General features: G+C 68.9%; 57 protein-coding genes and 1 pseudogene. 20 read left to right on the plus strand and 38 right to left on the minus strand.

All coding sequences use genetic code 11. The features are described from left to right. Together A9X00_RS14440 and A9X00_RS14445 are read right to left on the minus strand one after the other, a co-directional pair. Nucleotides 1-2,327 (minus strand): PE family protein (locus A9X00_RS14440; RefSeq protein WP_067154299.1); only part of this gene is annotated, 2,327 nt, incomplete at its 3' end. Nucleotides 2,328-2,453: 126 nt separating this feature from the next. Continuing rightward, nucleotides 2,454-3,479: a methionine synthase gene (locus tag A9X00_RS14445; protein ID WP_067154302.1), complete on the minus strand. Its 1,026-nt coding sequence runs from the start codon at nucleotides 3,477-3,479 to the stop codon at nucleotides 2,454-2,456. Nucleotides 3,480-3,566: 87 nt separating this feature from the next. On the opposite strand from A9X00_RS14445, the gene A9X00_RS14450 reads away from it, so the two are divergent. Beyond that, on the plus strand, nucleotides 3,567-4,211 hold the full coding sequence (locus A9X00_RS14450; protein WP_197515168.1) for a sensor domain-containing protein: 645 nt from the start codon (nucleotides 3,567-3,569) through the stop codon (nucleotides 4,209-4,211). A 4-nt stretch (nucleotides 4,212-4,215) separates the two neighbouring features. On the opposite strand, the gene A9X00_RS14455 is transcribed toward A9X00_RS14450, so the two are convergent. The 7 genes from A9X00_RS14455 to A9X00_RS14485 form a co-directional block, all read right to left on the minus strand. After that, nucleotides 4,216-4,500, minus strand: a complete 285-nt coding sequence (locus tag A9X00_RS14455) for a DUF4190 domain-containing protein (protein WP_067154305.1) — start codon at nucleotides 4,498-4,500, stop codon at nucleotides 4,216-4,218. An 84-nt stretch (nucleotides 4,501-4,584) separates the two neighbouring features. Beyond that, entirely contained in the window at nucleotides 4,585-5,661 is a 1,077-nt protein-coding gene (gene mnmA, locus A9X00_RS14460) for a tRNA 2-thiouridine(34) synthase MnmA (protein WP_067154308.1), read from the minus strand. Continuing rightward, complete coding sequence (locus tag A9X00_RS14465) at nucleotides 5,662-6,864, minus strand: cysteine desulfurase family protein (RefSeq protein ID WP_067154311.1); 1,203 nt, start codon at nucleotides 6,862-6,864, stop codon at nucleotides 5,662-5,664. 33 nt (nucleotides 6,865-6,897) lie between these two features. Beyond that, nucleotides 6,898-7,719, minus strand: a complete 822-nt coding sequence (locus A9X00_RS14470) for a 1-acyl-sn-glycerol-3-phosphate acyltransferase (protein ID WP_067154314.1) — start codon at nucleotides 7,717-7,719, stop codon at nucleotides 6,898-6,900. Next, nucleotides 7,716-8,558, minus strand: coding sequence for a GNAT family N-acetyltransferase (locus tag A9X00_RS14475; protein ID WP_067154319.1), 843 nt, complete (start codon nucleotides 8,556-8,558; stop codon nucleotides 7,716-7,718). Before A9X00_RS14475 ends, A9X00_RS14470 begins: the two co-directional genes overlap by 4 nt. Nucleotides 8,559-8,793: 235 nt before the next feature. Beyond that, nucleotides 8,794-9,750, minus strand: coding sequence for an electron transfer flavoprotein subunit alpha/FixB family protein (locus A9X00_RS14480; protein WP_067154322.1), 957 nt, complete (start codon nucleotides 9,748-9,750; stop codon nucleotides 8,794-8,796). A gap of 35 nt (nucleotides 9,751-9,785) precedes the next feature. Beyond that, nucleotides 9,786-10,586, minus strand: a complete 801-nt coding sequence (locus A9X00_RS14485; RefSeq protein ID WP_067154324.1) for an electron transfer flavoprotein subunit beta/FixA family protein — start codon at nucleotides 10,584-10,586, stop codon at nucleotides 9,786-9,788. Nucleotides 10,587-10,811: 225 nt separating this feature from the next. On the opposite strand from A9X00_RS14485, the gene A9X00_RS14490 reads away from it, so the two are divergent. The 3 genes from A9X00_RS14490 (at nucleotide 10,812) to A9X00_RS14500 (ending at nucleotide 14,549) form a co-directional block, all read left to right on the plus strand. Continuing rightward, nucleotides 10,812-11,630, plus strand: coding sequence for a bifunctional 2-polyprenyl-6-hydroxyphenol methylase/3-demethylubiquinol 3-O-methyltransferase UbiG (locus tag A9X00_RS14490; RefSeq protein WP_067154327.1), 819 nt, complete (start codon nucleotides 10,812-10,814; stop codon nucleotides 11,628-11,630). A 20-nt stretch (nucleotides 11,631-11,650) separates the two neighbouring features. Continuing rightward, nucleotides 11,651-13,213, plus strand: a complete 1,563-nt coding sequence (locus A9X00_RS14495) for a glycoside hydrolase family 57 protein (RefSeq protein ID WP_067154451.1) — start codon at nucleotides 11,651-11,653, stop codon at nucleotides 13,211-13,213. A 91-nt stretch (nucleotides 13,214-13,304) separates the two neighbouring features. Next, the gene (locus tag A9X00_RS14500) at nucleotides 13,305-14,549 is read left to right on the plus strand and encodes a glycosyltransferase family 4 protein (protein ID WP_067154330.1); all 1,245 of its coding nucleotides are present in this window, start codon (nucleotides 13,305-13,307) and stop codon (nucleotides 14,547-14,549) included. A gap of 15 nt (nucleotides 14,550-14,564) precedes the next feature. On the opposite strand, the gene A9X00_RS14505 is transcribed toward A9X00_RS14500, so the two are convergent. Beyond that, the gene (locus A9X00_RS14505) at nucleotides 14,565-15,239 is read right to left on the minus strand and encodes a phosphodiesterase (protein WP_067154332.1); all 675 of its coding nucleotides are present in this window, start codon (nucleotides 15,237-15,239) and stop codon (nucleotides 14,565-14,567) included. 320 nt (nucleotides 15,240-15,559) lie between these two features. Between A9X00_RS14505 and A9X00_RS14510 the strand changes: the two genes are divergently transcribed. From A9X00_RS14510 to A9X00_RS14530, 5 genes are all read left to right on the plus strand, one after another. Further along, complete coding sequence (locus A9X00_RS14510; RefSeq protein WP_067154454.1) at nucleotides 15,560-15,997, plus strand: STAS domain-containing protein; 438 nt, start codon at nucleotides 15,560-15,562, stop codon at nucleotides 15,995-15,997. Between the two features lie 125 nt (nucleotides 15,998-16,122). Next, on the plus strand, nucleotides 16,123-16,629 hold the full coding sequence (locus tag A9X00_RS14515) for a MarR family winged helix-turn-helix transcriptional regulator (RefSeq protein WP_067154335.1): 507 nt from the start codon (nucleotides 16,123-16,125) through the stop codon (nucleotides 16,627-16,629). Nucleotides 16,630-16,706: 77 nt separating this feature from the next. Further along, entirely contained in the window at nucleotides 16,707-17,186 is a 480-nt protein-coding gene (locus A9X00_RS14520) for a TspO/MBR family protein (RefSeq protein WP_067154338.1), read from the plus strand. Nucleotides 17,187-17,200: 14 nt separating this feature from the next. Further along, entirely contained in the window at nucleotides 17,201-18,532 is a 1,332-nt protein-coding gene (locus A9X00_RS14525) for a deoxyribodipyrimidine photo-lyase (RefSeq protein ID WP_067154341.1), read from the plus strand. A gap of 83 nt (nucleotides 18,533-18,615) precedes the next feature. Continuing rightward, nucleotides 18,616-19,158, plus strand: a complete 543-nt coding sequence (locus A9X00_RS14530; RefSeq protein WP_067154344.1) for a DUF4333 domain-containing protein — start codon at nucleotides 18,616-18,618, stop codon at nucleotides 19,156-19,158. Nucleotides 19,159-19,172: 14 nt separating this feature from the next. On the opposite strand, the gene A9X00_RS14535 is transcribed toward A9X00_RS14530, so the two are convergent. Continuing rightward, on the minus strand, nucleotides 19,173-19,910 hold the full coding sequence (locus A9X00_RS14535; protein ID WP_067154348.1) for an acyltransferase: 738 nt from the start codon (nucleotides 19,908-19,910) through the stop codon (nucleotides 19,173-19,175). Between the two features lie 158 nt (nucleotides 19,911-20,068). On the opposite strand from A9X00_RS14535, the gene A9X00_RS14540 reads away from it, so the two are divergent. Next, complete coding sequence (locus tag A9X00_RS14540) at nucleotides 20,069-21,406, plus strand: PQQ-binding-like beta-propeller repeat protein (protein ID WP_369830752.1); 1,338 nt, start codon at nucleotides 20,069-20,071, stop codon at nucleotides 21,404-21,406. Further along, nucleotides 21,403-21,741, plus strand: coding sequence for a hypothetical protein (locus A9X00_RS14545; RefSeq protein ID WP_067154354.1), 339 nt, complete (start codon nucleotides 21,403-21,405; stop codon nucleotides 21,739-21,741). The genes A9X00_RS14540 and A9X00_RS14545 overlap by 4 nt, the downstream gene beginning before the upstream one ends. Nucleotides 21,742-21,853: 112 nt before the next feature. On the opposite strand, the gene A9X00_RS14550 is transcribed toward A9X00_RS14545, so the two are convergent. The 8 genes and pseudogenes from A9X00_RS14550 to ctaD form a co-directional block, all read right to left on the minus strand. After that, entirely contained in the window at nucleotides 21,854-22,546 is a 693-nt protein-coding gene (locus A9X00_RS14550) for an esterase (RefSeq protein ID WP_067154358.1), read from the minus strand. A 57-nt stretch (nucleotides 22,547-22,603) separates the two neighbouring features. After that, complete coding sequence (locus tag A9X00_RS14555) at nucleotides 22,604-23,800, minus strand: class I SAM-dependent methyltransferase (RefSeq protein WP_232006817.1); 1,197 nt, start codon at nucleotides 23,798-23,800, stop codon at nucleotides 22,604-22,606. Nucleotides 23,801-23,847: 47 nt separating this feature from the next. Beyond that, complete coding sequence (locus A9X00_RS14560) at nucleotides 23,848-24,822, minus strand: class I SAM-dependent methyltransferase (protein WP_067154361.1); 975 nt, start codon at nucleotides 24,820-24,822, stop codon at nucleotides 23,848-23,850. A 22-nt stretch (nucleotides 24,823-24,844) separates the two neighbouring features. Continuing rightward, a pseudogene (locus A9X00_RS14565) lies at nucleotides 24,845-25,516 on the minus strand (enoyl-CoA hydratase); the annotation flags it as partial. After that, nucleotides 25,513-26,334, minus strand: coding sequence for an NUDIX hydrolase (locus A9X00_RS14570; RefSeq protein ID WP_067154364.1), 822 nt, complete (start codon nucleotides 26,332-26,334; stop codon nucleotides 25,513-25,515). The gene A9X00_RS14570 and the pseudogene A9X00_RS14565, both read right to left, overlap by 4 nt. After that, nucleotides 26,331-27,206: an ABC transporter ATP-binding protein gene (locus tag A9X00_RS14575; RefSeq protein ID WP_067154366.1), complete on the minus strand. Its 876-nt coding sequence runs from the start codon at nucleotides 27,204-27,206 to the stop codon at nucleotides 26,331-26,333. The genes A9X00_RS14570 and A9X00_RS14575 overlap by 4 nt, the downstream gene beginning before the upstream one ends. 52 nt (nucleotides 27,207-27,258) lie before the next feature. Continuing rightward, on the minus strand, nucleotides 27,259-28,494 hold the full coding sequence (gene serB / locus A9X00_RS14580; RefSeq protein ID WP_067154369.1) for a phosphoserine phosphatase SerB: 1,236 nt from the start codon (nucleotides 28,492-28,494) through the stop codon (nucleotides 27,259-27,261). 15 nt (nucleotides 28,495-28,509) lie between these two features. Continuing rightward, nucleotides 28,510-30,270: a cytochrome c oxidase subunit I gene (gene ctaD / locus A9X00_RS14585; protein WP_067154459.1), complete on the minus strand. Its 1,761-nt coding sequence runs from the start codon at nucleotides 30,268-30,270 to the stop codon at nucleotides 28,510-28,512. 104 nt (nucleotides 30,271-30,374) lie between these two features. Between ctaD and A9X00_RS14590 the strand changes: the two genes are divergently transcribed. Then, entirely contained in the window at nucleotides 30,375-31,502 is a 1,128-nt protein-coding gene (locus A9X00_RS14590) for an iron-siderophore ABC transporter substrate-binding protein (RefSeq protein ID WP_067154372.1), read from the plus strand. 77 nt (nucleotides 31,503-31,579) lie between these two features. Further along, nucleotides 31,580-32,620: an NAD(P)-dependent alcohol dehydrogenase gene (locus A9X00_RS14595; RefSeq protein ID WP_067154375.1), complete on the plus strand. Its 1,041-nt coding sequence runs from the start codon at nucleotides 31,580-31,582 to the stop codon at nucleotides 32,618-32,620. Nucleotides 32,621-32,624: 4 nt separating this feature from the next. Here the strand turns inward: A9X00_RS14595 and A9X00_RS14600 are convergent, their stop codons facing one another. The 5 genes from A9X00_RS14600 to A9X00_RS14620 form a co-directional block, all read right to left on the minus strand. Further along, a complete protein-coding gene (locus tag A9X00_RS14600; RefSeq protein WP_067154378.1) occupies nucleotides 32,625-32,975 on the minus strand; it encodes a DUF3349 domain-containing protein in 351 nt (116 codons plus the stop codon). Between the two features lie 164 nt (nucleotides 32,976-33,139). Further along, nucleotides 33,140-33,628, minus strand: coding sequence for a hypothetical protein (locus tag A9X00_RS14605; protein ID WP_156772089.1), 489 nt, complete (start codon nucleotides 33,626-33,628; stop codon nucleotides 33,140-33,142). Nucleotides 33,629-33,728: 100 nt separating this feature from the next. Beyond that, entirely contained in the window at nucleotides 33,729-34,226 is a 498-nt protein-coding gene (gene msrB / locus A9X00_RS14610) for a peptide-methionine (R)-S-oxide reductase MsrB (RefSeq protein WP_067154384.1), read from the minus strand. A 40-nt stretch (nucleotides 34,227-34,266) separates the two neighbouring features. After that, on the minus strand, nucleotides 34,267-35,241 hold the full coding sequence (nrdF, locus tag A9X00_RS14615; RefSeq protein WP_156772090.1) for a class 1b ribonucleoside-diphosphate reductase subunit beta: 975 nt from the start codon (nucleotides 35,239-35,241) through the stop codon (nucleotides 34,267-34,269). A 138-nt stretch (nucleotides 35,242-35,379) separates the two neighbouring features. Beyond that, nucleotides 35,380-36,021, minus strand: coding sequence for a TetR/AcrR family transcriptional regulator (locus tag A9X00_RS14620; protein ID WP_197515170.1), 642 nt, complete (start codon nucleotides 36,019-36,021; stop codon nucleotides 35,380-35,382). 98 nt (nucleotides 36,022-36,119) lie between these two features. Between A9X00_RS14620 and A9X00_RS14625 the strand changes: the two genes are divergently transcribed. From A9X00_RS14625 to A9X00_RS14635, 3 genes are read left to right on the plus strand one after another with little or no spacing between them, the layout of a single operon-like run. After that, nucleotides 36,120-37,700, plus strand: coding sequence for an NAD(P)/FAD-dependent oxidoreductase (locus tag A9X00_RS14625; protein WP_067154390.1), 1,581 nt, complete (start codon nucleotides 36,120-36,122; stop codon nucleotides 37,698-37,700). 33 nt (nucleotides 37,701-37,733) lie between these two features. Continuing rightward, entirely contained in the window at nucleotides 37,734-38,180 is a 447-nt protein-coding gene (locus A9X00_RS14630) for an SRPBCC family protein (protein ID WP_067154393.1), read from the plus strand. Beyond that, nucleotides 38,164-38,712, plus strand: coding sequence for a TetR/AcrR family transcriptional regulator (locus tag A9X00_RS14635; RefSeq protein ID WP_067154395.1), 549 nt, complete (start codon nucleotides 38,164-38,166; stop codon nucleotides 38,710-38,712). The genes A9X00_RS14630 and A9X00_RS14635 overlap by 17 nt, the downstream gene beginning before the upstream one ends. Here A9X00_RS14635 and A9X00_RS14640 read toward each other — a convergent pair. Next, on the minus strand, nucleotides 38,684-39,256 hold the full coding sequence (locus A9X00_RS14640; protein WP_067154398.1) for a TetR/AcrR family transcriptional regulator: 573 nt from the start codon (nucleotides 39,254-39,256) through the stop codon (nucleotides 38,684-38,686). The genes A9X00_RS14635 and A9X00_RS14640 overlap by 29 nt on opposite strands. Nucleotides 39,257-39,358: 102 nt before the next feature. Here A9X00_RS14640 and A9X00_RS14645 point away from each other — a divergent pair, with 102 nt between their 5' ends. Then, the gene (locus tag A9X00_RS14645) at nucleotides 39,359-40,279 is read left to right on the plus strand and encodes an SDR family NAD(P)-dependent oxidoreductase (RefSeq protein WP_067154466.1); all 921 of its coding nucleotides are present in this window, start codon (nucleotides 39,359-39,361) and stop codon (nucleotides 40,277-40,279) included. Nucleotides 40,280-40,281: 2 nt separating this feature from the next. Here the strand turns inward: A9X00_RS14645 and A9X00_RS14650 are convergent, their stop codons facing one another. From A9X00_RS14650 to A9X00_RS14695, 10 genes are all read right to left on the minus strand, one after another. After that, complete coding sequence (locus A9X00_RS14650; protein WP_067154401.1) at nucleotides 40,282-40,740, minus strand: universal stress protein; 459 nt, start codon at nucleotides 40,738-40,740, stop codon at nucleotides 40,282-40,284. Between the two features lie 59 nt (nucleotides 40,741-40,799). Then, complete coding sequence (locus tag A9X00_RS14655) at nucleotides 40,800-42,329, minus strand: NAD(P)/FAD-dependent oxidoreductase (RefSeq protein WP_156772095.1); 1,530 nt, start codon at nucleotides 42,327-42,329, stop codon at nucleotides 40,800-40,802. Between the two features lie 114 nt (nucleotides 42,330-42,443). Continuing rightward, a complete protein-coding gene (locus A9X00_RS14660; RefSeq protein ID WP_156772091.1) occupies nucleotides 42,444-43,175 on the minus strand; it encodes a TetR/AcrR family transcriptional regulator in 732 nt (243 codons plus the stop codon). 64 nt (nucleotides 43,176-43,239) lie between these two features. Further along, complete coding sequence (locus A9X00_RS14665; protein WP_156772092.1) at nucleotides 43,240-44,235, minus strand: AraC family transcriptional regulator; 996 nt, start codon at nucleotides 44,233-44,235, stop codon at nucleotides 43,240-43,242. A gap of 133 nt (nucleotides 44,236-44,368) precedes the next feature. Further along, nucleotides 44,369-47,233, minus strand: a complete 2,865-nt coding sequence (locus A9X00_RS14670) for an RND family transporter (protein WP_067154411.1) — start codon at nucleotides 47,231-47,233, stop codon at nucleotides 44,369-44,371. Further along, nucleotides 47,230-47,673, minus strand: a complete 444-nt coding sequence (locus A9X00_RS14675; RefSeq protein WP_067154414.1) for an MmpS family transport accessory protein — start codon at nucleotides 47,671-47,673, stop codon at nucleotides 47,230-47,232. The genes A9X00_RS14670 and A9X00_RS14675 overlap by 4 nt, the downstream gene beginning before the upstream one ends. A gap of 110 nt (nucleotides 47,674-47,783) precedes the next feature. Then, the gene (locus tag A9X00_RS14680) at nucleotides 47,784-48,686 is read right to left on the minus strand and encodes an SAM-dependent methyltransferase (RefSeq protein ID WP_067154417.1); all 903 of its coding nucleotides are present in this window, start codon (nucleotides 48,684-48,686) and stop codon (nucleotides 47,784-47,786) included. 221 nt (nucleotides 48,687-48,907) lie between these two features. After that, nucleotides 48,908-51,073 carry a class 1b ribonucleoside-diphosphate reductase subunit alpha gene (gene nrdE, locus A9X00_RS14685; RefSeq protein WP_082975240.1) on the minus strand — a complete coding sequence of 722 codons (2,166 nt, stop codon included), beginning with the start codon at nucleotides 51,071-51,073 and terminating at the stop codon, nucleotides 48,908-48,910. Continuing rightward, entirely contained in the window at nucleotides 51,043-51,492 is a 450-nt protein-coding gene (nrdI, locus tag A9X00_RS14690) for a class Ib ribonucleoside-diphosphate reductase assembly flavoprotein NrdI (protein WP_067154420.1), read from the minus strand. Before nrdI ends, nrdE begins: the two co-directional genes overlap by 31 nt. Nucleotides 51,493-51,523: 31 nt before the next feature. After that, nucleotides 51,524-51,763 carry a redoxin NrdH gene (locus A9X00_RS14695; RefSeq protein WP_067154423.1) on the minus strand — a complete coding sequence of 80 codons (240 nt, stop codon included), beginning with the start codon at nucleotides 51,761-51,763 and terminating at the stop codon, nucleotides 51,524-51,526. 213 nt (nucleotides 51,764-51,976) lie between these two features. On the opposite strand from A9X00_RS14695, the gene A9X00_RS30785 reads away from it, so the two are divergent. Beyond that, nucleotides 51,977-52,255 carry a hypothetical protein gene (locus tag A9X00_RS30785; protein WP_156772093.1) on the plus strand — a complete coding sequence of 93 codons (279 nt, stop codon included), beginning with the start codon at nucleotides 51,977-51,979 and terminating at the stop codon, nucleotides 52,253-52,255. 2 nt (nucleotides 52,256-52,257) lie between these two features. Here A9X00_RS30785 and A9X00_RS14700 read toward each other — a convergent pair whose 3' ends face one another. Continuing rightward, nucleotides 52,258-52,815: an NAD(P)H-dependent oxidoreductase gene (locus tag A9X00_RS14700; RefSeq protein ID WP_197515171.1), complete on the minus strand. Its 558-nt coding sequence runs from the start codon at nucleotides 52,813-52,815 to the stop codon at nucleotides 52,258-52,260. A gap of 89 nt (nucleotides 52,816-52,904) precedes the next feature. Here A9X00_RS14700 and A9X00_RS14705 point away from each other — a divergent pair, with 89 nt between their 5' ends. Both A9X00_RS14705 and A9X00_RS14710 read left to right on the plus strand, forming a co-directional pair. Further along, on the plus strand, nucleotides 52,905-53,507 hold the full coding sequence (locus A9X00_RS14705) for a TetR/AcrR family transcriptional regulator (protein ID WP_067154429.1): 603 nt from the start codon (nucleotides 52,905-52,907) through the stop codon (nucleotides 53,505-53,507). Beyond that, nucleotides 53,467-54,543 carry a DNA polymerase IV gene (locus tag A9X00_RS14710; RefSeq protein WP_369830751.1) on the plus strand — a complete coding sequence of 359 codons (1,077 nt, stop codon included), beginning with the start codon at nucleotides 53,467-53,469 and terminating at the stop codon, nucleotides 54,541-54,543. The genes A9X00_RS14705 and A9X00_RS14710 overlap by 41 nt, the downstream gene beginning before the upstream one ends. Here the strand turns inward: A9X00_RS14710 and A9X00_RS14715 are convergent. Both A9X00_RS14715 and A9X00_RS14720 read right to left on the minus strand, forming a co-directional pair. Next, nucleotides 54,505-55,419: an SDR family oxidoreductase gene (locus tag A9X00_RS14715; protein WP_067154477.1), complete on the minus strand. Its 915-nt coding sequence runs from the start codon at nucleotides 55,417-55,419 to the stop codon at nucleotides 54,505-54,507. The two genes, A9X00_RS14710 and A9X00_RS14715, sit on opposite strands and share 39 nt — an antisense overlap. An 18-nt stretch (nucleotides 55,420-55,437) precedes the next feature. Next, entirely contained in the window at nucleotides 55,438-56,091 is a 654-nt protein-coding gene (locus A9X00_RS14720; RefSeq protein ID WP_067154483.1) for a TetR/AcrR family transcriptional regulator, read from the minus strand. Nucleotides 56,092-56,200 lie beyond the last annotated feature (109 nt).

Below are 56,200 nucleotides of genomic sequence, written 5' to 3' on the forward strand. Positions count from 1 at the left end.
CCGGTGGGTCCGGCGGGATCCTCGGCGGACTGATCGGTGCCGGCGCCGGCCACGGTGGCCCCGCCGGCCCCGCCCTCACCGCCGACACCCGCGCTGGAGAACCACAGTCCGGCGTTGCCGCCGGCTCCTCCATTTCCACCGGTGCCGTTCAGCGAGCCGAATCCGCCGGATCCGCCGGCGCCGCCGCTCCCGAACATCAGGCCGGCGTTACCGCCGTGCCCGCCGGCCCCGCCGGTTCCCGATAGTCCGCCGAGCACACCGGTTCCGCCGGCGCCCCCGGCGCCGCCGGCGCCGGCGAGCAAACCGCCGCTGCCGCCCGCTCCACCTGCACCCCCGGCGGTGCCGGCACCGGCCACGGTGGCCCCGCCGGACCCGCCGTTGCCGCCGCCGGCACCGATCAGTCCGCCGAGGATCCCGCCGGACCCACCGGCGCCGCCGGCCCCGGCCGTGCCGACGTGGCTCAGCCCGCCCGCACCGCCGTTGCCGCCGGCCCCGAACAGCCCGCCGGCACCGCCGTTGCCTCCGGCCCCACTGGTGGCGCCGACACCGGTGCTACCGCCGCCACCACCGACTCCACCGTCACCCCACAGCAACCCGCCGGCGCCGCCGGCACCGCCGGTGCCCGCGGTTCCGGCGGTCGCAAAGCCGCCCGCGCCCCCGGCACCGCCGGCACCCATCAGCCCGGCCGCCCCCCCGGCACCACCGACGGCACCCGCGGAGCCGGATCCACCCGCGCCACCGTCGCCGAACAAGATCCCGCCGGCACCGCCGCTAAGCCCGCTGCCGGCGGGGGCGTTGGCGCCGTTGCCGATCAATGGCCGGCCCAGGAACTGCTCGGTGGGCGCGTTGATCGCCCCGAGCACCGACTGCGTCACCGTGTGCCAGGGAGAGGGATTGACGGGGGCGTTGAACCCGTCGGCGCCGAAGACCAGCCCACCGCCGCCACCGGCACCCGTGCCTCCCGTCGTCAGGCCGAGGCCACCGTTGCCGCCATTGCCGCCGTCGCCCAACAGCACGGCGTTGCCGCCGGCCCCGCCGCCTCCGCCGGCCGCAGTGGCGCCACCATTGCCGCCCTCGCCGCCGGCACCACCGCTACCGAAAAGCAGACCCGCCTGGCCGCCATTGCCGCCGAGCCCGCCGCCGACCGCGCCGCTCCCGCCCGCACCACCAACGCCGCCGTAGCCGAACAGGCCGGCGTTGCCGCCGCCGCCGCCGGCTCCGCCGGCGCCGAGTACACCGTGACCACCCGCGCCGCCAGCCCCGGCGCTGCCGAACAGCAACCCGCCGTTGCCGCCGAGGCCGCCGTTGCCACCCGTGAGCCCGCCGCCGCCGCCCGTGCCGCCGGCGCCTCCGTAGCCAAGGAGCGCGCCCGCGTTGCCGCCCTGACCGCCGGCGCCGCCCGTGCCGCCGTTGGAAGACGCACCGCCGCCCTGGCCACCGGCGCCGCCACTGCCCCACACGAGGCCACCGGCCCCACCGGCGCCGCCGGCGCCAGCGGTGCCGGGGCCCGTGGACCCTCCGCCGGTTCCACCGTTGCCGCCACCGGCGTCGAAGAGCCCGCCGAGCAGACCTCCGGCGCCCCCGGCGCCGCCTGTACCACCGCCGATCGTGCCGATTCCGCCGGCCCCGCCGTTGCCACCGGGGCCGAACAGTCCGCTGGCCCCGCCGGCGCCGCCGGCCCCGCCCACATTGCCGCTGGTGAATCCGCCGGTGCCGCCGGCGCCGCCGCTACCCCAGAGCAGTCCGCCGGTCCCCCCGGCACCACCCGTGGTGATCACGCTCGCCGACCCGTTTCCGCCGGCCCCGCCGGCGCCGCCGGTGCCGCACAGGCCGGCGGCGCCGCCCGCGCCACCGTTCTGACCCGTTCCGCCCGACCCGCCGGCCCCACCGTCGCCGAGCAACCACCCACCGGCTCCGCCGGGTGCCCCGGTCCCCGGGGCCCCGTTGGCGCCGTTACCGATCAGCGGGCGGCCGGTGAACTGAAGGAAGGGCGCGTTGATCTGGTTGAGGACGTCCTGCGCCGTCGGAGCGGCGGCGGCAGCGGCAGAGGCGGCCTCGGTGCTGAGATACGTCGCCGCGCCGCCGTTCAGCAGGCTGACGAACTCGTCATGAAACGCCGCGACCCGGTTGCCGAGCGCCTGGAAATCCAGGGCGTGCGCGTTGAAAAGCGCCGCGATCGCGCCCGATACCTCGTCGGCCGCCGCCGCGCTAATCCCGGTCGTGGACGCGGCCGCCGCGGACCGCCCCGCACTCAGCGTCGAGCCGATATTCGCCAGATCTCCCGCCGCCGCCCTCACAAACTCCGGCGCCACAACGACAAACGACATGCCCGTGCCCCTTCAAGTCGACTGAACCGATGCCGGCCCCAAATCGGAACGGGACACAGGCGCGCACCAAGATTAACGGGCTCGTAAATTAATCTAAGCGATTTTGGATAAAACTCTTTAAACGAGCTAAATGGCGTCCGGGTCCTCGGCGAACGCCTCGGCGGCCTTGCGGGCGAGCTCGATCGCGGTCCGCGCCCACGCCGGTGTGGCGCTCGCCAGGCCGCACGCCGGGGTCACGCCGATGCGCTCGCGCAGGGCCGAGCGGCCGAACCCCAGCCGATCCGTGACCCCGACGACGGCGGTGGCCACCTCCTCGGCCGACGGCCGCTTGGGCGTCGCGGCCGCGGGGACCACGCCCAGTGCGACGGTGCGACCGGATTCGACGAAGGCCGCGATGCCGTCCAGGTCCTCGGCGCGCAGCGTGCCGACGTCCACAGAGATTCCGCCAATCCCGCTGCGCCCCAACAGATCCCACGGCAACCCCGAAGCGCAGCTGTGCACGAGCACGTCGGCGCCGACGGTCGCGGCGCACGTGTCGAGCAGTCCCTGGGCGACCGCCTCGTCGAGCGCGGCGACCGGGCTCAGCGACGTCACCCCGGTCAGCTGCCCGCCCAACGCCGCCGGCAGCGACGGCTCGTCGAACTGCACCACCACGGACGTGTCGAGGCGGCGGGCGAGCGAAGTGCGGTGCGCCGCAACGCCCTCCGCCAGCGACGCCGCCAGGTCGCGCACGGCGCCCGGGTCGGTGATGGCGCGGTGGCCGTTGGCGAGCTCGAGCCCGGCGGCCAGCGTGATCGGCCCGGGGGCCTGCACCTTGACGACGCGCTCACCGCCGCGCAGCCCCGCCGTCTCCCAGGCCTCCTCCAGCGCGTCCATGTCCTCGTCGAGGAGACTGACGGCGCGGCGGGTCACGGCGCCGGGCCGGGCGGCGATGCGGTAGCCGCGCGGCACCGTGTCGATGGCCACGTCGACCAGCAGCGCGCCGGCCCGCCCGAACAGGTCGGCCCCCACCCCGCGGGCGGGCAGCTCGACGAGGTGGGCCAGCGCGCCCGCCAGCTCGCCGACCACGATCGCGGCGGCCTCGCGCGCCGCGGTGCCGGGCCACGATCCGACGCCGCTGGCCCTCGCGAACGGATGCGCGAAAACACTCACCGGCCAACCGTATTCGACGTCGCCTGGCGCGCCGGTCGCCAGGGGTGTTGCGGCAGGGTAGGTTCTTGCCGAGAAGGGTGCAAAACGGTGGGGCGTAGAGCGAGATTCACCAGGCCGCTGCTGTTGTTGGGCGCGGTGTTGCTGACGGCGGCATGCACCCGGGTGGTGGCCGGCGCCGCCCTCCCGGGATTCGGGCCCGCAGCCAAGGGCGTCCAAGGCGTCAATGTCGACACGATCCTGCTGGACCAGTCCCGGATGCGGGCGATCACCGGCGCGGGCGAGCACCTGACCATCATTCCCTCGATGGACGGCAACCGCCCGGTGGACATCGACGCCCTCGCCGAGGCCACGCCGGCCGAATGCCGGTTCCTCTACGCCGAGACGGCGACGTTCGGCCCCGACATCGAGGAGTTTCACAAGACCACGTTTCAGGATCCGCCCGACGGGGCGCTGATCTCCGAGGGCGCCGCCGCCTATCAGGACGTCGACACCGCGCGACGGGCGTTCCGTTCCCTGGTGGGCGCCGTCGCCGTCGGCGCGGGCGGCTCGGCGGGCCAGTTGTTGGTGGGCGAGTGGAGCGCGGACGTGAACTCCCTGCACCTGGGACCCGGCGGCTGCGGCCGCGACTACCGGGTGCTGAAGGTGGCCATGGTGGAGGTCACGTTCTGCGGCTTCGCGCAATCGGTGTCCGACATCGTTATGACGAACATCGCGGCCAATATCCCTGGTTAGCCTGTCACCAGTGCGCCGTGGCCAGCAGCTCGAAGTTGGGGTGGCCGTACTTGACCCACATCGCTACGTGCAGGGCCGTCATGGCCGCCGAGACCGCCAGGGCCGCGATCGCCAACCCGAAGCCGTTCTGCCCGCGGTGCTTGACCTGGTGCAGTGCGACGACGGCAAAGATGCTGCTCAACAGAGGGCTGCCGTACATGCCCATGAGGCTCAGCACGAAGGCCGCGATGGCCAAGGCGTTGGTCTGGACGGACGATTCCTCACGCGCCGCGACTTGCTGGGTGCTCATGTCTGTTGGCTCCTTTCCTGACTGTCAGGGAAAGGATCGGAAACCGCCCTTGGCGGATCCTCAACGAATCCTTGGCGCGCTGAATCAGCGCGAGGTGCCGGCGATCGTGGCGCTGCCGAGCACCTCGTCGCCGTCGGGATCCGGGCGGTACAGCACCAGCGTCTGCCCGCGCGCCACGCCACGCAGCGGGGCGCGCAACCGAACGACGAGCTCGTCGCCGACCAATTCGGCCACCGCGCCCACCGTCTCGCCGTGCGCCCGCACCTGGACCGAGCACTCGACGGGGCCCTGCGGCGGGGCTCCGGCGGTGAAGATCGGGGACCGCCCGACCAGGCCGTGCACGTCGAGGTCGGCCGACTCCCCCACCTCGACCGTCCCCGTCTCGGCGTCGATCGACGTCACGTAGCGCGGACGGCCGCTTGGTCCCGGGCCCGCGATGCCCAACCCCTTGCGTTGGCCGATGGTGAAACCGTGCACGCCGTCGTGGGTGGCCAGCACCGCCCCGTCGGTGGTGACGACGGCGCCACGGCGCACCCCGATGCGCTCCCCCAAGAAGGCGCGGGTGTCGCCGGAGGGGATGAAGCAGATGTCGTGGCTGTCCGGCTTGTCGGCGACGGCCAGGCCGCGGCGGGCCGCCTCGGCCCGGATGTCGGGCTTGGGGGTGTCCCCGATCGGGAACGCCGCGCGCCGCAACTGATCGGCGGTCAGCACGGCCAGCACGTAGGACTGGTCCTTGTCGCGGTCGACGGCGCGGCGCAGCCGCCCACCGGACAGCCGGGCGTAGTGGCCGGTGGCCACCGTATCGAAGCCCAGCGCAACGGCTTTCGCCGACAGCGCCGAGAACTTGATTCGCTGGTTGCACCGCACGCAGGGGTTCGGGGTCTCGCCGCGCGCGTACGACTCGACGAAATCGTCGATCACGTCCGCCTTGAACCGCTCCGCGAAATCCCATACGTAGAAAGGGATTCCGAGCACATCGGCGACGCGGCGCGCGTCCGAGGCGTCCTCTTTCGAACAGCAGCCCCGCGACCCGGTGCGCAGCGTGCCCGGCGCCGAGGACAGCGCCAGGTGCACTCCGACCACGTCGTGCCCGGCGTCGACCATGCGGGCGGCGGCGACCGACGAATCGACGCCGCCACTCATCGCAGCGAGGACCTTCACTTACGGCGCCCCCGCGGCGGCCAGCGCGGCCCGCCGGGCGCGGTCCACGGCCCCGGGCAGCACCCGCAGCGCCGCGTCCACGTCGGCGTCAACGCTGGTGTGTCCCAGCGAGAGTCGCAACGACCCTCGCGCGCTGGCCGGGTCGGCGCCCATCGCGACCAGCACGTGCGACGGCTGCGCCACACCGGCGGTGCAGGCCGAGCCGGTCGAACACTCGATTCCGTTGGCGTCCAACAGCATCAACAGCGCGTCGCCCTCGCAGCCGCGGAACGTGAAGTGTGCGTTGCCGGGCAGCCGCTGGGGGTACCTCCCGCTTGCGGGGGACGGGTCGCGGGCGCCGTTGAGGCCGACGTCGTCGATGCCGGCCAGCACGCCCTCGACCAGGCGATCGCGCAACGCCCGCAGCCGCGCACTGTGGGCCTCGAGCCCGTCCACCGCGATCCGGGCCGCCGCCGCCATTCCGACGGTGCCGGCGACATCCGGTGTGCCGGAACGGATGTCGCGCTCCTGGCCGCCACCGTGCGACAGCGGCACGCAGGCGACGTCGCGGCGCAGCAGCAGCGCCCCCACGGCGGGCGGACCGCCGAACTTGTGCGCGGTCACGCTCATCGCCGAGAGACCGCTGGCCGCGAAGTCAACCGGCAACTGCCCCACCGCCTGTACGGCGTCGCTGTGCATCGGGACGCCGAATTCGGCGGCGACGGCCGCGAGTTCGGCGACCGGCATCACGGTGCCGACCTCGTTGTTGGCCCACATCACCGACACCAGAGCGACGTCGTCGTGGCTCTGCAGCGCCTCGCGCAGCGCGGCCGCCGACACCGACCCGTCGGCGGCGGTGGGCAGCCAGGTCACCTCGGCGCCTTCGTGTTCGACGAGCCAGTTCACCGAGTCCAGCACGGCGTGGTGTTCCACCTCGCTGGCGATGATGCGCCGGTGCGACGGTTCGGCGCCGCGGCGGGCCCAATAGATGCCCTTGACGGCCAGGTTGTCGCTCTCGGTGCCGCCCGCGGTGAAGATGACCTCCGACGGGCGCGCGCCCAGTTTGTCGGCGATCAGCTCACGGGATTCCTCGATGCGCCGCCGCGCCGCCCGCCCGCTGGTGTGCAGCGAGGACGCGTTGCCGACGGTGCCGAGCGCGGCCGTCATCGCCTCGATGGCGGCGGGGTGCATCGGGGTGGTGGCGGCGTGGTCGAGATAAACCATGACGCGCCCCACGATACCTGCAGGTCTGTATAGCTAACCCACCAGCATGTGGCGGCGACGGGGGCGCTGCGGCATTCCCACACCGACCACCGACTCGCAGCGGCGGGCCAGCGCACGCCGGTCGGTGCCCGGCAGCTGCAGGGATTCCACGTGAACGTGCGCCAGCGTGCGGCGCACGGCCAGCAACCGGCACATCGAGCGCCACAGGGTGTCCTCACCCACGAAGGCCGGAGCGGTCGAGACGCCGCCGTCGACGTGGTGGTAGGTCAACCGGAGCGGCTGCACCGGGCGGCCGGCGTCGATCGCGGCCTGGAACATCGCCGGATAGAACGAGCCGCAGGCCACCCCGCACCACGTGGTGCCCTCCGGGAATGCCACCACGGTCTGACCCGCGCGCAGCCGCTGCGCGACGGTTTCGACCACCCAGGGCAGCCGCCGCAGGTTGGCCCGCTCGATGGGGATGATCTTGAGCAGGCGCACCGACAGTGCACCGAACAGATCGGCGCGCGCCACGAACGAGCCGGGCAACACCGAGCCGATGGCGAACACGTCCAGCCAGGACATGTGGGGGCTGACCACCAGGACCCCACGCAGGTTGCGGATTGGACTGCCGGACACGCTGATCCGGACGCCGAAGCAGCGCAGCAGCACCCGGCAGCAGAACCGTTGCACCCGCGTCTGGCCCGGCAGCGGCATCACCGCCAGCGGCACCAGCGGGACCAACAGCAGGGCCAGCAGGACGCGAAGCGTCACCCGCAGCACCACCCGCCACCGCGCCGACGCGGGACCGACCCGCACACAGCTGCTGTCGCACGTCGCGCGAGGCAGCCAGGCGTGGGCGGCGGGCGCGTTCACCGTGCGCCGCCCACCATTTCGGAAGCCGCCGACACCGACCGCAGCCGCTTGAGATATCGGGTGTCGGCGCGCCGCTTGTCCAGCAGGACGCAGAAGTCGCCGACGCCGAAGTCCGGGTCGTGCGCGGGCTCGCCGCAGACCTGGGCGCCCAGCCGCAGGTAGCCGCGCATCAGCGGCGGGACCGTGGGCCGAGGCGGCGCGGGGATGTCATCGAGGGCCCGGCTGGCCACCCGAACGGGACGGTGGGGATGCACCCGGTACTGCGGCGGCGCGGCGTGGCGGTTCAGGATGAAGTCGCGCACCCCGCGCAGTTGGCTGCCCGGTGCGTCCCCATCGGATTCGTCGCCGATGGGCACCGACACGCAGCCGGTCACGTAGTCGTAGCCGTAGCGATCCAGGTAGGCCAGGATGCCCGCCCACATCAGCAGCACGACGCCGCCGTTGCGGTGACCGTCGCGAACCACCGCGCGCCCCATCTCCACCAACGACGGCCGCAGTGGGTCGAAGGCGCGAACATCGAATTCCGTTGCGGTGTAAAGGCCCCCGGCCTCGATGGCACCCGTGGGCGCCAGCATCCGGTAGCAACCCACCAGCTCGCCGGTGTCGTCGTCGCGGACCAGGAGGTGGTCGCAGTATTCGTCGAACCTGTCGACGTCGAGGCCCCCGGCGGCCGGCAGCGCGAAACCCGGCGTGCTGGTGAATACGTCGTACCGGAGCCGCTGGGCCGCCTCGATCAACGTGGGATCGGTGGACAGCAACAGCGAATAGCGCGGTCCGGCCGAGCCCGTCGCCGCGCCGTCCGGCTTTTCGCTGGCTATCAGGACAGAAGCAATGCTCATGGGAAACAACGTGGCGCAAGCGATGAGCTAGTCGGCATCGACGCTGTGACGTGTCGGTGCACGTCAGATGACGAAATATCGCGGAATTTCGCCCTAATTGACCGCGCGGTTAACGGACGCAGGACCGCGGGTGCCGCAACAGCGGCACGAATTACTCGTCACCGCAAGCGAAACGCCGGGCATTGTTCCGGGATCGCTTGCCGCGCTTGGGTTCTCGGGGTCAGGCCCCGCGAACTCAGCCCTTGCGAGCCTTGATCGCGTCGGTCAGCTGCGGGGCGCCGTTGAACAGGTCGCCCACCACGCCGTAGTCGGCGATCTCGAAGATGGGTGCCTCTTCGTCCTTGTTGACGGCGACGATGGTCTTCGAGGTCTGCATGCCCGCCCGGTGCTGGATGGCCCCGGAGATGCCCAGCGCGATGTAGAGCTGCGGCGACACCGTCTTGCCGGTCTGACCGACCTGGAACTGGCCCGGGTAGTAGCCGGAGTCGACCGCCGCGCGCGACGCGCCGACGGCGGCACCCAGCGAGTCGGCCAGCGCCTCGACCACGCTGAAGTTCTCCGCGCTGCCGACGCCGCGACCGCCGGAGACCACGATGGTGGCCTCCGTCAGCTCCGGGCGGTCACCGGCGACCGCGGGCTCGCGGGCGGTGACCTTGGTGGCGTTCTCGGCGGCGGCCGGAACCTCCACGGTGACCTGCTCACCGGCGCCGGCGGTCGGCTCGGCGTCGACCGCACCGGCGCGGACCGTGATCACCGGGGTGTCGCCGTTGGCCTGCGCCTCGACGGTGAACGCGCCACCGAAGATCGAGTGCACGCCCTTGTTGCCCTCCTTGACCTCGACCACGTCGACCAGCAGGCCCGACCCGATCCGGGCCGCGAGCCGGCCCGCGATCTCCTTGCCGTCGGCGCTGGCGGCCAGCAGCACGGCGGCCGGTGTCGCGGATTCGGCGACCGACGCCAGCACGTCGACGACCGGGGTGATCAGGTACTTGTCGACATCGTCGGACTCGGCGACGTAGATCTTGGCGGCGCCGGCCTCCTTCAGCCCGTCGGCCAGCGGCGCGGCCGTGCCCGGCGCGCCGACGACGACGGCGGACGGCTCGCCCAGCGCGCGGGCGGCGGTGATCAATTCGGAGGTGACCTTCTTCAGCGCGCCTTCGGCGTGCTCGACCAACACCAGTACTTCAGCCATGGGTTATTTCGCTCTTCTCTCGGATGGGATCAGGGCTAGATGATCTTCTGGGCGACCAGGTACTGGGCGACCTGGTTGCCGCCCTCGCCTTCGTCGGTGACCTTCTCGCCCGCGGTCTTGGGCGGCTTGGGCGTCGAGGACAGCACGGTGGAGCCGGCGTTGGCCAGCCCGACCTCGTCGGCCTCGACCCCGATCTCGGCCAGGGTCAGCACCGTGACCTCTTTCTTCTTGGCGGCCATGATGCCCTTGAAGGAGGGGAAGCGCGGCTCGTTGATCTTCTCGGTGACACTGACCACCGCGGGCAGGGTCGCCTCGAGGGTGAACACGCCGTCGTCGGTCTCGCGCTCGCCGGTCACCTTGCCGCCCTCGAGGGACAGTTTGCGCAGGTGGGTGAGCTGGGGCAGGCCCAGGTACTCGGCGATGATGGCCGGCACCGCGCCGCCGACGCCGTCGGTGGCCTCGTTGCCCGCGATGACGAGCTCGGTGCCCTCGATGGTGCCCAGCGCGCGAGCCAGCGCCCACGCCGTCTGGATCACGTCCGAGCCGTGCATGCCGTCGTCCTTGAGGTGGACGGCCTTGTCGGCGCCCATCGACAGGGCCTTGCGGATCGCCTCGGTGGCCCGCTCGGGGCCGGCGGTCAGCACGGTCACCGACCCTTCGACGCCGTCGGCGGCTTCCTTCTCCCTGATCTGCAGCGCCTCTTCCACGGCGCGCTCGTTGATCTCGTCCAGCACCGCGTCGGCGGCCTCGCGGTCCAGCGTGTAATCGCCGTCGGTGAGCTTGCGCTCCGACCAGGTGTCTGGGACCTGCTTGATCAGGACCACGATGTTCGTCATGAGTCTGGTTCGTCCTCCTCGAAGGGGTCACGCAGGGTCGTCTGCGGACCTCGGTCACGCACATTAAGACTGCACGGCGTGTTACCGGCGGGTAACTTTGTGCGGTCTGCTCTCACACCATAGCGGGTCGTAGTGCAGGTTCTTTCGCCCCGTCTGTCCCTCCCGGCCGGGGTGCCCGCTGCACCGGTTCGCGAATCGGACACTTCGCGTTAGCCTGCCTATTCAATGAGCGCATTCCTGCCCGACGTTCCCTCGGACGCGCCCGGCCCGCAGGCGTCGGCCCCTGCGGGGGTCGACGCGGTGTTGACGCTGACGGGCGAGCGCACCATCCCGGACCTGGACATCGAGAACTACTGGTTTCGCCGGCATCAGGTCGTCTACCAGCGGCTTGCGCCGCGCTGCGCGGACCGCGAGGTCCTCGAGGCGGGCTGCGGCGAGGGTTACGGCGCCGACCTGATCGCCGGGGTAGCGCGCCGGGTCGTCGCGCTGGACTACGACGCGGCCGCGGTGGCGCATGTCCGCAACCGCTACCCCCGGGTCGAGGCCATGCAGGCCAATCTGGCGGAGCTGCCGCTTCCCGATTCCTCGATGGATGTTGTGGTCAACTTCCAAGTCATCGAGCACCTGTGGGATCAGCCACAATTCGTCGCCGAGTGCGCCCGGGTGCTGCGGCCCTCGGGGCTGCTGATGGTGTCCACCCCCAACCGGATCACCTTCTCCCCCGGCCGGGACACCCCCGTCAACCCGTTCCACACCCGCGAACTCGACGCCGACGAGCTGACCGAGCTGCTCGTCGACGCGGGCTTCCGCGACGTCGCGGTCTGCGGCCTGTTTCACGGCCCGCGCCTGCGTGAGATGGACGCGCGCCACGGCGGGTCGATCATCGACGCGCAGATCGTGCGGGCGGTTGCCGACGCGCCGTGGCCGCCCGAACTGGCGGCCGACGTCGCCGCGGTCACCTGCGACGACTTCGACCTCCTCGACGCCTCCGACCGCGACATAGATGAAAGCCTGGACCTGATCGCGATCGCGGTGCGGCCGTGACCACCCCGCACGTTCCCGGCATGTTCACGCTGGTGCTGCACACCCACCTGCCCTGGCTGGCCCACCACGGCCGCTGGCCGGTCGGCGAGGAATGGCTGTACCAGTCCTGGGCAGCGGCCTACCTGCCGCTGCTGCGGGTGTTGCGCGCGCTGGCCGACGAGGATCGGCACCGCCTCGTCACGCTGGGCGTCACGCCGGTAGTCAACGCCCAACTCGACGACCCGTACTGCCTCGACGGCATGCATCACTGGCTCGCCAACTGGCGGCTGCGGGCAACCGAAGCCGCCAGCGTGCGCACGGCGCGCGGCTCGAAGTCGGCGGACTACCAGTCGTGCACACCGGAAGCGTTGCGGGCCTTCGGAATTCGCGAATGCGCCGAGGCCGACCAGGCGCTGGACGACTACGCCACGCTGTGGCGGCACGGCGCCAGCCCGCTGCTGCGCGCGCTGATCGACGCGGGCACCGTGGAGTTGCTCGGCGGCCCGCTCGCCCACCCGTTCCAGCCGCTGCTGAACCCGCGGCTGCGCGAGTTCGCGCTGCGCGAGGGCCTCGCCGATGCGCAGTCGCGGCTGGCACACCTTCCGACCGGGATCTGGGCGCCCGAATGTGCCTACGCCCCGGGTATGGAACACGACTACGCCGCCGCCGGGGTCACGCACTTCATGGTCGACGGCCCGTCGCTGCACGGCGACACCGCCCTGGGCCGGCCGGTCGGCGACACCGGTGTCGTCGCGTTCGGGCGCGACCTGCAGGTGAGCTACCGGGTGTGGTCGCCGAAATCCGGCTACCCCGGCCACGCCGCCTACCGCGACTTTCACACCTACGACCACCTGACCGGGCTCAAGCCGGCCCGGGTCACCGGCCGAAACGTCCCGTCGGAGGCCAAGGCGCCCTACGACCCCGAGCGCGCCGATCGCGCGGTCGACGCCCACGTCGCCGACTTCGTCGACGTGGTCCGCGGCCGCCTGACGAGCGAATCCGAGCGCATCGGGCGCCCCGCCCACGTCGTCGCCGCCTTCGACACCGAGCTGTTCGGGCACTGGTGGTACGAGGGCCCGACCTGGCTGGCGCGGGTGCTGCGGGCCCTGCCCGCGGCCGGCGTGCGCGTCGGCACGCTGCGCGACGCGATCGACGGCGGATTCGTCGGCGACGCGGTCGCGCTGCCGCCCAGCTCGTGGGGCTCCGGCAAGGACTGGCAGGTGTGGGCCGGCGACAAGGTGGCCGACCTGGTGCAGCTCAACAATGAGGTGGTCGACACGGCGCTGAGCACGGTCGACAAGGCGTTGTCACAAACGGGGTCACAAACGGCATCGCTGGACGGGCCGCTCCCCCGCGATCGCGTCGCCGACCAGATCCTGCGCGAGACCCTGCTCACCGTGTCCAGCGACTGGCCGTTCATGGTCAGCAAGGACTCGGCCGCCGACTACGCCCGCTACCGCGCCCATCTGCACGCGCACGCCACCCGCGAGATCGCCGGGGCGCTGGCGTCCGGCCGGCGCGACACCGCGCAACGGCTGGCCGACGGCTGGAACCGCGCCGACGGCCTGTTCGGTGCCCTGGATGCGCGTAGGCTGCCCCGGTGAGCTGCTGCTTCCCCCGCGAGCGTGCGTGTTTGTGCGGTGACACGCCGGTGCGGGCGGCATTCTGCGCACGTTCGCGGCCGAAAGGACACCGGTGAAGATCCTGATGGTGTCGTGGGAATACCCGCCCGTGGTCATCGGCGGGCTGGGCCGGCACGTGCATCACCTCTCGACCGCGCTCGCCGCCGCCGGCCACGACGTCGTCGTCCTGTCGCGCCGGCCATCGGGCACCGATCCCAGCACCCACCCGTCCTGCGACGAGATCAGCGAGGGCGTCCGCGTCATCGCGGCCGCACACGATCCGCACGAATTCACGTTCAGCAACGACATGATGGCGTGGACCCTGGCGATGGGTCACTCGATGATCCGCGCCGGGCTGCCGCTCAAGAAACACGGCAGCGATCGGTCGTGGCGTCCCGACGTCGTGCACGCGCACGACTGGCTGGTCGCCCACCCGGCCATCGCCCTTGCCCAGTTCTACGACGCGCCAATCGTTTCCACGATCCACGCCACCGAGGCCGGCCGGCATTCCGGCTGGGTCGCCGGCGCGCTGAGCCGTCAGGTGCACGCGGTCGAATCGTGGCTGGTGCGCGAATCCGATTCGCTGATCACGTGTTCGGCGTCGATGGCCGACGAGATCACCGAGCTGTTCGGTCCCGGCCTGGCCGGGATCACGGTGATCCGCAACGGCATTGACGCGGCGCGCTGGCCCTTCGCGCCCCGCCGACCGCGCACCGGTCCGGCCGAGCTGCTCTACCTTGGGCGCCTGGAGTACGAGAAGGGGGTGCACGACGCCATCGCCGCGCTGCCGCGGATCCGGCGCAGCCACCCGGGCACCACCCTGACCATCGCCGGGGAGGGCACCCAGCAGGACTGGCTGATCGAGCAGGCCCGTAAACACCGGGTGCTCAAGGCGATTCGCTTCGTCGGGCACCTCGAGCACGCCGAGCTGCTGGCGCTGCTGCATCGCGCCGACGCCGCCGTGCTGCCCAGCCACTACGAGCCGTTCGGGCTCGTGGCGCTCGAGGCCGCCGCCGCCGGCACCCCGCTGGTGACCTCGAACATCGGCGGCCTGGGCGAGGCCGTGATCAACGGGCAGACCGGGGTGTCGTTCCCGCCCCGCGACGTCGCGGCGCTGGCCTCGGCCGTCCGCACCGTGCTCGACGATCCGGACGCCGCGCAGCAACGGGCCCGGGCGGCCCGCGAACGGCTCACCTCCGACTTCGATTGGCAGACGGTGGCAACGGAGACCGCGCAGGTCTACCTGGCGGCCAAGCGCGGCGAGCGGCAGCCGCAGCCGCGGCTGCCCATCGTCGAGCACGCGCTGCCCGACCGCTGACGGCCGGTAATCACCTCACTCCGCGTCCCTGCCGTCGCGGCTGCGCCGGTAGGCGCGGGCCCGCAGATCGGCCAGCCAGTCCGGGTACAGGCTCACCCCCGGCGCGGTGTTGGTGACCGGGTCGAACGACACGTCCGGCTCGGGGTCGAGGACGCGGGTCAACCTCAGCCGGGCCAGCGGCACGAAATCGCCCCTGCCGCAAGCCTGGTCAATCGCGAAGTCGATGCCGGCAGCGCCGATGGCCTGCGCGATGCTGCCCAGCGACAGGCCAAAGCCGTTGACATCGCTCATGATTCGGGCCCTCAGCCACCAGACGCTGCCCTGATAGCGGAAGGGCATCAGGCTGGTCAGCGTCTGCCCGGTCCACGACGTGGTCGGCCGCAACGCCACGGCGCGGGCCAATACCCCCGAACCCGCCGAGACGAGGAGGATGTCCCACGGTGCCGCCGCCACCTGCTGGGGCGCGACGCGGAGTGCCAGGCCGATGAAGTCGGGCAGCGCTCCCGGCGTGCCGGCAGCCTTGGAGATTCGCGCGACAACGTCGGACGACGGGATGGGCAGCCCGTCGCCCGCGGGGGCGACGCGTTCGAGCGAGCCTTCCGCGAGCACGCCGACCGGATGGAAAAACCGGCGGCCGCGCAGCGCGGATCCCCATTGAAAGGGCTTGGCCAAAAGATCAGAAACGTCCACCGGCGCCGGGTTCCCGTTCTCGCCCGCGAGAAACCCCCGCCGGAAGGGGTCGGCAAGCGGACGGGAGGCGGACGCATCCCGGCCAGAAAACGAAGACTTGACGCCAGTGGGGGCGGCCTTCGAAAAAAATCCCCACTCCCATTCCGCCACGCCGGGGCGCCGGGGCGGCTAGCATGTAAACCAGGTTGAGTTCACAGCTTCTTTCTCGAGCGCGGTGTAGCGCACCTGCCGCTCCCCTCACCAGCCGATTGGCCCACCAGATGACCGCTCACCTCTCCACCGATTCACCGGAGAACAAACAACCCGCCAGCTGCCGTTACATGGCCGATTTTGACGGCGCGCGGCTCTATGTCTATGCCCGCAGCCTGGGCACCGTGCTGCGCGTCGACGGCGAGATCGACGCGTCGAATGCCGACCATTTCGCCCAGACGATCCGTCGTTTTTCCCGCCTGAAAACCCCGTTGATCCTCGACCTGAGCCAGCTGGATTTTCTGAGCCTCGACGGATTTCGGGCCCTGCTGTCGCTCAACCACGAACATCGGCAGGCGCGGGTGCACTGCAGCGTCGTCGCCGGCCCCGCGATGCGCCCGTTGCTGCACATCATCAGCGACCATGGCTTGCCGGTGGTCGGGTCGGTGGCCGAAGCCCTTCAGCTCATCGAGGACATCGTCAGGGCCAGACGTCAATTGCTCTCGGGCATCGTCCGGGATCGCCGCCATCGCCACGAGCCGGCGCGTCCCGCCGCGGTCAACTCCTGAGGCCATAAAGCCTTAGCCCACCGCGGATTTCGCCCGTCGTCGCCGACGGCAGGCGCGGTGCCTACCTTCCTGGTCTTTCGACAGGCCCGCGGATACGCTGGTGCCCTGATGAAGGATGCGGGCAGTTGACCAAGCGGCGGGCACAGGACACCCCGCCCTCCCGGGCGGAGCTCGAGAAGCAGTTGTCTGCCGACATGCGGGCGATCACATCGCAATCTGATCGCATTGGCCGCCGCTTCGCGCGGCTGAACGGCGTGAGCAGCAGCGACTTCCACGCCCTGCTGCACATCATGGTCGGCGAAACCGCCGGAACCCCTTTGACGTTGGCCCAGCTGCGGCAGCGGATGGAGGTGTCGCCCGCGGCGATAACCTATCTCGTCGACCGGATGATCGACGTCGGCCACATCCGGCGGGAACCCGACCCGGATGATCGGCGAAAATGGCTGCTGCGCTACGAGGAGAGCGGCATGGCGCTCGCGCGCGACTTCTTCGGGCCCCTCGGCGACCTGCTCAACGCCGCGCTCGCGGATCTGAGCGACAGAGACCTGCTCGCCGCGCACCGGGTTTTCACCGCGATGATCGCCGCGATGTCGACATTTGAGGACGAGCGGCGTCAAGAGACGGCGGGGTAACCGCGCCTTGTCACAGTCCATTAAGCCAGTTAATGTTTAAGATACTTAAATAATTGTGGCGTCGAACGGGGCAGAGCGTGGACAGATCGGTACTGGGGGCGACGAGCCTCGCCGTCGCGGCGGCCGCGGGCACCGGAAGCGTTGCCAGCCCGAAGCGGCCGCCCGTTTGGTATTCGCGCCTGCGCAAGCCGCCCTATCAACCGCCGAGCGCCGCCTTTCCCCTCGTCTGGACCGCGCTCTACACCGACATCGCGGCGACGTCCGCGGTGGTCATCGACCGGTTGCGCGCGGCCGGGCAGCGCGACGGCGCGCGCCGCTACGCCGCGGCGTTCGGCCTGAATCTCGCGCTGAACGCCGGATGGAGCTGGCTGTTCTTCCGGTATCACAAGCTCGGCGCCTCCGCGCTGGGCGCCGCCGCGCTCACGGTGAGCAGCGCCGACCTCGCGCGCCGGGCCGCACAGGCGGACGCAAGGGCCGGGGCGGCGCTGTCGCCCTATCCGCTGTGGTGCGCCTTCGCGACCGTCCTAGCCACCCACGTCTGGCGGCTCAACCGCTGAGCCGACGCCGAATCATGCCGGCGCTGTTATGGTTTCGCCGCGACCTGCGATTGCCCGATCACCCCGCCCTGGTCACCGCCGCCCAGCACGGCGGGGAAGTGCTCGCCTGCTTCGTCCTCGATCCGAGGCTGGAGGCCTCGTCGGGCCGGCGCCGGCTGCAATTCCTGGGTGACTCGCTGCGCCGCCTGCGCGACGACCTCGACGGTCGGCTGCTGGTGACCCGCGGACGGCCCGAGACGTCAATCCCCCGCATTGCCAAGGAAATCGGCGCGTCGGCGGTGCACATCTCGGAGGATTTCGCGCCGTACGGAAGGCGCCGTGACCAACGCGTCGGTGCGGCACTGGGTTCGGTGCCGTTGGTGGCGACGGGGTCGCCGTATCTGGTCTCACCCGGGCACGTCACGAAGCAGGACGGCTCCCCCTATCAGGTGTTCACACCGTTTCTGCGGCAGTGGCGCGACGTCGGCTGGCGCGCGCCGGCGAAATCGGGCGCCGCCTCCGCGCGCTGGCTCGATCCGGGGCTGCTGGGGATCCAGCAGTGCGAGATCCCCGACCCCGGCGCCGCCCTCGACGTGGCAGCGGGCGAGGGCTCGGCGCGCCGGCTCTGGAAGTCATTCGTGAACAACGGATTACAGCGCTACGCGAGCGACCGCGACCGGCCGGACCTGGCGGGCACCAGCCGGATGTCGGCGCACCTGAAATTCGGCTCCATCCATCCGCGCACCATGGTCGCCGACCTCGACCTGCGCCGCGCCGGGGCACAAGCCGTCCTGCGGGAGTTGGCATTTCGCGACTTCTACGCCGACGTGCTGCACCACCGGCCGGCCAGCGCCTGGCGCAACTGGAACGGCAGGTTCGACGACATCCCCACCGACACGGGGCCCGACGCCAAGCGACGCTTCGAGGCCTGGAAGGCCGGCCGAACCGGGTTCCCCTTCGTCGACGCGGGGATGCGTCAGCTTCGCGAGACCGGCTTCATGCACAACCGGGCGCGGATGATCGCCGCGTCGTTTCTGGTCAAGGACCTTCACCTGCCGTGGCAGTGGGGCGCCGAATGGTTCCTGGATCAGCTCGTCGACGGCGACATGGCCAACAACCAGCACGGCTGGCAGTGGTGCGCCGGATCGGGAACCGACGCCGCGCCATATTTCCGGGTCTTCAACCCGACCGCGCAGGGCGAGAAGTTCGATCCGTCCGGCGACTACATCCGGCGCTGGGTTCCCGAATTGCGCGGGGCCGACGACTCGCACCTGCGCAAAGGCGAACGGCCGCAGGGATACCCGGCACCGCTCGTCGACCACGCTGCCGAGCGCGCCGAAGCGCTGCGCCGTTATCACGGCATCTGAGCGATTCCTGGGACCCGAAGCTGGTGGGCATGCAATCATCAGCCGACTCACAGTTGTCGTCGATTTCGCCCACGGGAGGCGCCATGGCTCGCTCGATCGTTCGGACGTTGTTGGTGGCGGGCGCGGCCGCCGGGCTGATGGCCAGCGCCGGCGCCTGTTCGTGTTCGGTGTCATCCAAGCACGCGGTGAGCAAGGGCGACGTCGCCAACCAGATCACCGCCAAGCTGACCGACGCCGCCGGCAACAAGCCCGAATCGGTCGACTGCCCGAACGACCTGCCGGCCGCGGTTGGGGCGCAGCTGAACTGCACGATGAAGGTCAAGGACCAGACCTTCAACGTCAACGTCACCGTGACCAGCGTCAACGGCAACGACGTCAAGTTCGACATGGTCGAGACAGTCGACAAGAACCAGGTCGCGAAAATCCTCAGCAACAAGCTGACCCAGCAAGTCGGCCGCAAGCCCGACTCCGTGACGTGCCCGGACAACCTCAAGGGCGTCGAGGGCGCGACGCTACGCTGCGAGCTCACCGACGGCGGACAGAAGTACGGCATTGCCGTCACCGTCACCGGCGTCGACGCCGGCGACGTCAGCTTCGACTACAAGGTCGACGATCACCCCGAATAAAGCGGGCAGTACTACTAGCGCGCCGCCTTCTTGCGCTCGATATCGGCCAGCGCGGCCGCCAGTTCGGCGCGCTGCGCCGCCGAACTCTCCCAGGACAGCTGCCGGTTCTTGACCACCTTGGCCGGGGCGCCGACGGCGATCGAGTAGTCGGGGACGACGCCGCGCACCACCGCGTGCGAGCCCAGCACGCAGCCGCGCCCGACGGACGTGCCGCGCAGCACGGTGACCTTGACCCCGACCCAGGTGTCCGGCCCGATCCGGACCGGGGACTTGACGATGCCCTGGTCCTTGATCGGCAAGTTGATGTCGTCCATGCGGTGGTCGAAATCGCAGACGTAGCACCAGTCCGCCATCAGCACCGAATCGCCCAGCTCGATGTCGAGGTAGGTGTTGATGACGTTGTCGCGGCCGAGCACCACCTTGTCGCCGAACCGCAGCGAGCCCTCGTGCGCCCGGATGGTGTTCTTGTCCCCGATGTGCACCCAGCGGCCGATCTCCATCTCGGACAGTTCCGGTGTCGCGTGAATCTCCACGCCCTTGCCCAAAAACACCATCCCGCGGGTGATGATGTGCGGGTTGGCCAGCTTGAACTTCAGCAGCCGCCAGTAGCGCACCAGGTACCACGGGGTGTAGGCCCGGTTGGCCAGCACCCACTTCAGCGAGGCCAGCGTGAGGAACTTGGCCTGGCGGGGGTCGCGCAGGTTCGATCCACGCCAGCGGCGGTGAAGCGGAGCATTCCACATGCTCGTCATGGCCGAAAAGCCTATCCCGCCGACGATGCCCGCCGGGACGGCGGGCTGTGGGGGCACCCCCGGCCGCACCGCGGCCAGGGGGAGAGGCGATCACTAACGGCACAGCGCCCAGGGGTTACCCTCACCTGTACTCGCTCGCTGCCCCCGCACAAAGAAGGATCTGGAAACCCGAGGTGCTTGCCCGACATCTCCTGCGTGGGCTTCGGCGTGGCTCGTGCGCAGCCTTGGCGGCCGGGCTCGCGGTCGGGCTCGGCGCCTGCGGCAACACCGACTCGTGGGTGGACGCCTCGGCCGCGCAGGGCTGGCCGGCGCAATACGGCGACGCCGCCAACAGCAGCTACACCGCCACCGGCGGCGCGACCAAGCTGTCGCTGCAGTGGACCCGGTCGGTCAAGGGCAGCCTCGGGTCGGGCGCGGCGCTGAGCGCGCGCAGCTACCTCGCGCTCAACGCGCAGACCCCGGCCGGCTGTTCGCTGATGGAGTGGGAGGCCAACGACAACGGCCGCCAACGCTGGTGTGTGCGGCTGGTCCAGGGCGGCGGCTTCGCCGGCCCGCTGTTCGACGGCTTCGACAACCTGTATGTCGGCCAGCCGGGCACCTTCTTCTCGTTTCCGGTGACCCAGTGGACGCGGTGGCGCCAGCCGGTGATCGGAATGCCCACCACCCCAAGGTTTCTGGGGCACGGCCAGCTGCTCGTCACCACGCACCTGGGGCAGGTGCTGGTTTTCGACTCGCACCGCGGCGAGGTGGTCGGCAGCCCGCTCGATCTGGTGGAGGGCGTCGACCCCACCGACGCGACGCGCGGGTTGACCGATTGCGCGCCCGCCCGGCCGGGCTGCCCGGTCGCCGCGGCGCCGGCCTACTCGCCGGCCAACGGGACCGCGGTGCTGGGCGTCTGGCAGCCCGGCGCCCCGGCCGCCGGGCTGGTCGGGCTGAAGTACCACCCGGGCCAGACGCCGCTGATCACCCGGGACTGGACCAGCGACGCCGTCGGAGCCGGTGTCATCGCCAGCCCGGTGCTGTCCGCCGACGGGTCGACCGTCTACGTCAACGGCCGCGACCAACGGCTGTGGGCCCTGCACGCCGCCGACGGGAAACCGAAATGGTCGGCGCCGCTTGGCTTTCTGGCGCAGACGCCACCGGCGGTCACCCCGCAGGGTTTGATCGTGTCGGGCGGTGGCCCCGACACGCGGCTGGCGGCGTTCAAGGATGCCGGCGATCACGCCGATCCGGCCTGGCGCCGCGACGACGTGACGCCGCTGTCGTCGTCGAGCCTGGCCGGCGGCGGCGCCGGCTACGTGGTCGTCGGCGGTCCACCCGCGAACGGCACACCCGGGATGTCGGTGCTGGTGTTCGATCCGGGCAACGGGCACACGCTCGGCAGCTATCCGCTTCCGGCGGCCAGCGGGTATCCCGTCGGGGTGTCAATCGGTAACGATCGCCGGGTGGTGGCCGCCACCAGCGACGGTCAGGTCTATGGATTCGGGCCGGCATGAGCGCGCGCAGCCGCCCCGCCGACGTCGTCGCGACCGTCGTCCTGCTGGTCGTCCACGGGCTGCTGCTGGCGGCGACGTATGTGCTGCTGGGCCTGTTCGTCATGGGCACCGACCCGTGCGGCTCTGTGAAGTGCGGCGACCCCGCGTGGATCGACCGCGCCATGATGCTGGGCGTCTGGGGCGGCGCCGCCGTTTTGGTCGCCGACGTCGCCGTCGCGGTGTTCCTGCTCGTCCGGCGCCGAACGGCCTTTTTCGTCCCGCTCATCGGTTGTGTGGCGCAGGTCGGTCTGGCGATCGGCGCCGCGGCGATGGAGACGCTGGCCGGGCCCGTCTGAGCCGGGATGCATTGAAGGTGAATGCGCGGCGTTGATTGTGCGGCTGCGGCGCAGCTCGTCGGCGCGTCGCCGCCCAGGACTCACACGCAAAACCCTGGGCGCACACTCAGCGCTACACGGCCAGTGGCGGGATGGCGCTGCGGGGCACCTGCGCCTGGGTGGGGCCGCCGAACGACGGCAGCATCTCGCCCGGGGCGAAGTAGAAGATCAGCTGGTCGTCGGTGATCGCGAAGTTCTGATAGTGCGACGGGTCGAGCCCGGTCGACGGCAATATCACTGCGCCCAGCGGGTTTTGCCGGTTCAGGTCGCGCTGGACGATGGGAAAGATGCTGTCCAGCGGCGTCGTGCCCGGCGCGAACAGGTTGTCGAAGGTGATGGGCTGTTTGGTGCCGAGGTTGTAGTTGAACGCCTTGTACCAGGTGGTCGGGCGGGAACCGCCCAGGTCCTGGAAGAACTTGAGCACGACGCTGCGGGTGTTGTGGGGCGGCTGTCCGGCGGTGTGTTGCTCGGTGGTGGCCTCCATCTGGTACGGCTGGTCGCGCGTCCCGGATCCCTGCGCGACGTTGACGAACCCGTCGCGGTTCTGCGCGATGTAGTCGACCAGCGCCTGCTCGTCGGGGTAGTCGGCGGGAAACGACATGTTCAGCATGTAGGTGGGGCCGGTGACGTGCACCTGACACATCTGGCCGGCCTCGACGGTGCCGCCCAGGCTGGCGCACGACGGCGGTTCCGCGCCCGCCGCCCAGCCCGGTGCGACCACAAAAGCCCCCGCAGCCAGCACCGCGGCCGCTATCAGGTAACGCATCGTGAATTGTCCTCGCGGATTAAGGGCGGGGCGCCTACCAGGTGTGACGCAGCCAGCCTACCGGGACGCCCGGCAGACGAAGGCGGTCGGACGACCGGCCGCCCCGGAGCCGATGCGGGCGATGACCACCGACAGCGGCACGTCACCGCGCGGGCGCAGGCGCCGCCGCAGCGCGTCGGGGTCGACGCGCACCCCGCGAACCAGGATCTCAAGCGCCCCGCAGTCCAGCCCCGCCAGGGCCTGCCGCAGCCGGCGCTCGTCGAATGCCAGCTGCTCGAGCACCTCGAAGCCCCGCACCCCCGGCGGCAGCCGATCCCCGGACAGGTACGCGATGTCGGGGTCGAGTTGCCACAGCCCGTGCCGGGCGCCGTAGTGGCGCACCAGGCCGGCCCGCACCACGGCCCCGTCGGGGTCGACGATCCACCGCCCGGGCGGGCCGACCGGGCAGTCGTCCGGTTCGGTGTCGGTGATCTCTTCCCGACGATCGAGGACGCTCGCCCGTCGCCGCACGCCGGGCCGCGACAGCCCGGGCGACCACAGGCAGGCTTCCCGGACCGAGCCGCGATACGACGTCACCTCGATCTCGCCGTCAAAACCAAGACGCTTCAGGTCTTCGAAATCTATTCCGGGAGCGCACTTTACGACGAGATCGTGGTCGCGGTATGTCTCCAGCACCCGGACCAGGGCCGGTGCGTAGTCGTCGACGCGCATCCGCCGCCGTCCCCCGAGGCGGCGCGCCGGGTCGACGAGGACCACCGCGTCGCGGGTCACCGGGTGCAGCGCGTCGGCGCGGCACAGGCCGGTCGCCGCGCCCAGGTTGTGGCGCGCCATCGCGAGGCGCACCGTGTCGATGTCGCTGCCCACCGCGCGCACGCCCGCGCCGCGCAGCGCGGCCAGCTCGGTCCCGATCGAACAGGTCGCGTCGTGCACCGTCGCGCCCGTCTCCGCCAGCCGCCCGGCCCGGTGCAGCGCGACCGGCGCCGCGGTGGCCTGCTGCAGCGCCTCGTCGGTGAACAGCCAGCCGGAAACGTCCAGCTCACCCAGCTTGTCCACGGCGCGGCGGCGCAGCAGCGTCGTCTCCACCAGCACCGGCGCCCGGTCACCGAACCGGGCGCGCGCCGCGGCGACGTCCGCGACCCGCGTCGCGTCGGTCAGCTCGAATTCGGCGACGGCGGCCAGCGCCGCGGCACCCGATTCCGACCGCAGGTAGCTGACGTCGTCGGCGCTGATTCTGATTGCCCGGCTCCTCCTCACGCCGCTGCGCGGCCTGCATCGTCGCCGGGCGACGTGCAGCCCAGCACTCAGGAGGGTTTGACCCCGGTGACCATCACGTTGTAGAACCAGCCCTTCGGCACCACGTGCCGCAACACGTTGGCGTCCACCCAGCTCAACGTCTTCCAGCCGTTGAAGGCGAATTTCGCCCAGCCCCAGCCCAGCCGCCCCGGCGGGACCGCGCACTCGAACGTGCGAAGCGGCCAGCCCAGCATCGCGGCGGTGAACTCGACGGTGGCGGTCCGGACGTCGACGGCGCCCGCGTTGGCCGCCATGCGCTGCAGGTCTCCCGGCGCGAACGTGTGCAGGTCGACGAGGGCCTCCAGCGCCGCGGCGCGCGAGGACTCGTCCAGCTCGGCCTGCGGGCGTCGCCAGCCGCCCAGGCCCGGCAACCGGGTGACGTTGGTGACGACCCGCCAGGTCAGCGTCGAGAGGGCGCGCGCGTAGACCTCGCCGGCATTGCTCGGCTCGCCCGCGAAGACGAACCGGCCGCCGGGACGCAGCACGCGGACCACCTCGCGCAGCGACAGCTCGACATCGGGGATGTGGTGCAGCACCGCGTGGCCGACCACCAGGTCGAAGGTGTTGTCCTCGTACGGGATGCCCTCGGCGTCGGCGACGCGGCCGTCGATGTCCAGGCCCAGCGATTGGCCGTTGCGGGTGGCGACCTTGACCATGCCGGGCGACAGGTCGGTGACCGACCCGCGCCGCGCCACCCCGGACTGGATCAGGTTCAGCAGGAAAAAGCCTGTCCCGCAACCCAATTCGAGTGCGCGGTCGTAGGGCAGCTCCCTGAGCACCTGGTCCGGGACCGTGGCGTCGAAGCAGTCCCGGGCGTACTCGACACACCGCTGGTCGTAGGAGATCGACCATTTCTCGTCGTAGTTCTCCGCCTCCCAGTCGTGGTAGAGCACCTGGGCCAGCTTGCTGTCGTGCCGCGCCGCCTCCACCTGCTCGGCGGTGGCATGCGGGTTGGGAACGGCGTCCGTCGAACTCGTCGTCATGAAGGGCAGCCTAATCGGCGCCCGGGAGCCGATCGAAAACGGCGTTGATTCTGGCCTTGGCGGCGGCCAGCGCGTGGCTCGGCCCGTCGAGGAACCGGCGGGCCCACGCCGCCGCGGCGTCGTAGACGTCGTCGGGGGCCACCATCTCGTCGATCAGCCCCAGCGCCAGCGCCTCCTCGGCGTCGAAGAAGCGCCCGCTGAACACCAGCTCCTTGGCCCGGCTCGGGCCGGTGACGTGGGCCAGCCGGGTCATCGCCCCGCCGCCGGGGACCAGGCCGGCCAGTATCTCGGTGGCGCCGAACTTGACGTTGTCGCCGCTGACCCGCCAGTCGGCGGCCAGGGCCAGGGCCAGGCCGGCGCCCAGCGCGTAGCCGGTGATCGCGGCGACGGTCGGCTTGGGGATCGCCGCGACGGCGTCCAGGGCATCCTGTCGCACCCGGGCCGCGGTATCCGCCTCGCCCGCGGTCAGCGTCCGCAGCTCCGGCGCGTCGTCGCCGGCGGAGAAGATTTCGTGGCCGCCGAACAGGATCACGGCGGCGACGTCGTCGCGGCATGCCAGCTCGTCGGCCGCGGACACGATCTCGCGGTAGACCTGCCGGGTCATCGCGTTGGTGGGCGGCCGCGAGAGCAGCAGCATGGCCAGGCCGGCGTCGCGCGACCCGTCGCTGACCACGACGCTGACGAATTCCCTCAATGCCGCCACCCCATGCCGCCCGCCTCGCGGGCCTGGTGGTAGCGGTCGGAGTCGAAGAACTCGAAAATCCAGTTGTCGCCCTGGATTTCGAGGTGGGGCTGCACGGTGACGATCTGGCGCTCGACGGCCAGCACGTCGGCGACGGTGCGACCGGCCAGCGAGTCCAGCTGCGTCCAGGTCGGCGGCAGCAGGAAGCACCGGCCGTGGGAGAAGTCGTCGATGGCGGCCTGCGGCGTCGTCCAGCCCGCGCGGTCGGACTCGGTGTTGCGCCCGTCGGCCCGCTGCCCCTCCGGCAGCGCCCCCACAAAGAAATAGGTGTCGTAGCGGCGGGTGCGCTCGGCCTCCGGCGTCACCCAGTTGGCCCACGGCCGCAGCAGGTCCGACCGCAGCTCCAGGTTCTCGCGGCGCAGGAAGTCCGCGAAGGAGAGCGTGCCGTCCGCCAGCGCGCGGCGCGCGTCGCCGTACACCGAGGCGTCGCCGACGATGCTGTCCGGCGCCCCGGCCGGCCCCGCGAACAGCACCCCGGATTCCTCGAACGTCTCCCGGGCGGCGGCGCAGACCAGCGCCTCGGCCAGGTCGGGTTCGATGCCGAACCGCTGCGCCCACCACTGCGGCGGCGGCCCCGCCCACGCGATATCGGCGTTGCGGTCGCGGTCGTCGACGCCGCCGCCGGGGAACACCATCGTCCCCGCGGCGAACTCCATCTTGGCGTGCCGGCGCATCAGGAAGACGGCGATCCCGTCTGGGTCGTCGCGGACCAGCATCACGGTCGCCGCGGGCCTGGGGACCAGCGGCGGCGGGTCCTGCGGTGTACTCATAGCTGCCTCCGGTGGGCCGCGCGGGTGCGAACTCGTCGGGCGAAATAGCGCCCGTCGGCGACGTCCAGGGCGATCGACTGGCCGAACGCCGCGGACAGGTTCTCGGCGGTCAGCACGTCGGACAGCAGACCCGCCGCGACCACCCGGGCCTCCGAGAGCAGCATGCAGTGGCTGAAGCCGGGCGGCACCTCCTCCACGTGGTGGGTGACCAGCACCAGCGCGGGCGCGTCGGGGTCGGCGGCCAGGTCGGCCAGCCGGGCCACCAGCTCCTCCCGACCGCCGAGGTCCAGGCCGGCGGCGGGCTCGTCGAGCAGCAGCAGCTCCGGGTCGGTCATCAACGCGCGGGCGATCAGCACCCGCTTGCGCTCCCCCTCCGACAGCGTGCCGTAGGTGCGGTCCGCGAGGTGTTCGGCGCCAAGGCTTTCCAGCATGTCGATCGCCCGGCGGTAGTCGACGTCCTCGTAGCGCTCGCGCCACCGGCCCAACACCGCGTAGCCCGCCGAGACGACGAGGTCGCGCACGACTTCGTCGGTGGGGATCCGCTGCGCGAGCGCCGACGAGCTCAGCCCGATCCGCGACCGCAGCTCCGACACGTCGACCCGGCCCAGCCGCTCGCCGAGCACGAACGCCACGCCCGACGACGGGTGCTCGCTCGCAGCGGCGATGCGCAGCAACGACGTCTTGCCCGCGCCGTTGGGCCCGATGATCACCCAGCGTTCGTCGAGTTCCACGGCCCAATCCAGCGGTCCGACCAGGGTGCGTCCGCCGCGCTGCAACGACACGTTTCTGAAGTCGATCAGCAGATCCGGGTCGGCTGCCTCGGCCGTTTGGTCGGCTCCACCCTCGGATTCTCGCGAATCCTCGGGCGTCACCTCCGACTTCCGTTCTCGGGCACCCGCTTATCGTGCCGTACCGCGATGGCCATTAATCCGGCGGGATCTCCACCCGGCGCACCTGGCCGTCGACTGCGTCCGCGGCCTCGATCTCGCTGCGCGTCACGCCCAGCAGAAACAGCACCGTGTCCAGGTAGGGGTGGCTCAGCGACGCGTCGGCGACCTCGCGCAGCGCCGGCTTGGCATTGAACGCCACCCCCAGCCCGGCCGCGGCCAGCATGTCGATGTCGTTGGCGCCGTCGCCGACGGCGACGGTCTGCTCCATCGGCACCCCGGCCTGCTGCGCGAATTCCCGCAGGGCCTGAGCCTTGCCGGCCCGGTCGATGATCGGGCCGGTGACCCGGCCGGTGAGGGTCCCGTCGACGATCTCCAGCTCGTTGGCGGCGACGTAGTCCAGCGACAGCTCGTCCGCCAGCGGTTCGATGATCCGCCGGAACCCGCCGGAGACCACGCCGCAGCGAAAACCCAAGCGGCGCAGGGTGCGCAGCGTCGTTCGGGCGCCGGGCATCAGCTCCAGCTGGGCGGCGACCTCGTCGATCACGGTGGCGGGCAGGCCTTTCAGCGTGGCCACCCGTTGCTCGAGCGACTGCGCGAAGTCGAGCTCGCCGCGCATGGCCGCCTCGGTGATCGTGGCGACCGCGCCCTGCGCGCCCGCCCGCGCCGCCAGCATCTCGATGACCTCACCCTGCACCAGGGTGGAGTCGACGTCGAAGACGATCAGCCGCTTGGCGCGCCGTTCCAGGCTGTAGCCCTCGACCGCGATGTCGACGCGCTCGTCACCGGCCACCCGCGACAGCGTGTTGCGCAGCGGCCCATCGGCGCCGGCCGGCACCGACACCCGCAACTCCAGGCCGGTCACCGGATAGTCGGAGACACCGCGGATCAGGTCGATGTTGACGCCCAGCGCCGCCACCTCCCGGGCCACCGCGCCGAACGCCCGCGCCGTGATCGGCCGGCCGAGCACGAAGATGGTGTGCGTCGACGGATGCCGGATGATCGGGACGTCGTCGCTGGGTTCGATGCTGACCTCGAGACCCTTTGCGCGGACGGCGGATTCGACGTCATCGCGCAGCGCGGCGCCCCCGGCGACCTCGGGCGGGCAGGACAGCAGCACGCCGAGCGTCAGGCGCCCGCGGATCACCACCTGTTCGACGTTGAGCAACTCCACCCCGTGCCGTGACAGCGCCTCGAACAGCGCCGACGTCACGCCCGGCTGATCCACGCCGGTGACGGTGATCAGCACCGACACCTTGAGTGGCGAGTTCACCCGCGGCAGCCGCCGCTACTGGTCACTGGTCGAGCGATCCGGTTCGGTGCGCGGGCCGAATCCCTTCGGTGACTCCAGCGCCGTGGCGTGACGGCCCACGTGCGCCTCGGCGCGCAGCCGCTCCACCATGTGCGGATAGTGCAGCTCGAATGCCGGGCGCTCCGAACGGATCCGGGGCAGCTCGGTGAAGTTGTGCCGCGGCGGCGGGCAGCTGGTCGCCCACTCCAGCGAGTTGCCGTAGCCCCACGGGTCGTCGACGGTCACGACCTCGCCGTAGCGCCAGCTCTTGAACACGTTCCACACGAACGGGAACATCGACGCGCCCAGGATGAAGGCGCCGATCGTCGAGACGATGTTGTACGACTGGAAGCCATCGGTGGGCAGGTAGTCGGCGTAGCGGCGCGGCATACCCAAATCGCCCACCCAGTGCTGCACCAGGAACGTCACGTGAAAGCCGATGAACGTCAACCAGAAGTGCAGCTTGCCCAGCCGCTCGTCCAGCAGCCGGCCCGTCATCTTCGGGAACCAGAAGTAGATGCCGGCGAAGGTGGAGAACACGATGGTGCCGAACAGCACGTAGTGGAAGTGCGCGACGACGAAATAGGTGTCGGTCACGTGGAAGTCCAGCGGCGGGCTGGCCAGCAGCACACCGGTCAGGCCGCCCAGCAGGAAGGTGACCATGAAGCCCACCGAGAACAGCATCGGCGTCTCAAAGGTCAACTGCCCCTTCCACATCGTGCCGATCCAGTTGAAGAACTTGATCCCGGTCGGCACCGCGATGAGATACGTCATGAACGAGAAGAACGGCAGCAGAACGGCGCCGGTGGCGAACATGTGGTGCGCCCACACCGCGACCGACAGCGCGGCGATCGACAGCGTCGCGTACACCAGGGTGGTGTAACCGAAGATCGGCTTGCGGGAGAACACCGGGATCACCTCGGAAACGATCCCGAAGAACGGCAGCGCGATGATGTACACCTCGGGGTGCCCGAAGAACCAGAACAGGTGCTGCCACAACAGGACTCCGCCGTTGGCCGCGTCGTAGACGTGCGCCCCCAGGTGGCGGTCGGCGGCCAGGCCGAACAGCGCCGCGGTGAGCAACGGGAACGCGATGAGCACCAGGATCGATGTCACCAGGATGTTCCAGGTGAAGATCGGCATCCGGAACATCGTCATGCCCGGCGCGCGCATGCAGACCACGGTGGTGATCATGTTGACCGCGCCCAGGATCGTCCCCAGACCCGCGACGATCAGGCCCATGATCCACAGGTCGCCGCCGGGGCCGGGCGAGTGGATGGCGTCGGTCAGCGGGGTGTAGGCGGTCCAGCCGAAGTCGGCGGCCCCGCCCGGCGTGATGAAGCCGGCGGCGCCCATCGTGGCGCCGAACAGGAACAGCCAGAACGAAAACGCGTTCAGGCGCGGGAAGGCGACGTCGGGGGCCCCGATCTGCAGCGGCAGCACCAGGTTGGCGAACCCGAACACGATCGGCGTCGCGTAGAACAGCAGCATGATCGTGCCGTGCATGGTGAACAGCTGGTTGAACTGTTCGTTCGACAGGAACTGCAGCCCGGGCGCCGCCAGCTCGGTGCGCATCAACAGCGCCAGCAGCCCGCCCAAGAAGAAGAAGATGAAGCAGGCGACGCAGTACATGATGCCGATCATCTTGTGATCGGTGGTGGTGATCAGCTTGTAGACGAGGTTCCCTTTGGGACCGGTCCGGGCCGGGTACGGACGGACGGCCTCGAGTTCTCCCAGCGGGGGGGCTTCGGCTGTCAACAGCTCCTCCAAACATCGTCGGACAGGGCCCGAACCCAGTATTGACTCCGAATCTTAGCCCCCGGACAACTCGACGTCAGGGGCAGTCCTACAAACTGTCGTAAATGGCTCCGAAGTCGCCGGATGTTAGCGTCGGACCCGTGCTGGCAAGGCGATCGCTCGTGGCCGCAGCCGTTCTGGCCGTCGCCGTCGTGGCCTGCGGCGGCTGCGGATCCGGCGGCCCCGGCACCAAGGCGTCGAGCCGATCGCTGATCACGCCCACCACCCAGATCGCGGGCGCCGGCGTGCTGGGAAACGACCGCAAGCCCGACGAGTCGTGCGCGCGCGACGCCGCCGCGGCCGATCCCGGGCCGCCCACCCGGCAGGCCCGCACCGCCGCCGGCGTCACCCCCGACACTGCCGCCGTCCCCGCGGAGCCCCGGCGCATCGTCGTGCTCTCAGGTGACCAGCTCGACGCGCTGTGCGCGCTCGGCCTGCAATCGCGGGTGGTCGCCGCCGCGCTGCCGGACGGGTCGCCGGGCCAGCCGTCGTATCTGGGCGGTGCGGTCCATGGCCTGCCCGGCGTCGGCACCCGCACCAATCCCGACCTGGGCGGCATCGCCGCGGCCCACCCCGACCTGATCCTGGGATCGCAGGGCCTGACCCCCAAGCTGTATCCGCAGCTCGCCGCAATCGCCCCGACCGTGTTCACGGCGGCGCCCGGCGCGGCCTGGGAGGACAACCTGCGCGGCGTCGGTGCCGCCACCGCGCGCACGGGCGCCGTCGACGCCCTGATCGCCGGGTTCACGCAGCGGGCCACGCAGATCGGCTCGGCGCACGACGCGTCGCACTTCCAGGCGTCGATCGTGCAGCTGACCACCACCACGATCCGGGTGTACGGCGCCAACAACTTCCCGGCCAGCGTGCTCGGGGCCGTCGGGGTGGACCGGCCGGCCGCCCAGCGGTTCACCGACAAGCCCTACATCGAGATCGGCGCCACCGACGCCGACCTCGCGAAAAACCCGGATCTGTCCGCCGCGGACGCCGACGTCGTCTACCTCTCGTGCGCCACCCCGGCCGCCGCGGATCGCGCCGCCACCGTGCTGGACAGCAACCCCTGGCGCAAGCTGTCCGCCAATCACGACAACCGGGTGTACGTCGTCAACGACGAGGTATGGCAAACCGGCGAGGGCCTGATCGCGGCCCGCGGCATCGTCGATGACCTGCGCCTGCTCAACGCCCCGATCAACTAGCCACCCGGCAAGTGGCCGGAGAACATTTACCTTAGCTAAACTTCTCTGGGACGCATAGCAATCAAAGAGGGATATTCATGAGCACTGTTTCTGCGTACGCCGCCACCTCGGCGACCGCACCGTTGACCAAGACCACCATCGAGCGCCGCGAGCCCGGCCCGCACGACGTCGCCATCGACATCAAGTTTGCCGGCATCTGCCACTCGGACATCCACACCGCCAAGGGCGAATGGGGCACACCGAATTACCCCGTGGTCGTCGGCCACGAAATCGCCGGCGTGGTGTCTGCCGTCGGCGCCGAGGTCACGAAGTACAAGGTGGGCGACCACGTCGGCGTCGGCTGCATGGTGAACTCCTGCGGCGAGTGCAGCAGCTGCAAGGCCGGGCTCGAGCAGTACTGCAAGCCGGGCGCGGTCTTCACCTACAACTCCATCGACAAGGACGGCACGCCGACGCAGGGCGGCTACAGCCAGGCGATCGTCGTCGACGAGAACTTCGTCCTGCGCATCCCCGACTCGCTGCCGCTGGACAAGGCCGCGCCGCTGCTGTGTGCCGGCATCACGCTGTTCTCGCCGCTGCGGCACTGGAACGCCGGCAAGGACACCCGCCTGGCGATCATCGGCCTCGGTGGGCTCGGGCACATGGGCGTCAAGCTGGGCGCCGCGATGGGCGCCGACGTGAGCGTGCTGTCCCAGTCGCTGAAGAAGATGGAGGACGGCCTGCGCCTGGGGGCCAAGCACTACTACGCGACGGCCGACCCCGACACCTTCCGCAACCTGCGCGGCAGCTTCGACCTGATCCTGAACACCGTGTCGGCGAACCTGCCCCTCGGTGACTACCTGAACCTGCTCGACGTCGACGGCACGCTCGTCGAGCTCGGGATCCCCGAGCACCCCATGGAGGTCCCGGCGTTCCCGCTGGCGCTGGCGCGGCGCAGCCTGTCCGGGTCCAACATCGGCGGGATCGCCGAGACACAGGAGATGCTGGACTTCTGCGCCGCGAACGACGTGACGCCCGAGATCGAGGTCATCGAGGCGGACTACGTCAACGAGGCCTACGAGCGCGTGCTCGCCAGCGACGTGCGCTACCGCTTCGTCATCGACATCTCAACCCTGTAGGGGCTTAGGAGACCTGCTCCGAGGCCGGTTCCGGTTCGCCGTTGGCCGCGCCCTGCTCGGCGATGGTGTCCGGCCCTTTGGAGATGCCGACCAGCGGCCAGCCGGCGGCGGCCAGCTTGGCGGCCACCCGCGCGATGTTCTCCGGGCCGGCGTCGTGGTGGGTCACGCCGGAGATGAAGTCGGCGATCACGTCGCGGTCGAGCGCGTCACCCGCCTCGACCTCCTCGTCGATTTCGTCGACGACTTGCTTGATCTCGTCCTCGGTCAAGGGGGTGCTGCGCAGCAGCTCGAGCAGCGGAATCCGGTCGGGCCCGGGTACGCCCTCGGGGTAGCCGCACTGCAGCCACCGGATCACTGAACGGAAAAACGCGGCCGTAGAAGATGAGGTTATCGCCACGCCCATTAGTGTCCCGGGAACCCGGTTAACGGCGCCACCGTAGCGCCGGGCCGCCCCGACAATTCATGCGGCGTTCATCGAGCGCTTGAGAAGTCCTGGCAACACCTTTTGGACGTCGTCGGTCAGCTGTTCTCGTCGCGCGAGGCTTGCATCGCCAGGTTGTTGAGCAACTGCCGGCCGGCAGCGGTGCGTAACACAGGCAGCATCGCGGAGACCACGCCTGCGGCGGTCAGCGCGAGGCGTACCAGACCGTCGGGCGCCGCAGCTGCGTCGCGAAGCACGTCATTCTCGGCGCCGGGATCTCCCGAATGTTGTGCCATGGCCATCCGAGCCACGAGCCGGTTGTCGCGGTTGAGGCCGCTCTCGTCGTCGGTAGCCGCCAAGGCCAGGGTTTCGCCGATCTCCGCGACTTCGTCCGGTTCGCAGAGCTGAGCCATCAGTTGCCACAGGATCGAGATGGTGGCGCGGATCAGCTGTGGCAGCCGGCCGGCCGGGATGACTTCATCGTCGACGATGACCCGCATACCCGCTTCGTCGCCGCGCTCGCCGTGCTGGATGAGTGCCAACGCGCGACGGAAGTCCGCCGCACCCACACTGTCGTCACTGCTCACGCTGTTCATCCTGCCCGGCCTGCGACGCCGAGCCGGTAAATCTGCAGGCCACTACTCGCACTTTGTCTGCAGATTTACCGGCTCGACGCACTTGAGCGGCTCAGAGCGCCTGGAAGGTCATAGCGACGCCGTTCATGCAGTACCGCAGACCGGTCGGCTGCGGTCCGTCGGTGAACACGTGGCCGAGGTGCCCGCCGCATTGGCTGCAGAGAACTTCGGTGCGCATCACGCCCAGGCTGGCGTCTGGGCGTTGCACTACCGCGTTGTCCAGCGCCTTCCAGAAGCTCGGCCAACCGGTGCCGCTGTCGAACTTCGTGTCCGAGGAGTACAGGTGCTGCCCGCAGCCCGCGCAGCCAAAAACGCCGCGACGGTGTTCGTCATTGAGTGGGCTGGTGTACGGAGTCTCGGTGCCCGCGTTGCGCAACACGTTGTATTGGGCCGGTGTCAGCAGTTTTTGCCACTCGGCGTCGGTGTGGGTCACGGCGAAGCCGGTATCGGGCGACGCCGACGACGCACCCTCGGCGAAGGCACCTATTGTGACGATCGACATCACGCTCGCGCTTGCCCCGGACAGAAATCGTCGTCTCGTCACGCCCATGGCATCAGTGTGGCGAGTCGACCGGCCGACGTCGAACTGTTTAGAAGTCCCAGTCCTCGTCTTCGGTCACGACGGCCTTGCCGATCACGTACGACGAACCCGACCCGGAGAAGAAGTCGTGGTTCTCGTCGGCGTTGGGTGACAGCGCCGACAGGATCGCCGGGTTCACGTCGGTCTCGTCGCGCGGGAACATCGCCTCGTAGCCGAGGTTCATCAGCGCCTTGTTGGCGTTGTACCGGATGAACTTTTTGACGTCCTCGGTCAGCCCGACCTCGTCGTAGAGGTCCTGCGTGTAGTCCACCTCGTTGTCGTAGAGCTCGAAGAGCAGTTCGTAGGTGTAGTCCTTGATGTCGGCGCGCCTGGCGTCGTCGACCAGGGCCAGCCCGCGCTGGAACTTGTAGCCGATGTAGTAGCCGTGCACGGCCTCGTCGCGGATGATCAGCCGGATCAGGTCCGCGGTGTTGGTCAGCTTGGCCCGGCTCGACCAGTACATCGGCAGGTAGAAACCGGAATAGAAGAGGAAGCTTTCCAGCAGCACCGAGGCCACCTTGCGCTTGAGCGGGTCGTCGCCCCGGTAGTAGTCGATCACGATCTGGGCTTTGCGCTGCAGGTTGACGTTCTCCTCCGACCAGCGGAAGGCGTCGTCGATCTCGGTGGTGGAGCACAGCGTGGAGAAGATCGAGCTGTAGCTCTTGGCGTGCACGGACTCCATGAACGCGAAGTTGGTGAGGACGGCCTCCTCGTGCGGCGTCAGTGCATCCGGAATCATGCTGACCGCGCCGACCGTGCTCTGAACGGTGTCCAGCAGCGTCAGCCCCGTGAACACCCGCATCGTCAGCTGCTTTTCACTGTCGGTCAGCGTCCCCCACGACGGCAGGTCGTTGGACACCGGCACCTTCTCGGGCAACCAGAAATTTCCGGTCACCCGCTCCCAGACCTCGGCGTCCTTGTCGTCTTGCACCCGGTTCCAGTTGATCGCCGAGGTCCGGTCAATCAGCTTCATGTTCGTCACCAGAACCCTTCTTCACCAGCCGGTTTTGCCTTCGATGTCTAGGTCACAAACACTACCCCTGGGGTCCGACAAGGCGGCGGAACACAACAACTTGTGTTTGCGTGTCGCGACGTGTCCGCTTCACCGAGCGGCGCGGGCCGCTCAGTCCAGCCCGGCCTTGCGCAACGTATGGGTGAGGCCGTCCTCCAGCGCGCTCAGCGCTATGTCGGTCAGCCGGCTCAGGTCGTCGGTTTCGTGCACGCCCTTGGCCATCCACGTTTCCAGCGCGATGAACACCGCGCTGGCCAGGCTGTGTGCGGCGATGTCGGCGATCATCGCGCCGTCGGCGGTGATCGCCGATCGCCGCCTGATGAAGCGCTGGATCTCGGCGGCGAGCTGATCGCGAAGCCGCCGAATGTGGCCGGTGATGATTTCCTGGTCCAGGTCGCGCGACCGGATGATGGCGGCCTCACGGACCATCTCGAAGTCAAAGGGGAAGGCGTCCACGGCCTTTCGCACCGACTGGGTGATGGGTTCCCCGTGCGGGCGCAGCGCCAGGGCGCGGGCGAACCATTCGAAGCCGATGTCGTAGTCGGCGAACAGCACCGCGTGTTTGGACACGAAGTGCCGGTAGAACGTCCGCTCGGTGACACCGACGTCGGCGGCGATGTCGGCGACGCTGGTCCGGTGCACGCCGTCGGCCACGAAGCGGCGCATCGCCGCCTCGTGCAGCGCCTGACGCGTGCGGGCGCTGCGGCTCATTTCGGAAGTGCCGACACGCTGGCCGCTGGTTGACGTCGCCACGGCTTCAAGCATGCACCTGATGTCACTATTGACGCAAATATGTCATGTGTGACATTGTGCGGGTCAGGCGGGGATCATCTGATCGGAGGCGGATCGGAATGGCTGACTACGACGCGATCATCATCGGGGCCGGCCACAACGGTCTGGTCGCCGCCAACGTGCTGGCGAAGGGCGGCGCGAAAGTGCTTGTCCTGGAACGGGCGCACTTCCTCGGCGGGATGGCCGCCACCCGCGAGCTCTTCGACGGATACAAGCACAGCGTCGGCGCGTGGGCCGTGCTGATCTGGCGTCAGGAGATGACCGAGCGGCTCGAGCTCACCAAGTGGGGCTTCGAGCTGATGGACCAGTGGACGTCGACGTGCACCTTCGGCGAGCCCGGGGACACCCCGTTCGTGATGTACAACGACCTCGAGCGCATGGCGCGCCACCTGCTCGACGACCACGGCGCCGACACCGCCGCGGCGCTGGGGTCCCTGTTTGCCCACATCGGCCGGTTCGCACCGTATTTCGTCGACTCGGCGTTCGGGCCGCCGCTGGACATCATCGAGGTGATCGCTTCCCAGCCGACGCCCGAGGACCGCCACGATTTCGCCCAGATGTGGTACGGCAGCACGATGGACACGGTCCGGCGATTCCTGGCGCCCGACCAGGCCCGCTGCATCCAGGGCTCGCTGGCGGCGATGTCGATCGACGCGTTCGACGGCGGACCCTGGACCCCCGGTTCGAACGCATCGACCTTGTACCACTACCTCATTGGCGGCGGCAACGTCGAATACATCATGCCGCGCGGGGGCATCGGCTCGCTGAGCGCCGCGCTGTGCCGGCGCGCCGAATCGCTGGGCGCCGAGGTGCAGATGAAGCAGCACGTCAAGGACATCCTGGTCACCGACGGACGCGCCACCGGGGTCCAATTGCGCGACGGCACAACGATTTCCGCCGACGCGGTGCTCTCGTCGCTCGATCCGTACACCACGTTCGTGAATCTGGCCGGGGCGCAGAACTTTCCGCCCGACTACATCCGCAAGATCAAGGAGATCAACTTCAACCTGGGCTACATCCAGGCGCACCTCACCATTGACCAAGCGCCCCAATGGATCGAGCGGCTGCAGCCCTTCATGCACGACAACGGCCAGTGGTGTCCCACCGTCGCCTACGCGCCGTCGCCGGAGTACATCAGCGACGCGTGGGAGCAATACCGCAAGGGGCAGCTTCCCGACGCGCCACCCACCTACCTGTACATCCCCAGCATGGTCGACTCGTCGCTGGCGCCGGCGGGCAAGCACAGCGCGACCATCTTCACCCCGTACTTCCCGACCGGGCTGGACGCCGACGAAAACCGAAGCTGGAAGGAGCAATACGCCGACACCTGCGTGCGCATCTTCGACACCTTCGCGCCCGGGTTCGCCGATTCCGTCACCAATCGCGTCGTGTTCTCCAACCGCTACTTCGGCAGCACCTTCAGCGCACACGCCGGCGACTACTCGCACGGCCTGCTGCAACCCAACCAGCTGTGGACCGGCCGTGTCGTCGAGGGCGCCGACAAGTTCGCCACCCCGGTCGACGGGCTCTTCCTGTGCGGCCAGTGCACGCACCCCGGTCCCGGCGTGACCGGCATCCCCGGGTGGAACGGCGCCGAGGCTGCCCTCAAGCACCTCAACGCCCGCGTCGTAAAGGCGTAGGCAAAGCCGGAACTTAGATGTACCATTTGGTACATGTTTACCCAAGACAGCATCGAGATAGACGCGCCGCCGCAGGTCGTGTGGGACGTGTTCAGCGACGTTGAACGCTGGCCCGAGTGGACCGCGTCGGTCACCTCCCTGACCGGGCGGGACGGTTCTGCCCTGGCGGTCGGCAGGCGGTTCGCGATCAAGCAACCGGGCCTGCAGAAGCTGATCTGGAAGGTCGCCGAGATCGAGCCCGGCACCTCGTGGACGTGGGCGACCCGCTCCCCCGGCGTGAATGTCATCGCTCGCCATTTCGTCACCGCCCTGCCGGGCGGCCGCACGCTGGTGCGCCAGGAACTCGATCAGCGGGGCCTCCTCGGCGCGCTGGTCGGGCGGTTGACCGTCAAGCGGACCAAGCGGTTCCTCGAGATGGAGGCCAAGGGCCTCAAGGCCCGGTCTGAGCAGGTCAGCCGCGCCAGTGGCCCGCACTCCTGACCGACAGCGGCGCCGCGACCTGCTGCACGCGCTCTTCGACGAGTTCGCCGCGAACGGCATCGGCGACCGCTCGCTTCGCGACGTCGCCGCCGCGGTCGGCACCAGCCACCGGATGCTGTTGCACCACTTCGGTTCTCGCGAAGACCTGCTGATCGCGATCGTCGAGGAGGCCGAGCGCCGCCAGATGGCGCTGGTCCCCGACCTGCCGCAGGACCCGGCCGACGGCTTCGCCATGATGTGGGCCGACCTTCGCCGCCCCGAATTGCGCCAGCTGGAGCGCCTCTTCTTCGAGTGCTATTCGCGGGCGGCTCAGGGCGAAAAGCCCTTCACGCGAATGATTCCCGGCGCCGTCGACGGCTGGCTGCGCGAGGTCGAATCGGCCGCCGCCGGCGTCCCCTACGACGGCGCGATGGCGAGGCTCGGGCTGGCCGTCACCCGTGGCCTGCTCCTGGATCTCGTCGCCACGAACGACGAAACCGGCGTCGACGCCGCCGCGAAGGCTTTTATCGCGCTTTTGGCAGCACGGAGATGAGCGTGTCGACGAGCTCCTCGGCGTTGGTGTGCCACTTGTCCAGATCCATGTGGCCGCTCAGGTCCAGGCCCGTGATGCCATGGGCGCTGGTCAAAAGCAGCGCCCCGTAGCGTCTCGCCTGCCGCGGACCGGTGATGCGTCCCACGATGTCGAGAAACAGGTTCTGCGCGCGTTCGGCGACCCGCAGCGCCTCGGTCGGGTCGCCAGCGGGAGGGGTGAACATCAGGCGATACAGGTGGGGCCGGGTGCGGCCGATCTCGATCAGCGAAAGAAGTCCGAATCGCAGCGACTGCTTGGGCGAGTCACCGCTGTTGGCGAGCGCCTCGAGGAAATCGCCCAACTCACTCAGCGCATTGGTGGCCAGGACCGCGAGCAGAGATTCCTTGTCGGCGAAGTGGCGATAGGCCGCCGAGCGCGAAACACCCGCGCGCGCACCGACCTCGCGCAGCGTCACGGCCTCGACCCCGCCGAGGTCGAGTAGGGCCCCCGCCGCCTCCAGCAGCGCACGGCGCGTGGCCGCCGCGCTTTCCGCTCGTGTCGTCACTGGCAGAGCATAAGCCCGCAGTTTGGTTGACAGTGTCAACTCAACCGCCTAGTTTGGGTTGACAGCGTCAACTCAAATGCCGGACATCGGATGGAGACCGCCATGAATTCGTCAAATCGCGCCGACCGTCGTGAGCTGGCCGTCGTCACCGGTGCCTCGACGGGCATCGGGTCGGCCACGGCAAAAGAACTGGCCCGCAGGGGTTTTCACGTGCTCGCCGGCGTACGCCGCGCTGCCGATGCCGAGGCGTTGCGCGCCGAAGGGATCGAGCCGTGCATCCTCGACATCACCGTTGAATCGGACGTCGTCGCGATCGCCGACCGCGTCGCGGACGATCCGCTGCAGCGTCCGCTTCGTGCGCTCGTCAACAACGCCGGCATCGCGATCAATGCGCCCGTCGAGACGCTGGCGCTGGCCGAGTGGCGCCAGCAGTTCGAGGTCAACTTGTTCGGTCATATCGCGATGACCCAGGCGCTGTTTCCCGCGCTGCTGAGCAGCTCCGGCACCGTCGTGAACATCAGTTCCGTTGGCGGAAAGGTGGTTCTGCCGACATACGGCGCGTATGCCGGTTCGAAGTTTGCGCTCGAGGCGGTCAGTGACGCGCTGCGCCGCGAGGTCGCCGGCACCGGAATCAAGGTCGTCGTCGTCGAACCGGGGGCGGTCAAGACCGAGATGGCCGAGCGCGGGATCACCACCGCGCAGGGGCTGATGGCGACCATGACCGAGGCCCAACTCGCCCGCTACGGCGAACTCGCCGCGGCAGTCACCGCACAAGCCCGATCGTTCGGCGAGGACGGCGTGTCCGCCGAACACGCCGCGAGGGTTATCGCCAACGCCGCCACCGCATCTCGCCCCCGGACTCGCTACACCATCGGGCGCGACGCCGCGATGCTGCTGCTGATCAGCCGCGTGGTATCCGACCGCGTCCTGGATCGCATTGTGCGGCTGAACCTTCGGTCCTTTGCAAAGGGCTCGGAGTCAAGCGAACCGCGCGGCGCGCTGGCGGGTACCGCCGATGTCTGAGCTCAGCCGGTGGTGTGGACGATCAGCACGTCGGTCTTGGCCCTGCGGGAGACTTCCGAGGGCACCGATCCCAGCAGCCGCCCGGCGACGCTGCTGAGCCCGACGTTGCCGACGACCAGCAGGTCGGCATCGACCTCCTCGGCGAGCTGCACCAGCGCGTTGATGGGGGCGCCGACTATCGACTTCTCCTCCACGTTGTTGGCCCCGGCTTGATGCGCGCGTTCCCTGGCGGTCTGCAGGATCGCGTAGAACGGGGCCTCACCCACCGTCCGATAGTCCTGACCGTGGTCACTGCCCGGCGGGATGGCGTAGCGGCCCTTTTCCTCGGGGACGGGGAGATGCGCGGTTGCGACGATCAATGTCGCGCCGTGATCCGCAGCGATCGCGGCTGCGCGGTCCACCGCACGCAGCGACGAATCCGAGCCATCGGTGCCGACCACCACGGTCTGATAGGCGCTCATTTCCCTCCCAGGGTAAAGCCCGACGGCCGCTGAACTCCAGATGAAGATTTGGCTGACGCCTACGCGGCGGGGCTCCGGTCCTTGCGGGTGCGGCGGACCCCGAAGAACTGGTACTCCTCCGGCTTCACCGCTCGGGTCGCTCGCCAGTACTCCCAGGTGTAGCCGCCCCACAGCACGGTGTTCTTGCCGTGCTCGTCGAGGTACCAGCTGCTGCAGCCGCCGCTGTTCCACACCGACTGCGAAAGTCGTTGCTGCAGTTCGTCGTTGAACCGGTCCTGCGCGGCGCGGGTCGGGGCCAGCGCCTCGGCGCCCAGCTTGTCGCATTTCGCGATCGCGTCGGCGACGTAGTGGATCTGGGACTCGATCATGAACACCACGGAGTTGTGGCCGAGACCCGTGTTGGGCCCCAGCAGGAAGAACAGGTTCGGCACGTCGGCGACGGTGATGCCCCGGTGCGCGCCGATGCCCTCCCGGTTCCAGCGGTCGACCAGGTCCTCGCCGTTTCGCCCCTTGATCTGGACGTAGGTGTAGGAGTCGGTGACGTGAAAGCCGGTGCCGTAGACGATCACGTCCACCTTGCGCTCTTTGCCGTCCGCGGTGACGATCCCGTCGCGCGTGACCCGGGTGATGCCGTCGGTGACCAGTTCGGTCTTGGGGTCGGCGACGGCGCCGTAGTACGTGGAGGAGTTCAGGATTCGCTTGCAACCGATGCGGTAGTTCGGGGTCAGCTTGCGGCGCAGCTCGCGGTCCTTGACCGAGCGCCAGATGTTGTATTTCGCGTAGGCCTCGATGAACTTCAGCGCGTTCGGCCGCTTGGTCATGCCGAAGGCCAGCGCCTCCTGGCCCCAGTAGATCGCCAGGCGCACCGCCGCGCGCAGGCCGGGAACGTTTTCCATGGCCCGGCGCAGCGCCACCGGCAGCTCGGGGTTGGACCGCGGCACCACCCACGGCGGGGTGCGTTGGTAGAGCTGAAGTTCGGCGACCTGCCCCACGATCTCGGGCACGATCTGGATCGCGCTGGCGCCGGTGCCGATCACGGCCACCCGCTTGCCGGTCAGGTCGACGCTGTGGTCCCACTGCGCGGAATGGAAAGCGGGACCGGCGAATTCGTCACGGCCCTCGATGTCGGGGAACGACGGAATGTGCAACGCGCCCGCCCCGGAGATCAGGAACTGCGCGACGTACTCGCGCCCGTCGGTGGTGAAGACATGCCAGCGGTTCTCGTCGTCGTCCCAGTGGCCCCGGTCGACCAGCGAGTTGAACACGATGTAGCGGCGCAGCCCGTATTTCTCGGTGACGGCCTTGAGGTAGTCCCAGATCTCGGGCTGATACGAGAACGGGTTCTTCCAGTCCGGCTTGGGCTCGAAGGAGAAGGAGTACAGGTGCGAGGGGATGTCACAGGCGCAGCCGGGATAGCTGTTGTCGCGCCACGTGCCGCCGACGTCGTTGGCCTTCTCCAGGATGACGAAGTCCACGCCCTGCTGTTGCAGCTTGATGCCCATGCCCAGACCGGAGAAGCCGGTCCCGATGATGAGGGCGCGGGTGTGCACCGGCTCCTGTGCCTGCTGTGTCGGCTCGGCTTGTGTCATGGCATCGGTCACGGCGGATGGTCTTCCTGTTGGCTCACGCAAATACCCAGTACCCAGGGTATCGAATAGGGCGAGTGTTATCGACGGCCGCGGCGATGTCAACGCCGCGGGAGCTCAGCTGGCGGCGGGGTTGCTGGGCACCACGCTGTGAATCGGCTGGTCGGGGTCCATCGCGATGCCCAGCGCGTCGGCGGTGCCCACGATGACGCCCATCATGATGGTGGTCAGGTGGGCGACGAATTGGTCGCGCGGCATGCGTCGCGGGCTGTCGGCCTCGGGACCCAGCCACCACTCGGTGGCCGACGCGGCCGATCCGAAGGCGGCGTGACCGGCCAGTTCGATCGCCGCGTGGTCCAGCTCCATCTCCCGCAGCTCGTTGTCGAACATGTCGGCCACGGCCAGGGTGATGCCGCGGCCCTCCTCCAGGATCTTGGGGCTCGCGGCGGAACGGCCCTGGATGAACACCCGCAGCACGTTGGGGTGCTGGTCGACGAGGTTGACGTACTCCTCGACGGCGCGGTGGATCACCTCGCGCGCCGAGTCGGTCTTCAGGTCGATCGACGGGAAGATCGCCGCCCACAACATGTCGCGCAGCCGCTCGCCGATCGCCTGAAACAGGTCGGATTTGTCGTGGAAGTGCCGGTAGATCTTGGGCTTGGCGGTGCCGGCCTCCTCGGCGATCTCCCGCACGCTGAGCTCGGGGCCCAGGCGGTCGATGGCGCGGAAGGCCGCGTCCACGATTTCGCCGCGCACCTTCTTGCGGTGTTCGCGCCACCGTTCGCTGCGCGCGTCGACCTTGACCCCGGGCTTGACGCTCGGATGCGGCGGTCGGGGAATTCTCACCACATCAAGCACCATACCCGTTGGCGCCGCTGACCTGGGCAGACCGGGTATCCGGCGCGGCGAGGCGTCAGTTTGGCGCGCGCAGCACCTCGCGGGGTGAGCGGCCGAACTCCCGCCGGTAGTCGGCCGCGAACCGGCCGAGATTGCCGAAGCCCCAGCGGTAGGCGACGGCCGCCACGGTGGTCCCGTCCTCGTGCGATGACCGCCGCAGGTCGGCGTGCGCCCGGGCGAGACGGATTGCCTTGAGGTAGGCCATGGGCGTCGTGTCCAGGTGCTTACGGAAGGCTTCCTGGAGGGCGCGGCTGCTCAGCCGGGCCGCGGCGGCGACGTCACCGATACGGATGTCCTCGGCCGCCGCGTCCTCGAGGTAGGCGATCGCGCGCCGAATGGCCGGCGGCCCGACGCCACCGGTGGGGCCCGTGCCGGCCGTGTGAAGGACCCCGGGATAGGCCTCGACCAAGCTCGCTATCAACATCCGCCGCATCTGTGCGGACAGCAGAGCCCCGGACGCCAAGAGCCCGTTCCGTCCGGCGTTCAGGAGCAGGAATTGCATCACCCTCGCGACGGCCATCGACCCCGGCCTGGACGGGTGCCACCGCAACGGGAATCGGACGGCGGCCGGCTCGGCCGCGCCGGAGAACTCGGCAACGGTCGCCTCGAATTCGGTACGGGGAATTCGCACATGGAAAAGGTTGCAGTTTTCTTCCCAGCGCAGCCGATACGCCGTGTGCGCATCCAGCACGACGTGTTCGCCGGGCACCAGCAGTCGTTCCCCACTTTCGGCGCGGGCCGCGAACCGCCCGCCGATCTGCTGGGATACGAGGACGAAGTCGTCGAACGTCGACGACTCCAGAACCGTGGTTCCCGCTCCATACGACAGGGAGTAAACGCCTAAGTCGCGGGTGCCTCCCTCCGCGTGCCGCGCGCGGAACGCCCGCAGACTGCCGCGGACGGTGAGGCGGTGGGGACAGTAGACGGACCCGATCTGAGTTCGCGCCTGTTCCGGATCGGCGGTATCGACCCGGATGCGCAGACCGCCGATCATGGCGGTATTCGCTTGCACAGCAGTCGCACCCCCCAATGGCGACGCGCCTCACCCACGCCGTCCGGACAACGTCAATCAAGCCTGCACGGGTGCGCCGCGGTTCACCCATGCCGATTGGGCCGTCTTGTCCACGGAATGCGACACAGGCGTGTCAACGGATTTCCGCGTATTCGACCGCCGCCACGCGTCGTCCGATGGTCGTGCGCGCCGGTCTGGATCGGATCAGCCGGGGCCACCAGAAGAACGGTCCGAGCAGCCGGGCGATGGCGGGTGTGATGAACGAACGCACGACCAGTGTGTCGAGCAGAAGGCCAATGCCGATTGTGGATCCCATTTCGCCGACCGAGACCAATTTGCCGGAAACCATTGCCATCATGGTGACCGCGAAGACCAGGCCGGCGGTGGTGACCACCTTGCCGGAATTGGCCACCGCCCTGATCAGACCGGTGTTAAGACCCGCCTTGCTTTCTTCGAGGTAGCGGGCGATGAGCAGCAGGTTGTAGTCCGAGCCGACCGCCACCAGGATGATGAACGTGAGCGGCAGGCCCAGCCAGCTCATCGGGATGCCGAGCATGTGTTGCCAGATCAGCACCGATAGGCCGAACGCCCCCGAATAAGAGAACGCGACGGTGCCGATGATGACCAACGCCGCGATCATGCTCCCGGTGATGAGCAACATCACCAGGAAGATCAACGCGAACGCCGCCGTGGCCGCGATGATCAGGTCGGTTTTGGCCGCATCCTGGATGTCCCAGTACGTCGTCGCTGCGCCGCCGAGATAGACTCGCGCCCCACCGAGCGTGGTGCCCTTCAGCGCCTCCTCGGCGGCGGGCAAATAGGTCTGATCGTGACGGATACCGTCGGCGGTGAGCGCTTCGCCGTCGTGGTAGATCATGTACCGGGCGGCCTTGCCATCCGGGGACATGAAAAATCTCAGGTCGATGTGAAAAGACGGGTTTGAGAACGCATCCGGTGGGAGGTAGAAGAACTCGTCGTTCTTCGAGCTGTCGAACGCGTAGCCCAGATCCATCATCTGCCGGCCCAGCTCGTCCAATTGGGCCAGCTGGGGCTGGATGGTGCTGTGTTCGGCCAGGATGACGCGGTGGAGCTGGTCAAGCTGGTCCACGTTGCGGCCGAGGAGTTCGACCAGTTGTGGCATCACCGAGTCCTGGACCAGCGCGGCCTTCAGATTCTTGTCCATCTGCTCGTCGAGCTGGTCGATCTTGTCGGTCGCATCGAACAGCGACCGCAGGGACCAGCACAGCGGGATGTCGAAACAGTGCTTCTCCCAGTAAAAGTAGCTTCGGACGGGTCGCCAGACATCGTCGAAGTCCGCGATGTTGTCGCGCAGCGCATCCGTGACGTCTTTCATGCCCCGGGCGGCGTCGGCGGCGATATGGGCCGCGCCGGCCTCTTGCGACGTCAGTTCCTGCTGATGACGCATCAGGTCGGTCATGCGGCTCGTGATGTCGGCCATGTCGGTGAGCCGGGTGTTGAGGTCGGTGAGGAACGGCAGGAGTTCTTTGATCTTCGTTCCCATCGAGCCCATGGTGTAGGTGAACGACGAATGCTCGAGCGGGGTCCCCAGTGGCCGGGTGACGCTCTGGACCAACCCGACACCAGGGGTGTGAAACACCGTGCGTGCCACTCGGTCCAGTGCGATCATGTCCGTGCTGTTGCGCATGTCGTGATCGGATTCGACCATCAGCATGTCGCCGTTCAGCCTGCTGACCGGGAAGTGCCTGTCGCTTGCGGCATAGCCCAGCTTCGACGGGCTGTCGTCGGAGATGTAGATCCGGTCGTCGTAATTCGGGCGGTAGGTGGGAAGCGTGAGCGATCCTACGAGCACCACGACGCAACTTGCCAGCAGCATCCGGCCGGGCCAGCGCACCGTTAGTGTGCCGACCTTGCGCCAAATCCCCACTCCGCCCTGATGTTTCGGCTCGAAGGCCCCGAAGCGGCTGCCCAACGCCAGCACCGCCGGGCCGAAGGTGAGGGCGGCCGCAACCGCCGTGAGCATCGCCAGAGCGCAGGGAATCCCACAGGTATTGAAGTAGTTGAGCCGGGTGAACTTGAGGCAGAACGTCGCGCCGGCGACCGCGAGACCGGATCCGAGGACGACGTGGGACACGCCGGTCACGGCGGAATAGTAGGCGGTCTCGCGGTCTTCACCCGCGTGCCGCGCTTCGTGGTAGCGGCCGACCAGGAAGATCGCGTAATCGGTTCCCGCGCCGAGGATCAGGGACACCAGGAGGTTCGACGCGAACTCGGATATCCCGATGAACTTGTGGAACACGAGAAGGGCGACGATGCCTCGCCCGCAGTTCAACTCGAGCATCACCATGAACAGGACGAGCAGGGCGGTCTTGATCGAGCGGTAAACGAGCAGCAGCATCAGGGTGATCAGGACGATGGTGACAAACATGATCGTGATGAGGCTCTCGTTGCCGGCTTCGAGCATGTCCGCCGACAGAGGTGCCGAACCCGAGACGTAGACCTTCAGCCCGGGCGGGCTTTTGGTCTGCGAGACCAGGTCTCGCACCGCCTTGATCGATTCGTCCGATAGCGCCGAGCCGAGATTTCCGGCGACCCGCACCAGCGTGTAGGACGCCTTTCCGTCATTGCTTTGCACCCCCGCGGCGGTCGCTCCTTGGCCCCACAGGTTCATGACGTATTGAACGTGCTTGTCGTGCTGCAGTTTTGCGACCAGATCGTTGTAGAACACGTGGTCGGCTTCGTCCAGTTTGTGTTCGCCCTCGAGGACGACCATCACCAGGCTGTTGCTGTCGGACTCCCTGAACACTTCGCCGATGTGGATGAGCGCCTGCGCCGATGGCGCGTCGACCGGGACCAGAGGACCCCGGCCCGCCTCGGTGACGGGCTCTAGCTGCGGAACGACCACGTTGAGGATGACCATCAGCGCGATCCACGCGAGGACCACGGGCACGGCGAACTTGCGGATGGTCCGCGCGACGAACGGTTTGCGCACGTTGGTGACGGCGCCGTCGTGGTTCATGCGGACAGCACCTGGCACCAGACGCCGGCATGCTCACCCGTAGCGATGTGCTCGGAGCGCACCTGCCCGTCAACGGTGATGCGGCAGCCGACGTTTCCCCCCGCCACCTGCGCGGTGATATCGGCGGTGGCCGTGGTCAATACGGTCACCTCCGTGTGCGTCCAGGGCAACGCCGCGAGGTCGACCGCGACCGCGTGCGAGTTCACGTCCCAATAGCTGACCCTCCCCCACCCGGCCAATTCACCGAAGATGTCGTATTCGATGCGTTTGGGATTGAACTGAGCGATCGAGAACTTGTTGCCCGGGCTTCGGGTTCGGTCCTTGGAGCCGAAGGTCCCGTGAGCAGTGTCGATGACGAATCCCGCCAAGACGACAACGACGGCCGCCAGGGTGGGCACCCAGAGCCTGCTGACGAGTCGCCGGCGTACCGAAACGCCCATGAGAATGGCCCTCCCCCGGGCGGTCACAACCGAAATTCGATTCACGCGGGCCCGGAACCGCGCGAGTGACTGGTATAGGGGTGCTGGCGAGCGAGGCTGCGACGAGCCCGCTAGCTGCGCAACGCGGTCAGCATCCGCGTGAAACTCGCGAGCTCGACGAAACCGTCCGCGGCCGGGGCGCTTCGTCCGGCCGCGTGGAAGATGGCGCCGATGTCGGCGCTACGCGCCGTCCAGCCACGCTCGGCCAGATACGCCCCGGGATCTGTGTGCTGCCCAGTGAAAGTCAGGCCGCGCAAGTCTATTTCGGGGTCCCGTGCGTTCCATATCGGGTGAAGCTTTCGCAAATTTTCTCCGAGCGCGTCGGCCCTGGGGCCGTTGACGTAATCAGCACCGAGCTGGCTGCCGGAAGCGCTCAATGCCGTAATCGCGTCGAGTATTTTGTCGTGCGCCTGGGGCGGTAGATACCCGATCAGGATACCTTCGACGATCCAGACGGTCGGCTGGGCGTCGTCGAAACCCGCTTGGCGCAACGCCGTTGGCCAGTCCCCGCGCAGATCGATGCCCAGGCAGTGATGTCCCTCGGCGGGCGGCCAGCCCACGCCCGTCAGGACGCTGCGTTTCCACTCGATTACCTGCGGTTGGTCGACTTCATAGATGGACATCGCCGGTGGCCAGCCCAAACGGTAGGCGCGGCAGTCCAATCCAGAGGCCAGGATTACGGCCTGCCGAATGCCAGACCGGCATGCGTCCAGTGCGAAGTCGTCGAGGCTTCTGCTGCGCATGCCGAAGTACGCGGGCATCCAGTCGGCGTCCACGTCCGAGAAATCGATCGTGCCGTTGACCAATTGGGTGAACAACGTCAATCCGACCGCTCGAACCAGCACCTCGGCGAACGGATCCCTGATCACCGGATCGGTTTGCCTGCCGGCGACGGCTCGTGCCGCGGCCACCATCGTGGCGGTCGCGCCCACTCCGGTCTTGAGGTCCCAACTGTCGTCACGGGTTCGGGGCATGGTAGTCCCTTCGAGTCATCGGCTGCGTCCAGACAGTCGACGGCACCCGAAGCAGGCGCCCTCTTGAAAGTCACTGTCCGGTGCAAAGTTAGGGCTGCACCCGCGGCCGGTCTACCCGAATAGCGCGGCCGATGGCCGGAAAGCGCGGTAAGCCCCCGCGGACCACGCCGGACGGCCGAGTGTGACCTGAGCGGCGCGAGCCACTTATGCCGATGCGTGCCCTACAGCATGCAGGAGACGCAGCCCTCGACCTCGGTGCCCTCCAGCGCCATTTGCCGCAGCCGGATGTAATACAGCGTCTTGATTCCCTTGCGCCACGCGTAGATCTGCGCCTTGTTCACGTCGCGGGTGGTGGCGGTGTCCTTGAAGAACAGGGTCAGCGAGAGCCCCTGGTCCACGTGCTGGGTGGCCGCGGCGTAGGTGTCGATGATCTTCTCGTAGCCGATCTCGTAGGCGTCCTGGTAGTACTCGAGGTTGTCGTTGGTCATGTAGGGCGCCGGGTAGTAGACCCGCCCGATCTTGCCCTCCTTGCGGATCTCCACCTTCGACACGATCGGGTGGATCGACGACGTGGAGTGGTTGATGTAGGAGATCGACCCGGTCGGCGGCACCGCCTGCAGGTTCTGGTTGTAGATGCCGTGCGCCTGGACCGATTCCTTCAACCGCTTCCAGTCGTCCTGGGTGGGGATGCGGATCTCGGCGTCGGCGAACAGCTGGCGCACCTTGTCGGTAGCCGGCTCCCACGCCTGCTCGGTGTACTTGTCGAAGAACTCGCCCGACGCGTACTCGGAGCGCTCGAAACCCTTGAAGTGCGTGCCGCGTTCGATCGCGATCCGGTTCGAGGCCCGCAGCGCGTGGTAGAGCACCGTGTAGAAGTAGATGTTGGTGAAGTCGATGCCTTCCTCGGAACCGTAGAAGATGCCCTCCCGGGCGAGGTAGCCGTGCAGGTTCATCTGACCCAGCCCGATCGCGTGGGAATCGTTGTTGCCCTGCTCGATTGAGGGCACCGACGTGATGTGCGTCTGGTCGCTCACGGCGGTCAGCGCCCGGATGGCCACCTCGATCGTCTGGGCGAAGTCCGGCGAGTCCATCGTCTTGGCGATGTTCAGCGACCCCAGGTTGCACGAAATGTCCTTGCCCACCTTGGCATACGACAGGTCATCGTTGAATTCCGACGGCGTGGACACCTGCAGGATCTCCGAGCACAGGTTCGAGTGCGTGATCTTGCCCTCGATGGGGTTGGCCCGGTTCACCGTGTCCTCAAACATGATGTACGGGTAGCCCGACTCGAACTGCAGCTCGGCCAGCGTCTGGAAGAACTCGCGCGCCTTGATCTTGGTCTTGCGGATGCGCGCGTCGTCGACCATCTCGTAGTACTTCTCGGTCACTGAGATGTCGGCGAACGGCACCCCGTAGACGCGCTCGACGTCGTACGGCGAGAACAGGTACATGTCCTCGTTCTTCTTGGCCAGCTCGAAGGTGATGTCGGGGATCACCACGCCCAGGCTCAGGGTCTTGATCCGGATCTTCTCGTCGGCGTTCTCCCGCTTGGTGTCCAGGAAGCGGTAGATGTCGGGGTGATGCGCCTGCAGGTACACCGCGCCGGCGCCCTGGCGAGCCCCCAGCTGATTGGCGTAGGAGAACGAGTCCTCGAGCAGCTTCATGATCGGGATGACGCCCGAGGACTGGTTTTCGATGTTCTTGATCGGCGCGCCGTGCTCGCGAATGTTGGAGAGCAGCAACGCGACTCCCCCGCCGCGCTTGGACAGCTGCAGGGCGGAGTTGATCGATCGCCCGATTGACTCCATGTTGTCCTCGATGCGAAGGAGGAAGCAGCTGACCGGCTCGCCGCGTTGCTTCTTGCCCGAGTTCAAGAACGTCGGGGTGGCCGGCTGGAACCGCCCGTCGATGATCTCGTCGACCAGCTTCTCGGCCAGCCCGGTGTCGCCGGACGCCAACGTGAGCGCGACCATGACGACGCGGTCCTCGAAGCGCTCCAGGTAGCGCTTCCCGTCGAACGTCTTCAGCGTGTAGGAGGTGTAGTACTTGAACGCACCGAGAAACGTCGGGAAGCGGAACTTCTTGGCGTAGGCGCGGTCCAGCAGCTCCTTGACGAAGTTGCGCGAGTACTGGTCGAGAACCTCACGCTCGTAATAGTTCTCGCGGATCAGATAGTCGAGCTTCTCGTCCTGATTGTGAAAGAAGACGGTGTTCTGGTTGACGTGCTCCAGGAAGTACTGGCGCGCCGCGAGCACGTCCTTGTCGAACTGAATCCTGCCGTCCTTGTCGTACAGGTTCAGCATCGCGTTCAGAGCGTGGTAGTCCGTCTCTTCGGGCGACACATGCGTGCCGGCGGCTACAGGCTCTGCAGTGACGGTTGGTGGCACGTCTGTTCCTTCCAGAAATCGGCGAGGCCGGCACGGACGGCATCCACGTCGTCCGGGGTCCCCATCAGTTCGAAGCGGTAAAGGTAGGGAACGCGGCACTTGCGCGAGATGATGTTGCCCGCGTACGCGAATGCGATCCCGTAGTCGTTGTTGCCCGCGGCGATGACGCCGCGGATCAGCGACCGGTTGAGCTCGTTGTTCAAGAAGGCGATGACCTGCTTAGGGACATACCCCGCGGCGTTGATGTCCAAATCGTGCCGTCCACCGCCGTACGTCGGCACTATCAGCACGTACGGCTCGTCGACCTCGATGCGCCCGTGCAGCGGTATCCGTGTGGCGGGAACACCCAGCTTCTGCACGAAGCGGTGGGTGCTCTCCGACACGGAAGAGAAGTAGACCAGGTTGCGCCCCACGTCCATGGCACCGCAACCTCCTTACCTAACGCTTTGCCTACGCGCTGAGTGCCGACTCGGCGAGCGCCTTGATGCGATCGGGCCGGAACCCCGACCAGTGGTCGTTGCCCGCCACCACCACGGGAGCCTGCAGGTAGCCCAGCGCCATCACGTAGTCCCGCGACTCTGCGTCCAGCGTGATGTCGACCTTCTGGTAGGCGATGCCCTGCTTGTCCAGGGCCTTGAAGGTGGCGCTGCACTGCACGCACGCGGGCTTCGTGTAGACGGTGATGCTCATGGATGCCGCTCCTTTGCGGAAGGGGAACGTGTAACGGACTGGCAACTACTTGGGTACTGCACCAAACTCGGTCCTCGCTGTGTTCAGCGGCCCGCCAGGCCCCGTGATTCCCGTCGTGCGGCTTCGAGGTCTTCGAGCCGATTCGGGGAGGCCCCCAAGCCCGGCCAGCTTGGGAAACCTGGGATCTGCCGGTGCCTCGAAACACTACACCTAGTGGCCGACAAGTTGTCCAGATACAAGATGTTCGGAATAACAATTTTGAAATTCGCTGGTCGTAAGCCCTCCGGCCGACACGCCCTCGGCGTGTCGCAGGTCACATGTCGGTCACGCGAGCTCATGCGCACCGGTATATCACCGGGCACCGACACCGCCGGCACGATCGCGAGCCCCGACGGACCGTCAGCAAAGCCGCCAGCGCGGGCTGGCGGCTTTGGCTATTCGGTTATCGAAACGTCGCTGGTGGCCGGCGCGCGGCTTGTCGGTTCCCGCTAAATTCAGCCGACTTCGGCGGCCAGCTTGCCGACGACGTCACGCACGTTCGCCGGGAGCTCGGGGTGTTCGGCGGGCCCCTTGCCGTCCAGGGTTTTGAACGGCACGGACAGCTTGATCGACTCGATCACGCGGGCGCCGGCGATTCCGAACGACTTGCGCGTCTCGTCGTGCGCCCACACGCCGCCGTACTGTCCGAAGGACCCCCCGACGACCGCCAGGGGCTTGCCCTTCAGCGCGCCGTCGCCCCACGGGCGGGACAGCCAGTCGATCGCGTTCTTGATGACCGCGGGGATGCTGCCGTTGTACTCCGGGGTGACCACCAGCGCGGCGTCCGCGTCGGCCGCAGCGCCGCGCAGCGCGGCCACCGGGGCCAGCGCCGGCACGCCGGTCGTCATCGAGTCGTCGATCTCCTCGTTGTAGAACGGCAGCTCAGCCAGCCCCTCGAAGATCGTGACGGTCACGCCGTCGGGAGCCACCGCCCCCGCCAGCTCGGCGATCTGGCGGTTGATCGACGCAGCGCGCAGGCTGCCCACTAACGCCAAAATCTTGATCTCTGACAACCTTGTTTCCCTTCGGCCGTTGGTCTACATCCTTGCATGCCCCAACCGGACTATAGTCCGGTTTATTCCGGCGGCGCTAAAGTGCGGATGTGAGCGGTGTCGAGCGGTCGCGCGAGTTGCCCGTGTCGGTTCCCCAGGAACGGGGCGACGCGGCCCGCAACCGCACCCTCCTGCTGCAGGCCGCCCGCCGGCTGGTCGCCGAGCGCGGCGCCGACGCCGTCACCATGGACGACGTCGCCGCTGCCGCGGGAGTCGGCAAGGGCACGCTGTTCCGCCGCTTCGGCAGCCGGGCCGGCCTGATGATGGTGCTGCTCGACGACGACGAGCGCGCCAGCCAGCAGGCGTTTCTGTTCGGTCCGCCGCCACTCGGACCGGATGCCCCGCCGATGGATCGCCTGGTCGCCTTCGGTCGCGAGCGGATGTGTTTCGTCCACGCCCACCACGAACTGCTGTCGGCGGCCAACCGCGACCCGCAGCTGCGCCACGCCGGGGCGCTCGAGGTGCAGCGCACGCACGTGCGGCTGCTGCTGGCCTCGGCGGGCACCACCGGCGACCTCGATATCCAGACCGACGCGCTGCTCTCGCTGCTCGACGCGGATTACGTGGAGCACCAACTCAATGGCGGCGGCCACACCATGGACACGTTGTGCGATGCGTGGGAAAGCCTGGCGCGCAAGCTCTGTGGCCGGTGAGGGCGCCATGAGCTGGGTCCTGCATGTCGACCTCGACCAGTTCCTGGCCTCGGTCGAGCTGCGCCGCCACCCCGAACTGGCCGGGCTGCCGGTCATCGTCGGCGGCAGCGGCGACCCGACCGAGCCGCGCAAGGTGGTCACCTGCGCCTCGTACGAGGCCCGCGAGTTCGGCGTGCACGCCGGCATGCCGTTGCGCACCGCCGCCCGCCGCTGCCCGGACGCCACCTTCCTGCCGTCGGACCCGGCCGCCTACGACGAGGCCTCCGATCAGGTGATGGGCCTGCTGCGCGACCTGGGGCATCCGGTCGAGGTGTGGGGCTGGGACGAGGCGTACGTCGGCGTCGAGGGCGGGGATCCGACCGAGGTGGCAGAACAGATCCGGACGGTCGTGGCGTCGGAAACCGGACTGTCCTGCTCGGTCGGCATCAGCGACAACAAACAGCGGGCCAAGGTCGCCACCGGCTTCGCGAAACCGGCCGGCATTTTTGCGCTCACCGACGCGAACTGGATGGCGGTGATGGCGGAGCGTCCGGTCGACGCGCTGTGGGGGGTGGGCCCGAAAACGGCGAAAAAGCTTGCGGCCCTTGATATCACCACGGTGCGCGAGCTGGCGGGCGCCGACGCCGAGCTGCTGACGTCCACCTTCGGCCCGCGCACCGGCCTGTGGCTGCTGCTGCTGGCCAAGGGTGGCGGCGACGCGGAAGTCAGCGCCGAGCCGTGGGTACCGCGCTCGCGCAGCCACGTCGTCACCTTTCCGCGCGACCTGACCGAGCGGGCCGAAATGGACTCGGCCATAACCCAATTGGCGCGCCAGGCCTTGGATGACGTGCTGGCGGCGGGGCGGATCGTCACCCGCGTCGCCGTCACCGTGCGGACCGCGACGTTCTACACCCGCACCAAGATCCGCAAGCTGCCCGCCCCCACCACCGACGCCGACACCATCACCGACGCGGCCCTGCGCGTGCTGGACCTCTTCGAGCTGGACCGGCCGATTCGGCTACTCGGCGTGCGTCTCGAGCTGGCCATGGGAGACTAGCGGCGCCGGGGCGGGACGCAGTGCGCGCGTGAAGATCACGTTCACCTGACGCATCGCCACGCTGTATGGCCACCAGGCCAGCCGCTTGAAGGCGTACAGCGCGCGGATGTCGCTCGACGTGTAGATCAGGTAGCGGTTCTTCGCGACGCCGGCCAGGATCTTCTCGGCCGCCCTTTCCGGCGACACCGCGTGTCCGCTGAAGCGGTCCACCCAGCGGGCGACCCGGGGATCCTCGCGGTCGACCCCGGCGATTTCGACCGTGTCCACCAACGGGGTCTTCACCGCGCCGGGCACCACGACCGACACCCCGATGCCGTGGCGCGCGAGGTCGAAGCGCAACACCTCGGACAGGCCGCGCAGCCCGAACTTGCTCGCGCTGTAGGCCGCGTGCCACGGCAGCGCAACCAGCCCCGCCGCCGACGACACGTTGACCACGTGCCCGCCCCGGCCGGCCGCCAGCATCGGGGGAACGAACGCCTCGATGACGTGGATCGGACCCATCAGGTTGATCGCGATCATCTTGCTCCACTGCTCGTGGGTCAGCCGGTCGACGGTGCCCCACGCCGACACGCCGGCGATGTTCAGCACGACGTCCATGGTCGAATGCTCGGCGTGGATGTCGGCGGCAAACGCCGCCACCTGGTCGTGGTCGGCGATGTCGAGAGCGCGGTGGGCGGGCACCGCCGCCCCCAGCGCGCGGGCGTCGGCCACGGTCGACTCGAGGCCGTCGGCGTTGCGGTCGGTCAGGTACAGCTCGGCGCCCTGCGCGGCCAACCGCAGGGCGGTCGCGCGCCCGATCCCGCTGGCCGCCCCGGTGACCAGGCACCGCTTCCCCGCGAAATACCGCCCAGATGCCCCCGGAAGCCTTAGCCCCATGGCCGTGACCATACCGCGTTACTTCGGGCCGCCACCCCAGAGCGAATTCAGCCACAGCTGCTCGAGCACCCGCACGCGGCGCTCCACGTCGTCTTGATGACCTTGGCGTCCGGCGAGCAGCGGGTCGCCGCTCAGCGTCAGGGAGGTGGTGCCCGCCAGGATGCGCACGAGCGCCGGGACGTCGTCGCTGATCGGGTTCGCGGTACCCGCCTTGATCTCCGCCTCGACGATCGCGGTGATCTGGCCCAGCACCATCTCGAACTGCCGCTCCAGCAGCTCTTGAATCTGAACGTCGGTGTGGCGGGCCACCTCACAGGCCGCCATCACCGGGTCGTTGTGCGCGTAGACCGCGGCGGCGCTGCGGACCATCCGCTTGGCGAACTGCTCCGGCGACTCGCCCGGCTGGCGGGGGGCGAAGTATTGGGTGAGCTCTTCGAGTTCCTCGGCGGCGTAGGCCATGATCTGGGCGAGCACCGCGTACTTGGAGTCGAAGTAGAAGTAGAAGCCCGATCGGGCGACCCCGGCGCGCAGGCTGATGGTGCTCACCGACAGCTCCGCGAACGGTACTTCCTCGAGCAGGTCGCGCACCGCCTGCATGATCGCCTGCCGATGCTTGTCGCCCCGGCGGCGAATGGCCGGTTCGCCCGGGTCCGGGTCGGCGTGGCTGCTCACGTCATCGACCTTGCACCACGCCACAGGAAAAGCAAACTTGACAGCCGTCAAGTTTTTCCCGAAGGTAGGGATCAGTGACCGCTGTCACCCGCCCCGGGCCCGCCAAGGA

This window comes from Mycobacterium sp. 1245805.9, from assembly GCF_001672915.1.
Classification (GTDB): domain Bacteria; phylum Actinomycetota; class Actinomycetes; order Mycobacteriales; family Mycobacteriaceae; genus Mycobacterium.

What these genes read in the sequence shown, in the direction of transcription:
- A9X00_RS14525 (WP_067154341.1), top strand. Translation starts at nt 17,201, where the DNA reads ATGCCGGCGCTGTTATGGTTTCGCCGCGACCTGCGATTGCCCGATCAC.
- A9X00_RS14455 (WP_067154305.1), bottom strand. Translation starts at nt 4,500, where the DNA reads ATGAGCACCCAGCAAGTCGCGGCGCGTGAGGAATCGTCCGTCCAGACC.
- msrB (WP_067154384.1), bottom strand. Translation starts at nt 34,226, where the DNA reads ATGGGCGTGACGAGACGACGATTTCTGTCCGGGGCAAGCGCGAGCGTG.
- A9X00_RS14650 (WP_067154401.1), bottom strand. Translation starts at nt 40,740, where the DNA reads ATGAGCGCCTATCAGACCGTGGTGGTCGGCACCGATGGCTCGGATTCG.
- A9X00_RS14680 (WP_067154417.1), bottom strand. Translation starts at nt 48,686, where the DNA reads ATGCCCCGAACCCGTGACGACAGTTGGGACCTCAAGACCGGAGTGGGC.
- A9X00_RS14465 (WP_067154311.1), bottom strand. Translation starts at nt 6,864, where the DNA reads ATGGTTTATCTCGACCACGCCGCCACCACCCCGATGCACCCCGCCGCC.
- A9X00_RS14530 (WP_067154344.1), top strand. Translation starts at nt 18,616, where the DNA reads ATGGCTCGCTCGATCGTTCGGACGTTGTTGGTGGCGGGCGCGGCCGCC.
- A9X00_RS14670 (WP_067154411.1), bottom strand. Translation starts at nt 47,233, where the DNA reads ATGAACCACGACGGCGCCGTCACCAACGTGCGCAAACCGTTCGTCGCG.
- A9X00_RS14495 (WP_067154451.1), top strand. Translation starts at nt 11,651, where the DNA reads ATGTTCACGCTGGTGCTGCACACCCACCTGCCCTGGCTGGCCCACCAC.
- A9X00_RS14655 (WP_156772095.1), bottom strand. Translation starts at nt 42,329, where the DNA reads ATGACACAAGCCGAGCCGACACAGCAGGCACAGGAGCCGGTGCACACC.
- A9X00_RS14570 (WP_067154364.1), bottom strand. Translation starts at nt 26,334, where the DNA reads ATGAGTACACCGCAGGACCCGCCGCCGCTGGTCCCCAGGCCCGCGGCG.
- A9X00_RS14475 (WP_067154319.1), bottom strand. Translation starts at nt 8,558, where the DNA reads ATGAGCATTGCTTCTGTCCTGATAGCCAGCGAAAAGCCGGACGGCGCG.
- A9X00_RS14560 (WP_067154361.1), bottom strand. Translation starts at nt 24,822, where the DNA reads ATGACGACGAGTTCGACGGACGCCGTTCCCAACCCGCATGCCACCGCC.
- A9X00_RS14595 (WP_067154375.1), top strand. Translation starts at nt 31,580, where the DNA reads ATGAGCACTGTTTCTGCGTACGCCGCCACCTCGGCGACCGCACCGTTG.
- A9X00_RS14645 (WP_067154466.1), top strand. Translation starts at nt 39,359, where the DNA reads ATGAATTCGTCAAATCGCGCCGACCGTCGTGAGCTGGCCGTCGTCACC.
- A9X00_RS14510 (WP_067154454.1), top strand. Translation starts at nt 15,560, where the DNA reads ATGGCCGATTTTGACGGCGCGCGGCTCTATGTCTATGCCCGCAGCCTG.
- A9X00_RS14535 (WP_067154348.1), bottom strand. Translation starts at nt 19,910, where the DNA reads ATGACGAGCATGTGGAATGCTCCGCTTCACCGCCGCTGGCGTGGATCG.
- nrdI (WP_067154420.1), bottom strand. Translation starts at nt 51,492, where the DNA reads ATGGACGTGGGGCGCAACCTGGTCTACTTCTCTTCCGTGTCGGAGAGC.
- A9X00_RS14590 (WP_067154372.1), top strand. Translation starts at nt 30,375, where the DNA reads ATGGCTCCGAAGTCGCCGGATGTTAGCGTCGGACCCGTGCTGGCAAGG.
- A9X00_RS14485 (WP_067154324.1), bottom strand. Translation starts at nt 10,586, where the DNA reads ATGACGAACATCGTGGTCCTGATCAAGCAGGTCCCAGACACCTGGTCG.
- A9X00_RS14675 (WP_067154414.1), bottom strand. Translation starts at nt 47,673, where the DNA reads ATGGGCGTTTCGGTACGCCGGCGACTCGTCAGCAGGCTCTGGGTGCCC.
- A9X00_RS14490 (WP_067154327.1), top strand. Translation starts at nt 10,812, where the DNA reads ATGAGCGCATTCCTGCCCGACGTTCCCTCGGACGCGCCCGGCCCGCAG.
- A9X00_RS14710 (WP_369830751.1), top strand. Translation starts at nt 53,467, where the DNA reads ATGCGTGGGAAAGCCTGGCGCGCAAGCTCTGTGGCCGGTGAGGGCGCC.
- A9X00_RS14695 (WP_067154423.1), bottom strand. Translation starts at nt 51,763, where the DNA reads ATGAGCATCACCGTCTACACGAAGCCCGCGTGCGTGCAGTGCAGCGCC.
- A9X00_RS14630 (WP_067154393.1), top strand. Translation starts at nt 37,734, where the DNA reads ATGTTTACCCAAGACAGCATCGAGATAGACGCGCCGCCGCAGGTCGTG.
- A9X00_RS14550 (WP_067154358.1), bottom strand. Translation starts at nt 22,546, where the DNA reads ATGCGTTACCTGATAGCGGCCGCGGTGCTGGCTGCGGGGGCTTTTGTG.
- A9X00_RS14715 (WP_067154477.1), bottom strand. Translation starts at nt 55,419, where the DNA reads ATGGGGCTAAGGCTTCCGGGGGCATCTGGGCGGTATTTCGCGGGGAAG.
- A9X00_RS14480 (WP_067154322.1), bottom strand. Translation starts at nt 9,750, where the DNA reads ATGGCTGAAGTACTGGTGTTGGTCGAGCACGCCGAAGGCGCGCTGAAG.
- A9X00_RS14625 (WP_067154390.1), top strand. Translation starts at nt 36,120, where the DNA reads ATGGCTGACTACGACGCGATCATCATCGGGGCCGGCCACAACGGTCTG.
- A9X00_RS14545 (WP_067154354.1), top strand. Translation starts at nt 21,403, where the DNA reads ATGAGCGCGCGCAGCCGCCCCGCCGACGTCGTCGCGACCGTCGTCCTG.